Origin of the sequence: Devosia sp., assembly GCF_030689745.1 — a bacterium.
Lineage (GTDB): Bacteria > Pseudomonadota > Alphaproteobacteria > Rhizobiales > Devosiaceae > Devosia > Devosia alba.
In genome coordinates, this window is record NZ_JAUYGL010000175.1 from 1 (window position 1) to 51,890 (window position 51,890).

A 51,890-nucleotide genomic window follows, 5' to 3' on the forward strand; every position below is an offset into this window, starting at 1 on the left:
CCGTCGCGTTCCGGGCAGCGCTCGATCTGGCGCTGCATGGGGCCGATCAGCCCTGCGGCTATACCGAACCGCTGTTGCATGCCGCTCGCCGCAAGGTCAAGGCGCGCGACGCCCACTAGAGCACGTCACCGCGTCGTTGAAGCGGCGAAAACGCTCAGGCCTTCGATGGGGTGCACTGGTTGGCGGCAGGCCGCCGACCACATTTCCTCAGGATACGAAGTCGAACTTGTCAACGTCGAACAGGCCGCGATCGGTCATCTTGAGATGGGGGATAACCGGCAAGGCGAGGAACGCCACCTGCAGGAAGGGCTCAGGCAGGACGCAGTCCAGCGCCAGTGCGGCAGCGCGCAGAATGTGCAGATCATGAGAAACGGTCTCGAACGGTTCCAGGCTCATCAGCCCGGCCAGGGGTAGAGCCAGTTCGGCAGTTATCCTGCCGCCATCGGCCACTGCAAAGCCGCCGCCCAGTTCGATAAGGCGATTGACGGCGACTGCCATGTCGTCGTCATTGGCACCAACCACGGTGATGTTGTGGCTGTCATGGCCGACAGAGGAGGCGATGGCGCCGCGCTTTAGGCCGAAGCCGGTGACGAAGCTGCGGCCGATATTGCCGTTCTTGCCGTGCCGTTCAATCACCGCAAGCTTGATGACATCGGCGGTCAGATCGGGCTGCAGCCCGCGCTCGGTAGAGGCCAGGGTTGCTTCCTCGCGGAAAGTCAGGATCAGGCCGGGGCGCACGCCGATCACCGGGGTGCTGTTCTGGCCGGGGCGGGGCTCGGTGATGAAGCTGTCGGCGGTGACCGGAGTGGCCTTCATCGACGTGAGGCCGACGGGCGCGACCGGCTGGCGGGCGTCGAACAGGGCCGGGACCACCAGGCGCCCAGCGGTGATCACGTCGGAAACGCTGCAGTCTTCAAGGTTGTCGAGCAGGGCGATATCGGCGCGCCAGCCGGAGGCCAACAGGCCACGATCGGTGAGGCCGAAAATGCGGGCGGCCGAATGGCTCGCGGCGCGGTAAACGTGGTGCAACGGCCGCCCCATGGCGATAAGGCGGCGGATGGAGCTATCCAGATGTCCCTCCTCGGCAATGTCGAGCGGGTTGCGGTCATCGGTGCACAGCGCCACGAAGCTGGAGCTGTTTTCGTCGAGGATTTCGGCGAGCGCCTTGAGATCCTTGGAGACCGAGCCTTCGCGGATCAGGATGGCCATGCCCTTGGCCAGCTTTTCGCGCGCTTCGGCGGCGCTGGTGGCTTCGTGATCGGTGCGGATCGCGGCAGCGAGATAGCCATTGAGCGCCGTGCCCAGCAGCAGCGGGGCGTGGCCATCGATATGGCCGCCCTGAAACGCCACCAGCTTGGCCAGAATGCCCGGATCGGCGTTCAGTACGCCGGGAAAGTTCATCATTTCGGCCAGGCCAATGACCTTGGGATGGTTGCGGAATGGCTCGAGATCTTCGATTTCGAGCGCCGCGCCGGAGGTTTCAAAGCCGGTGGCGGGCACGCAGGACGACAGGTTGATGCGCACATCCATCACCGTCTGCTCGGCGCTGTCGAGGAAGTAGCGGATACCTTCGGCGCCCAGCACATTGGCGATTTCGTGGGGATCGCAGATTACCGTGGTGACGCCATAGGGTAACACGCAGCGGTCAAATTCCAGCGGGGTGACCAGCGAGGATTCGATGTGCAAATGGGTGTCGATGAAGCCGGGCACCGCAAAGCGGCCGGCACCGTCAATGACGGTGTTGCCCTGATAGCTGGCATGGGTACCCACGATGCGATCGGCGACAATGGCGATGTCGGTGGTGGTTACTGCACCGGTGATGACGTCGAGCATCCGTACATTTTTGATCACAGTGTCGGCGGGGACCTTGCCCTGGCCAGCCATGATCATGCGGGTGAGAGTCTGGGCAGAAGTCATCAAACATTCCTGGGTCTGGGAGGCGACGAGGGTCGACGCATCCGGGCGATAGGTCAAGCTGGTACTGGAACCGTGTGGGCCGGCGCACGTTGCAAATAAGAGTTTAACGGAGTGCAGCATGGAAACCTATGATCCCCACAAAACCGATACCGATGTGCGCCAGGCCAACCCGCGCAAAATGAACCTGCGCGTCCTGATCAGTTCACTGATCGGGATCGTTGTGCTCTTCGCTGTGATCTATCTGGTCTATGCGATGACCCAATCGGGCGCGGCTTAGCCACCATGCGGCTGTTCAGGTTGGACGGAACGGCTCTGACTTTGGTGGGCCGGCGGCGGGGCGTGAGCAGGTGGCCCGCGAGGTGGCCACTGTGTTGCGCAATACGCCGATGATCAGCCGGAAATCCTATATTGTACCCTGCCTGTTCAAACTGTTCAACGATGGCAAGCTCAAGTCGCTATGGGAGACCTCTGGCGCAAACCGGCGTGGACTACTGGCCCGCGAAAAGGCGCCTGGGGGCGGCACTGGTGGCGATCGGTTGGCCGACAGCGCGACACGATTGTCTTGGAGCAGAAGAGACTTCAGGCGCTGGTGGGTGGACGACGACCTTGTCGACGGTTGAGGGCGGCGTTTTCGGGTGCCTTGAACATTGCGGTGATCTCGTCTGCGGACACGCCGGCCGAGAACAGGAAGCCCTGCAAGGTGTTGCACCCCAACCTGCCGAGGATTGTTGCCTGTTCCTCGGTTTCGACGCCTTCGGCGGTAACCTCGAGCTCCATGGCGTGCGCCAGGGTGACGATGGCATCGGTGATTGCTACCGAGACATGCCCATCGGCCAGTTGGCTGACAAAGGAGCGGTCGATCTTGATGCGGTCAACAGGATAGCGCTTGAGGTAGCTCAGCGACGAGTATCCAGTGCCAAAGTCATCAAGGGCGATCTGAATGCCCGCGGTGCGGAAGGCCCGCAGGTTCTGCGCCGAGATGTGTTCTTCATCGAGCAGGATGGATTCGGTGATCTCAAGCTCAAGATCAACAGCCCGCATCCCCGTCTGATGAAGAATGTCAAAGACCAGATTGGCGAAACGCGGGTTGCGCAGCTGCATTGGTGAAACATTGACTGCAATTGTGCGCCCGGGAACTGTGGCGCCCAATTGACAGGCGCGGCGCAAGACGAACTCGCCCAGAACTTCGATGAGGCCGGTGCTTTCTGCGACCGAGATAAAGCGTCCGGGGGCGATCTGACCGTATTTTGGATGATGCCAGCGCACCAGAGCTTCAGCGCCAATGACCTTGCGGGATGACTGGTCGATCAGCGGTTGAAATACCACCGACAGTTGATCGTCGCGGCCGAGAGCTTCGCGCAGTTCGCCCTCGATGGTGTGCTGCAACTGCAGCAGCTCGTTCATGTGCTCCTCGTAGACCACCGCACGATTGCGCCCACCGGCCTTGGCTTCGTAGAGCGCGATATCGGCCTTGCGAAACAACTCGCTGGGCTCGGCATCGTCGCCCCGCGCCAGGACGATGCCGATGCTGGCGCCGACATGGGCCTTGGCGCGGTTTAAGAGGAACGGACGACCAATCGCCTCGATGGCGCGGGCCGAGAGCGCCAATACATCGTCAAGTTCGTCATGATTGACGGTCAGAATGGCAAATTCGTCCCCGCCCAAGCGGGCGATTATCGCATCCGCGCGAAACACGGTGCGGAGCCGGTCGCTCACCGCGCCGATCAGTTCGTCGCCAACCTGGTGGCCCAATGTGTCGTTGACCTGCTTGAAGCGATCGAGATCGAGCATGAATAGCGTCAGCTGTGTATTCCGTTTGTAGCTGTCGGCTATCGCCGCGGCCAGTTTGACGTCAAATCCCATGCGGTTGGGCAGATTCGTCAGCTTGTCGTGCATAGCTTGATGCTCGACCAGTTGATGCTCCGCTTCGAGCGCGATAGCGGTGCCGCGCAACCGCCGGAGCAACAGGAAAGCCAGAAAAGCGCCGATGGTGAATACGATGGCCAGGGCCGGCGCGGTCTGACGCAGCATCAATGTGCCTGGATGGTCACTATCCCATTCAAAAAAACCAATAAAGCGTCCAGTAGCGTTCTCAATGGGATGGGCCGCGCCGCTCGGGTCGTTGCTCTCGACCAGCGAGAAGCGGCCATTCTCGATCAGATACTCACCATTGATTTTGTCAGCGGCAGCTTCGTCGAGGAATTCCAGGGCCAGCACCACCGACTCGGCGCCCTTGAGTTGGGGCAGCGCACCAGAGTGGGTGACAATAGGCATGGCCGCAACCATGGCAGGTTGCCCCGCGATGATAGCAAGATCAGTCAAACCGACAGGCGTGGACATGCCGGGCGGCAAATGGGTCGGGGGGAATGATCGGAGTCGCCCGAGAAATGGCGCAAACACGGTCGTCAGCTCGGGGTGCTCTGCAGGCTCCAGTGAGACGCCAGCATCCATCAGGTAGATCGGCACCGCATCTTTGTCGAAAATGGCAATGCGATCAATCCGGTAGAAGTCGTACATCCAGACGCCCAGATTGTCCGCGATCCAGTCGAAATTGATTCTGAATTGGGTATTGACGACGGCGTCGTCCCAGACAGCGACGCTTTCGAGCTGTTGTAGCAGGCTTTTCTGGCGGCCATCGATGATGTGGGTGACCAAGGTGCGCTGCCGCTCTACGGCGCGCTGGTCGATATTGGTCGTGACCCAGACGATAAAAGCCAGGAATGAGGCGGCCGTAATGACCAACGCCAACACTACTGACAGTAGCATGGCGAGGGAGGACTGCCGGCGGTTGGTTTTCGGCGGCGTGTCGGGCATCAAATATCGGTAAAGGACGCTGGGGCCTCGATATTAGCGCTTCTGAGATTGCCGACTAGTTACCAGATTGAGATTTCTGGTGTTTTTGCTGGTCAGCCATTTTCCTTGAACAGGACTTCGCGATCCTGGGTGAAGTTGGCGAGCAGCGGCAGGCAGGCACCGCCAATTTCGCGCGCCCCAAAGCCAATGGTACCTTCAGCGATGGTGAACGGGGCCAGTCCTTGCAGGTCAAAGCCGAGCGTGGCTTCGCGTGTGGCCTGGACCAGGGACTGGCGTATGCCGGCCGGAAAAGCGCCATCGATCACTATCGTGCGGAAATCGATGATGGATACCGCGCTGATGGCCGCAAGAGCCAGGCTTTGGGCGGCATCGGCGATCCACTCATCAAGCAGTGGACCAATTTCACCCCAATCGCCGGGGTCGCGCCACAAGGTGCTCGGGTCCTGACCGGCAGCGGTCAGCCTGTCGGCAAGAACATAGATCGACGCACTGCGTAGTAGCTGCTGAAATCCCCCGGAAGGAGCTGGTACCGGCAGGGGGCCGATGGCGCCGCCATAGCCGGTGCGCCCGGGAAACAGATGACTATTGAGCACCACGCCACCGCCAATGAAAGAACCGAGAAAGATGTAGAGAAAGTCCTCGCCGTGCTGACCATTGCCCAGCACCAGTTCGGCGGCGCAGGCTGCCGTGCCGTCATTGTGGAAATAGACCGGCCATGGAATGATCGCTGCGATTTCGGCGCGAATATCGGCTTGTCGCCAGGCGGCAAGAACATCGGCCGGTGCGCCCAGCTGGGACTCCCAGTTCCACAGCTCGAAGGGCGAGGCGATACCGAAGCCTGCGATGCGTTGGCGCTCTGCTGGGCTCAGCCCGGCAGTCAGCTCGTCAATGCCTCGGCGGGTCAAGTCCAGCATGATCTGTGGCGTCGGATAGGGGTGAGGCTGGTGGATGCGGCCCCGCACGGTACCCGCAAAATCCATCAATACGATATCGGAACTGCGTCGGCCGATCTTGAGCCCGAGGAAGAAGGCACCGCCTGGATTGAGTGCATAGGGAACCAGAGGTTGGCCCACCTTGCCACGCAGGGGATTGAGGCGAAGCAGAATACCATCAGCTTCCAACGCGTTTACGATGGTGGAAATGGTCTGCGGTGACAGGCCAGTGCGCCGGGCAATGTCAGCCTTGGGCAGACTGCCGTGGCGGCGCACCAAAGACAGCACCAAGCGTTCATTGTAGAGGCGCACGCCAGTCTGGTTGGTGCCGCGACTGAGTTGGTCCGAGCCTGCGGCTCGCCTGCCTGAACTCACCATCGACAATGGCCTTATGTTAACATTTGCAAGTTGTTGTCCTGCGGCTTTAGGCCGGATTACCCGTCAAATTGCAATCGTTTGCTTGGGTGTGATGGAAGTCGAAGCCCCATCAAAAGGCCACGCATCCCGTACTGTCAATTAATAAATCACTTGGAATAACTTATTGACACGCCCGGTCAGTTCCACTGATATGGAGGCCGGAGAGCAGGTAGCACGGGAGCGCTGAACCAGTTCTCCTGATGGTCGACGGACGGGTGAACACCGATCGGGGCCTGCGAACATTCATTGGGAGGAGTAGATCGATGGGTAAGTTATTGAAGGTCGCGGCCGCCGGAGCCGTGATGCTGGGTCTGATGTGCGGCACTGCCGCTTATGCCCAGGAGGTGGTGGGCCTCATCACCAAGACAGAAGGCAATCCCTTCTTCGTCAAGATGCGCGAAGGCGCCCAGGCCAAGGCCGACGAACTGGGGCTGGATCTGCGCACCTTTGCCGGCAAGTTTGATGGCGATAATGACAGCCAGATCGCGGCCATCGAAAACCTCATTGCTGCTGGCGCCAAGGGTTTTGCGATTGTGCCATCGGATTCTGCGGCCATTGTGCCCACCATCCAGCAGGCCCGCGACGCCGGACTGCTGGTGATCGTGCTCGATACCCCGCTTGATCCGATCGACGCGGCGGATGTGACCTTTGCCACCGACAACCGCCAGGCCGGCCGGCTGATCGGGCAGTGGGCGGCCGGAACCTTGGGTGCGGAAGCAGCCAATGCCAAGATCGCCATGCTCGACCTGGCCGTGAACCAGCCGACTGTCGACTATTTGCGCGACCAGGGCTTCATGGAAGGGTTTGGCATCGATGTGAAGGATCCCAACCGCTATGGCGACGAGGACGATGCGCGCATTTGCGGCCATGAAGTGACAGGCGGCGCCGAGGATGGCGGCCGTACCGCTATGGAAACCCTGCTGCAGAAATGCCCGGATGTTAACGTCGTCTATACGATCAACGAGCCCGCCGCCGCCGGCGCCTATGAGGCGCTCAAGGCGATCGGCAAGGATGACGGCTCGGTGCTTATCGTCTCGGTTGATGGCGGCTGCCCCGGCGTTGCCAATATCAAGGATGGTGTCATCGGCGCCACCAGTCAGCAGTATCCTTTGCTGATGGCGTCAATGGCCATGGAGGCCATCAAGACATTCGTCGACACGGGTGAAAAGCCCGCGGTCACCGAAGGCCTCGATTTCTTCGACACCGGCGCGCAGCTTGTCACCGACGCACCGGTTGCCGGCGTCGAATCGATCGATACCACCAAGGGGGCTGAGCTCTGCTGGGGCTGAACCACGCTTGCAGATCAGTGGGCCGCCATTGGCGGCCCACCACCGATGGATATTGACCCTGGGGAGGGGTGTTGATGAGTGACGATGCAGCCGGTTCGGCGACTGCGGAACATGGCCTGACGGGCGCCGCGCAGACCGTCGCCAGTTTTGACACGGAGAGACCGGGCCTGATCCGGCGGATACAGGCCTTCCTGCACACCTACCCGACCGCGATTCCCTTTATCGTTCTGATCGTCGGGATCGCCATCTTCTCGTTTGCGGCGGGTTCCAAGTTCTTTGCCCCGTTCAACCTGTCGCTGGTCTTGCAGCAGGTCACGATTATCGGCGTACTCGGTATCGCCCAGACGCTGATTATCCTGACCGCCGGCATCGATCTGTCGGTTGGCGCCATCATGATCTTGTCCTCCATCGTGATGGGTCGACTGTCGGTCGTTGCCGGCGTCCCGGTGGAAATTGCCTTTGTCATGGGACTTGCCACCGGTGTGCTCTGTGGATTCATCAACGGGGTGCTGGTCGCGCGCATCAAGTTGCCGCCCTTCATCGTGACACTGGGCACCTGGTCGATCTACGGGTCGATGATCATCTTCATCTCCAACTCCGAGACCATCCGTAGCCAGGACATCGCCGCGATTGCCCCGATGCTGCAGTGGATGGGGGCGCGCGTGGCGCTGGGGGGAGGGGCGATCCTGACCATTGGCTCCATGGTGATGCTGCTGATTGCGGCGGGTGTCTGGTATGTGCTCAACCGCACCGCGTTTGGCCGCCATATCTACGCCACCGGAGATGACCCGGAATCGGCCCGGCTGGCTGGCATCAACACCACCTGGACGCTGATTGGCGTCTACACGTTGGCCGGGCTGATTTGCGCACTGGCCAGCTGGGTGCTGATCGGGCGCGTCGGGGCGGTGTCGCCGCTGGGCAGCCAGACCGCCAACCTGGATTCGATCACTGCCGTGGTGATCGGCGGCACGTCGCTGTTCGGTGGCCGCGGTTCGATTGTCGGCACGCTGTTGGGTGCGCTGATCGTTGGCATGTTCCGCAATGGCCTGGCTCTCTCGGGTGTCGATGTGTTGTGGCAGGAATTTGCGGTGGGGGCGCTCATCATCATTGCTGTCACCACCGATCAGTGGATCAGAAGGATCTCGGCATGAGCCTGGACCAGACAGCAGCAAGCCTGACCGCCACGCCGATCGCCGGGCCGCAGCCGATACTCAGCGCCCACAATCTGCAGAAGCGCTACGGCAAGGTGGTGGCGCTCGATCACGCCGATTTCGATCTGTACCCTGGAGAAATCCTGGCGGTGATCGGCGACAATGGTGCGGGCAAATCGACCCTGATCAAGACGCTGTGCGGTGCGGTTATCCCCGATGCCGGTACTATCAAGCTTGATGGCTCGCCCATCGCCTTCAAATCGCCGATGGAGGCGCGGCTGGCCGGCATCGAAACGGTGTACCAGAATCTGGCCCTGTCGCCGGCGCTGTCGATTGCCGACAACCTGTTTCTGGGCCGCGAAATGCGCAAAAAAGGGCCGCTAGGCGACATTTTCCGCCTGCTCGACCGCTCCGGCATGAACCGGATCGCGCGCGAGAAGCTGACCGAATTGGGGCTGATGACCATCCAGAATATCGGCCAGTCGGTGGAAACGCTGTCGGGCGGCCAGCGACAGGGCGTTGCAGTGGCGCGCGCGGCGGCGTTCGGTTCGCGCGTGGTGATCATGGATGAGCCGACGGCGGCGCTGGGCGTCAAGGAAAGTCGGCGCGTGCTGGAACTGATGCTGGACGTCAAGCGGCGTGGGCTGCCGATCGTGCTGATCAGCCACAACATGCCCCATGTGTTCGAGGTGGCCGATCGCATCCATATCCACCGGCTGGGCCGACGGATCGCGGTCATCAATCCCAAGGACCATACCATGTCCGATGCGGTGGCGATCATGACCGGCGCGATGGAGCCGCCCGCGCAAGCGGCGTCAGCTTCGTGATCTTGGACGCGGCAAAATAGCGTTTGCCGCCTTCGCCTCCCGGTCGTCCTGCGATAGGGTGCGCGGGCCACCATGCCTTGCATTGGTCGCCGCTGTCTTGTCGATGCTCCGGGAACCTGATGATGACCAAAGTCCGCGCCCTTGTCCTTGAACGCCAGCACGAACTGGCCTTGCGCGAAATCGATCTGCCGCTCGAGGTCGGGCCCGGCATGGTCAAGATCGCCATCCACACGGTGGGGGTCTGCGGCTCGGACGTGCACTACTATACCCATGGCAGGATCGGCCCGTTCGTAGTCAATGCGCCGATGGTACTGGGCCACGAGGCCGCTGGGGTGGTCAGTGAAGTTGGTGCCGGGGTGACCCATTTGCAGGTGGGCGACCGGGTCTGCATGGAGCCCGGCGTTCCCGACCCCAATTCGCGCGCCAGCCGGTTGGGCATGTATAATGTCGATCCTGCCGTGCAGTTCTGGGCGACGCCGCCGGTGCATGGCGTACTGACCGCCGAAGTGGTGCATCCGGCCAATTACACGTTCAAACTGCCCGATCATGTGAGCTTTTCCGAAGGCGCGATGGTGGAGCCGTTCGCAGTGGGCATGCAGGCGGCGGCCAAGGCGCGGATCACCCCGGGCGACACCGCGGTGGTGCTGGGCGCTGGGCCGATTGGCACCATGGTGGCGCTGGCGGCGCTGGCGGGCGGCTGCGCCCGGGTTATCGTGGCCGACCTGGCCCAGCCCAAGCTCGACATTGCCGGACAGTATCAGGGCGTCATCACCGTCAACATCCGCGACAGGGACGTTGTCGAGGCGGTCAGCGAACTCACCGAAGGCTGGGGTGCCGATGTGGTGTTCGAGTGCTCGGGCTCGCCGCACGCCTGGAAGACCATCATGGATTTGCCGCGCCCGGGTGGGGCGATCGTCGTGGTTGGCCTACCGGTTGAACCGGTAGCGGTCGATATTGCTGGTGCTTCGGTCAAGGAGTTGCGGATCGAGAACGTCTTCCGCTACGCCCATCAATATGACCGGGCCATCGCGCTGATCGGCTCGGGCAAGGTCGATCTCAAGCCGCTGATCTCGGAGACCTTTGCCTTTGAAGATGCCAAAGCGGCGTTTGATCGCGCCGTTGAGGCGCGGCCAAGCGATGTGAAGCTCCAGATCCGTGTCGCGCAGTAGCGGGCAAGCCCAAGAGAGGAAACAAGATGGACCTGAATTTGCGCGACAAGGTTGCCGTCATTACCGGTGGTACGGTGGGGATCGGGCTGGCGGTGGCGGAGGGGTTGGCCGCCGAGGGCGCCAATCTGGTGCTGGTGGGCCGCAACAAGGAGCGGAACGATGCTGCGGCGGTGCGGATCGCCGAGCGGTTCAGCATCATCGCCACGGCGATTGCCGCTGACGTCGCGACAGCCGAGGGGTGCGACGCAGTCGTCAATGGCACCAAGCAAGCCTTTGGCGGCGCCGACATCTTGATCAACAATGCAGGCACGGGCTCCAACGAGACTATCGCCGAGGCCGACGACGCCAAGTGGCAGTATTACTGGGACCTGCATGTGATGGCGGCGGTGCGGCTGGCGCGCGGGCTGGTGCCGACGATGAAGGCGCGGGGCGGTGGCGTGGTGCTGCACAATGCTTCGATCTGTGCCGTCCAGCCGCTGTGGTATGAGCCGATCTACAATACCACCAAGGCCGCCCTGATGATGTTTTCCAAGACGCTGTCAACCGAGGTGGTGGGCGACAATATCCGCGTCAACACGGTCAATCCGGGTCTGGTGCTGACGCCGGACTGGATCAAGACCGCCAAGCAGATCGCCGGAGAGGATGGCTGGCAGGCCCACCTGCAGGGCGTCGCCAATGAGGCTGGCGGCATGAAGCGGTTCGCGACGCCGCAAGAGCTGGCCAATTTCTTTGTCTTCCTGTGTTCGGACAAGGCCAGTTATTCGACCGGCTCGACCTATTTCGTCGATGGCGGCTGGCTGCAGACGGTGTGACGCAGTTTCGGCGGATGGCGCGCCGGGTTCGAAAATGGGCAAGGCCAACGGCCTTCCCTGGCCGCTGCTGCACCGGGAACGAATGATTGCTGCGCGGGTTTTGTCAGCATATTCAACAAGCTGGAAACACCACAATGGATACTGGGAACGCCTTCGGTCTGGTGGAGACCTATCTGCCGCAGCATATCATGGGCATTCGCCTGGTAATTGCCGCGGTGCTGAGCGGGCTCATTGGCTTTGAGCGCGAGTTGCACACTGCGGAGGCTGGGCTGCGCACCCATATTCTGGTGGGCGTTGCTGCGGCGCTGTTCACCATTCTGGCGTTCGAGATTTACCACACCCTGCCTGCAGGTGAGCAAAGCAGGGCTGACCCGATCCGCGCGGTCGAAGCGGTTACAGCGGGGATTGCCTTTTTGGGTGCGGGGGCAATCTTTCGCAGTGGTGCGGGTGTGCAGGGCCTGACGACCGGTGCGGGCATGTGGCTCGCGGGTGCGGTCGGTGTAGCGACCGCGCTGGGCTACTACGTTGTGGCGACGGGGGTGGCAGTGCTGGCGGTGATGGTGTTGGCCGCACTGCGCGCCATCTCGCATCAGGTGATTGGCGCCGACCGTCGCAAGGTCGGTGAGAAGGTCGAGCGAAACGAGCGGTAGCACACTTTTCAGCCTGCAATGATGCCGGTCCGCTGGGCCGTGGGGAGAGGCAGGATTGTTGATTCAGGCACCCGAGGGACAAGTGCCAAACCATCGCTGCCTCTCCCCCCGTGCGCGCGCAACGGGAGGTGTCGCGCTCGCGCTCGCCTGTACCTGACCCCCTTGGAGTAGGGCCGGCACCCCCTCTCAACCTGCGGTGTCCGCAAGGCAAGAGGGTAGGAGGTGGCCGGAGGGACGCCTGGGAATGCAGGGCGGTTCGAAAACCGACTTGCAGCGCCCCGTCCGGCCGAGGCATGCAGCCTGTGGACGCAGGAGCTACATGCCAACTGCTTCGGGGCGCTGTGTCAGCGCCCAGAGTTCAACAATGTCTGCTGCCACGCGGTGATAGGCGTCGCGTTCGGCGTGGCGGACGAAAACCGCAGCAGCTCCATTTTCGAGCAAGGCGTGGCGGCTCTGCTCCCCAAGCCGGGGCGCCAGGACCACAACAGGAACGCCGCTGGCGCGCATTAGCTGCTGGACGGCGATCAAGAATTCGAGATTGGCCCCGCTATGGGCCTTGAGATCGACAATGATCAAGCCTGGTTGTTCGGGCGAGGCCTTGCCAAGGTCAGTCTGCAAGCGGGCGCGAGCGCTGACCGCATCGCCATAGTGCTGTATACTTGACGCGCCCTGGACCAGCAGCGCCCGTGTCAGCAGGTGGGCTGAGTGCACATCATCGTCAATCAACGCCACAAATGACGTGTAATCCGCAGAGACGTTCACCGCATACCTCAAAGAGCCGCTGTTGTGGCGCGGACAAGTGAATCATTGCAGCCGGTACGTACGAATACGCACTGGCGATGATGTACCAACTGGGTGGTCAATGGTCTCAGAAGGGGCCTAGCCGACCGAGAATAATGTCGCATCAATGACGGCGACGACGGCCCTATGAGCCAATTTGCACGAGGTCGCTAGGCAAGTTCAGGTAAATCTGATGTAACTACAGCTTGCGTTTTACATGTAAAGCGCGACAGTCTGGCGAACTGGTTCGGAGGTCGGTTTGGCCGCTTCAACGCAACAGCGCGAAACTATTCTGGGCGCTCTTGAGCAGTTGCTGGCATGGCCGGAGATTGCCCGCTCGCCGCAGTTGGGTAAATTTCTCGACTACATTGTACGGCTCAAACTGGACGGGGATGAGCAGTCAATCAAGGCGTATTCCATTGCGGTAGATGTGCTGGGGCGCCCGGCTGATTTCGATCCTCAATCAGACCCGATTGTGCGCGTGCAGGCGCGGCGATTGCGTACCCTGATCGACGAGTATTATCGTGGGCCGGGCAAAGATGATTTGGTGCGGATTGCCTTGCCGGTGGGGCGCTACGTGCCGGAGTTCTGCATGGCAGAAGGGTCGGCCTATGCCGATGTGACGGCCAGCAAGGTCAACCAGATGGCAACACAGCCTGCGCCAGCGCGGGCACCGGCGACAGGCGGTGTGTATCTCTCGTGGTTTGCGCTCGCAGCAATATCGCTGGGCGCCTTGGTGATGAGCGTTGCGATCTTTGGACCGTTTCCCGGTCGGCCGGCGATCAGTACAGGCGGGTTGCAGCGTCCCAGCGTGCGGGTTGTCGAGTTCCAGAATCTTACCCGTCCGGACAGCGATGCACCCAAGGTGGCCGGCCTGGCTATCGAACTGGTGACCGATCTCGATCACTTCGAGGATATTGATGCCCGTTATGGCGGTGGCAGCGACCTGAGTATTGCGATCGCCGATGACGATGTCAGCGACTATGTTCTGACCGGTATCGTGCGCAAGGATCAGGCGCTGGTACAGTACAGCGCCATTCTCACTGACAGCGGTACCGGCACGGTCGTGTGGAACCACGCCATCGCGGTGCCTGCCGCTGCCGCGACCCAGCCCGACGTGCTCGACGAGGTGTCACGCCGCCTCAGCCTCATTCTGGGCAGTCCGCGCGGGCCATTGCATGTCGAGGCGCGCGAGTCGCTGGCGCTGGCGCCGCCAGACAATGGCGCCAGCAGCCCTTATCTCTGCCGCATGCTGTTTCATCTCTACCGGGAAACCGGCACCACGGCGGCCGCCACGCTGACCGCTGACTGCATTGCGAGCTTGCCGGAAAGCGAGCGGGCGTCGGCGGCGGGCCTGGCGATGTCGGCGAGCCTGCTGGTCGAACAAGCTATTGGCCGCTCTGAGGAGCCGATGAGCCAGGTTGAACGCTGGCGCGCGGCCGAAGCCAGCCTGGATCAGGCCATCGTCCTGTCGCCCGTCAGCGCGTTTGTCTGGGAACAATATGGGCGGTTGCGCCAGGAAATGGGGCAGTTTGACACCGCCAGGATCGGTTACGATTCGGCCGTCCAGCTCAACTCGGCCAATGCGGATGCCCTGGCCAGCTATGCGCGGCTGTTGGCCTTTGGCGGCGACACCGCTGGGGCCGAGAGCATGGCGCGCGATGCAGTTGACGGGACGCCGGACCCACCAGATTGGTATTTCGGTGTGCCGGCCATGCTCGCGCTGCGGTCAGGCGACAATGCTCAAGCCATTGAGGATGCAGAACGCTATGCGCGGGCTGACCCCGAACTGGGACCAATTCTGGCCATCCTGGCCGGGCAGCGCAGCGGGGATGGCACCGTTGTCAATCGCTACCTGCCGCAGGTGCTCGATGTCGCCAGTTTTCGCGCCCAAGGCGTGTTGCCCCGATTGCGCGAGCGCGTGCAGGACCCGGTCTTGCTCGAACAGATCCGCGGGGCGCTGGTTGCTGCCGGGGCACCGGAGCAGGCGCTCAACGCTGCCTTTTAGGGACATTGTTCGCTGACGGATCTGTGCCGCCGATCTCGCGCTAATGGGGCGATGATTGCGAGAACAGGTTGATGACCATCACCCCTGCGACAATCAGGCCCATGCCGATCAGTGCGGGCAGGTCCAGCGTCTGGCCATGCGCGAAATAGGCAATCAGCGCAATCAGGACAATGCCGCTGCCCGACCAGATGGCGTAGGCAATACCCACGGGGATGGTCTGCAGGGCCAGCGAAAAGAAGTAAAAGGTGATGGCATAGCCTATCACCACGACCAAGGTCGGTACCAATTCGGTAAAGCCGTTGGAGGCCTTCAGGAATGAGGTGGCCACCACTTCGCCAATGATGGCTATGGCCAGAAGGACGGCGCCGTTCATGTCAGCGGGGACGCAAAGAGCGCCTCGGCCAGTTCGATGAAACGCCGGCCGCGCTCCTCGAAGTTCTTGAACTGGTTGTAGGAAGGTGCGCCGGGCGACAGAATGACCGCATCGAATTGATCTCGCTTTGCATGCAGCATCTGCATGGCCGTCTCGAGATCGGGCGGGCTCAGCACCACTATGGAGGGCGCTGCATTTTGGGTCGCAGTGGCCAGACGCGTGCCTGTCACCGGCAGGCAGGCGAGGGTGGTTACCCCATAGCCAAGCAGCAGGCCTGCCAATTCGGTATAGTCCTGCTCGCGTTCGTGGCCGCCGGCGATCAGCGCCAGTCGCTGGCCGGGATAGGAAGCCAGCGCGGCCTTGGTGGCCTCGGGGGTGGTGGCGATGGAATCATCGACAAACAACGTGCCGCCAAAATTGTGCTCTTCGAGCCGGTGGGCCAGAGGCATGAACGCCGCAATGCCCTGGACAATGCCATCCAGCGTGCCGCCAGCGGCGCGGGCGATTTGCGCGGCCAGCAGTGCATTGTCGAGATTGTGGGCACCCTTGAGCCGGGAGCGGGCGACTGCGGCGGTGATCGTCGCCTGGTCATCGCTGTTGAGATCGGGCAGCAGCCGGCGCGGGTCGCGGATGGCTTTGGCGACGAGCGCGTTGCGCCTGGCAGGCGCGCCCAGCGCCACCGGAAAGCCGCCATCGCGGTCAATCAGGTGCAGCTTGTCGTGATAATAGCGTTCGACGCTGCCGTGCCAGTCGACATGCTCGGGATAGAGGTTGGTCACGGCGGCGATGTCGGGCAGGAAATTCATGTCCGCTGTCTGGTAGCTCGACAGCTCGAAGATCACCACGGCGTGGGTGTCTGCGATATCGAGCGGGGCCACCCCGACATTGCCGGCCAGACCCGCGTCAATGCCCGAGCGGGTCAGCATCAGATGGAGCAGGGTGGCAGTGGTCGATTTTCCCTTGGTACCGGTGATGGCGATCACGGTGCGGCCATCGCGAAACATATGGCCCCACAGGTTCAAATTGGAGGTGACGGCGATACCGGCATCGCGGGCGATGTCGAATACCGGCTTGTAGCGCGATACGCCGGGACTTTTGATGATATCGCCGAACCGGTGGGCGCGAATGGCGTCCTTGATGTCCTCGGGCGCCATGAAGGCGGTATCAGGGATATCGGCAGCACCGCTATCGACCGTTACAAATACCTCGAGATCGGGCTGGCTTGCCTTGAGAAAGGCGCGGGTGGAGAGTGCCTCGCGGCCGGCGCCGTAGAGCAGAATGGGTTCTTCAAACCGCATAGGCGGCTACCTTGGCGGCCAGGGCCGGGGGAATGTGATGATCGTGACTATCGGTCAGACATTCAGCCATGGCCGCTTGCAGCTTGGGTTCGCCATATTGAGCCAGCAGATCGGCCTTGATCGCGCGCACCACGGCAGCCTGGTGCCAGTCGGCATGGCGAGTCAGGGTGTAGAGGCAGGCTGCAGCTTCAAGAATTTCTCCGACACATTCCCAGGGCTTCTGGCCGGCCAGGCCTGCCAGTTCCCGAAATGAGGCTTCGTGTGCCGGATTGTCGAGCAGGTCCTTGCCGAAAATGGCGAGCAGACGTTCCTTGGGCATGAAGGGAGCAAAGATCAAAAAGACAAAATGGCATTTGGGACACTCGCCACACCACAGCGGGCCGTCATTGCCGGTCAGTCGGAAATTGCGATTGCAGCTGGAAAATACCCGGTCGAACCGGGTTTCGTGGGTGAAGAGGGACGCAATTCGCGCCTCCGAATAGGGACGCAGCAGCGAGAAGTATTTCAGCGCGCCGCCGGTTGCATCGCTCAGAATGGCGGCGATCAGCAGTTCGAAGCCCAGCGATTTGGAATATTGGTGGTTGGTCTCGCGACCGTCGAACTCGACATTGCCCTCGCTGGCCGAACGCTCATTGGAGAGCACGATCTGGTTATAGCCATAGAGGACCGCGCAGAGGGCGGCGATCATCGAGTTCATGGCAGTCGAAGGTACGTGTCCGTTGTAAAACCCGGGCTGCTGGCTCAGCCGGATCATTTCGGGGTCGAGCGTGCGGGTGGCATAAATCGGTGGCGTGCCGATGGTGGCGACCGAGGTCAGAATGGGACCCTTGGGGTTCACCGCAAAAGGGGTGAACGGAACGCCGGTATGGCTGAGCAGATCGACGCTGACCAAGGAGTCCTTGCCGCCGCCTATCGGCAGCAATGTGCGCTGGGGCAGGGTGATAGCCGGCTGGTGCTCACGGGTGTCATGGGGCGCGGTGATAGTCAGCTTGCCAAAGCGCAGCAGGTTGTTGCGGGCGTAGAACTCGCCCATCCCGTTCTCATAGACGTCGATGGCAAAGGCGCGCTCGGCCTCGTTCAATGCAATATCGGGGGCGGCGATCTCGAAGGGCGCCTTGAGCTTGAAATAGCTGACGCCCAGCACGATCGCGGTCAGATCGAGCAGCTTGCTGAAATTGGGACTGGCTGCGGCAGCTATGTCGGCGCCCTTGGGCAGATCCAGGGTCTCGACAAAGCGCAGCCCGTCCAGAGCATAGGCAAAGCGAGCCTGGCCAGTGGCTGGATCGAAATGGGGGCGCTCGATAAGAAATTGATCGGTCAAAGCGGGTTACTCGCGGTTGATCGACATATAGGTGATTTGTGCGCCTGGGGGGAGAGGGGTCGCGATGTGCCGCATGTCGGAATCGTCGCAGACCGTTCGTCGCTGTGTTGAAAGGCCTGTTTGGCCAGGAAAACCAAGGAGAGAGAAATGCGTGTGATGGTTTTAGTCAAGGCAACAGCGGACAGTGAGAAGCGTATTATGCCGTCCACAGAATTGTTTGAGGCGATGGGCCGCTACAATGCCGAGCTGGTCGATGCCGGAATCATGCTGGCGGGCGATGGGCTCAGGCCCAGCGTCGATGGCAAGCGGGTGGCCTTCAATGGTGCCAGCCGTACGGTGATTGATGGACCGTTCGCCGAAACCAAGGAATTGGTGGCCGGCTACTGGCTATGGCAGGTGCGCGACATGGATCACGCTGTCGAATGGGTGAAACGTTGTCCCAATCCGATGACCGGGCCCAGCGAAATCGAGATCCGGCCACTGTTCGAGATGGCCGATTTCGACGCCGTGAGCACGCCCGACGCCGCCGCTATCCACCAGCAGAACCGCGACAAACTCGGTGGCTAGTGAATCCGCATCTGCAGGCGCATGACAATTTCGGTGCCCAGGCGCTGGTAGCCGTATTCGCGCATGGTGCAACTCCAGCCGTCACCCTGGCGCTCGATGCGGAACAGATTGTAGCGTGCCGGGTCGTCCAGCGTGCCGCCCTGGGCAGAACTGGCGGCGGCGACGCCCACCACGGGTACTTCGCCGCCACTGCCGGGAATGGAATGGATCGAGGAGCGGTGGGTATGACCGTGCAGGATCAGTTCGGCGCCGTGCTCGGCAATGACCTGACGGAACAGCTTGTGGCCCTTGAGACCGAATGAGGGGTGCTGCAATTCGGGATTGGGTGGATGGTGAATCAGCACGGTGCGGAAATAGCCCGCCTCGCCCATCACCTTGAGTATGCGGCCGAGCCGGTGGGCCTGCGGCTCATCAAAGCGGCCAACCGCCAGAAACGGGCGCGTCGGCACAGCGCTGGAGCATGAGATGACGGCCAGTTCCCCAATACGGCGGACGAACGGGAACGCCCCATCATCGAGGGTTTCGCCCTTGAGGTATTCACCCCAGTTCTGCTGGGCTGCTTCAAGCGCGCCGGGCACATAGGCGTCGTGGTTGCCCGGGCAGACTGCAATCTTGTCGGTGGGGCCCAGAGCGTTGAGCCAGGCGCCGGCCCGCTCGATTTCGGCGGGTAGGGCCAGGTTCACCAGATCGCCGGTGACGGCGGTGAAGTCGACCTGCTGGCTCTGCAGATGGCTGATCAGGCTGGCCAGTGTCTCGCTGTTGAGCTCGTCGTGGCGGCGCAGCTTCCAGTTCAGATAGCCCGTGAGACGTTTGCCCAACAGGTCGCGCCAGCCCACTTGGGGCATCGGGGAAAGGTGGATGTCGGAGATGTGGGCAAGATTGATCATTGCTCGGGTAATGCCAGAACCGGCGCAGCAAGAAAATGCTCAATCGTCCGCAGCGTCAATTTTGTCGCGGTCAACTTCCTGCTACCCGTAGCTGCAAAGGAGTCTCGTTCATGCAGATGAATCGCTTTCAGCGGGTGCGCGCCAAGGTATTTCTGACCCTCAAGGGCATTTGGCAGCGTTTGACGGTTGGCGCCCGGGTAATGCTGGTGGACGGCGACAAGGTGCTGCTGATCCGCCACACCTATGTGCCTGGCTGGCAATTCCCCGGCGGCGGCGTCGATCCCGGCGAGACCATTGAGCTGGCAGCGCGGCGCGAGGCGCTGGAAGAAACCGGCTATCGCGTCACCGGGACGATGGAATTGTTCGGCATTTATCACAATACCAGCACCGTCACCGATCGCGATCATGTCGTGTTCTACGTGGCCAGGCAGTTTGAGCGTGACTTTGTGTTTAAACCCAATCGCGAAATTGCCGAGGCACGCTGGTTTGACCGCGCGGCGCTGCCGGAGAAAATCACCCCGGCGACGTCGCAACGGATTGACGAGTATTTTGACAGGACACCGCGCCGCGACATCTGGGGTTACTGAATCCAGATGCCCGGCAGGCTGCGGGCATCGAACTAGGACAGGAACGGCAGATCGGGCCCGATCGGAATGATCCGGGTCGGGTTGATGGTGATGTGGCTCCAGTAGTAATGCGTACGGATATGGTCGAGATCGACCGTTTCCTTGATGCCGGGCACCTCGTACAGAGCCTTGAGGTAGTGCGAGATGTTCTGGTAATCGGCGACGCGCTGTCGATTGCACTTAAAATGGCCGACATAGACCGCGTCGAAGCGCACCAGCGTGGTGAACAGGCGCCAATCGGCCTCGGTGATGGTGTCGCCCGTCAGATATGATGTCTCGCCCAGAATATTCTCGACCCAGTCGAGCGCTTCGAACAGCTTGGTGACCGCTTCGTCATAGGCGCTCTGGGTGGTGGCGAAGCCGGCCTTGTAGACTCCATTGTTGATGTCGTCATAGACGCGGGCATTGATCGGGTCGATCACGGCGCGCAACTGCTCGGGATAGTAATCATCCGTGTTGCCGGTCAGCTCGTTGAACGCCGAGTTGAACATGCGGATGATTTCCGAGCTCTCATTGGAGACGATGGTGCCGGTCTGCTTGTCCCAGAGAGCGGGAACGGTCACACGCCCGGTATAGTCAGGCACGGCCTGCGTATAGATCTGCCAGTAATTGTCCTTGCCGAACAGGTGATCGCCGGTCGACCCGCTGGCCTGGTCGAAGGTCCAGCCGGTCTCGTCGGGCATCTTGGGCGAAACAACCGAGACCGAGATCAGGTCTTCGAGGTTTTTCAGCTGGCGGAAAATCAGGGTGCGGTGGGCCCAGGGGCAGGCCAGCGATACATAGAGATGATAGCGTCCCGCTTCGGCCTTGAAGCCGCCTTCGCCGGACGGTCCGGCGCTGCCGTCGGCCGTGACCCAATTGCGGAAGCCCGCCTGGCTGCGCTCGAATTTGCCGCCGGTTTTCTTGGTGTCGTACCACTGGGTGGACCATTTGCCGTCGATCAGTTGTCCCATGGGCGAACCTTTCCGTCATGTTGCCGACGCTTTGTCCAGATGAACTTACAGGCGTCGCTTGCGTTGACTGACACATAGCGGCTGAGCGCGCCAACGATAAGACCGCATTGGCGTAACGAAGCGTTATGCATTTTGAACACAGACGCGATGCGTATCGCGGGTTTGCGAGGATTGAGCATGAGTTTTTGTTTACGTTCCGCTGCTGCGGTGCTAAGCGGAAATCTCGGCGTGGAGGCGCCCAGGATGGCGAAGGTTTTGCAGGTAATTCGACGACCCTAAGTGGTCTTTTGAAGCGGCTCTCATGGAGAGCCGGGTTTGTCCTACGCATCCCTGTCCTGGATTATTGCCATGTCCCTTGTCTCTGCCCCTCCGGCTGCGGCCGCTGCTGCCTCCCCCAATGCTGGTCGGGTTCCCACTGTGCGTCCTGCGACCCGTGCGGGTGATGATGCATTCATCGAGGAACTGCAGGCGCTAGCCTTTGGTCCGGGGCGGTTTGCCCGCACGGCGTTTCGCATTCGCGAGCGGTTTCCCATTGATATGAGCCTGAGCCTGATCGCCGAGGTCGATGGCACGCCATGTGGTTCGGTGTGGATGACACCGATCTCCATTGGCGGGATCAATGGCTATATGCTGGGGCCGTTGGCGACCCACCCCGACTTCCGCAAGCTGGGCGCCGGCAAATTGCTGGCGCGCGAAGTCGCGACCAGGGCATTGGCGCGCGGCGAGGGGAAGTTTGTCATGCTGGTGGGGGATCGGGACTATTACTGCCCACTCGGCTGGGCACCCACCACATTGGGCAATATCGAATTTCCCGGTCCGGTTGACCCAACCCGCGTGCTGCTGTTTGCCGAGGACAAGAGCCTAGCCACCACCCTGGCAGGCCCCATCGAGGCGTTTATCGAGGGTTGACCGGGGCGCAGCGTTGGTCTGGTGCCCTTCGGCGCTGGGGTCGAACGCAGTGGACCGCTTGGGGTGTGGTGCTCTAAGCTGGTGGTTCCGACGTAGTGTGTGGTGTTTGTTTGCCCCCCGACGATTCCATTCTCGAGCGCCTTGCTGCGCGTCTGCTGCGCGTACCGCCGACTCTGTCGGGGCCCGAGACGCTGACGCCCGACTGGGCACCGCCCCGGCCATTCGAACGTCCGCCAGTGCCTGCTGCCGTCTTGATCGGGCTGGTGCGACGGCCGGAGGGTTTTACCGTGCTCTATACCGAACGCTCGCCCGATCTGCGGGCGCATTCGGGGCAGGTGGCATTTCCGGGTGGCAAAGTGGATCGGCAGGATGAAGACGTGGCCGCAGCCGCCCTGCGCGAGGCCTTTGAGGAAGTGGGCATGGTGCGCAATGATGTGCAGGTAATGGGCTTCATGCCGACCTATTTCACCGGCACCAATTATCTGATTACGCCGGTTGTGGCGATCGTGGAGCCGAGCGGGCCCTTCGTACCCAATCCGGGGGAGGTGCACTCCGTGTTTGAGGTGCCCTTGCAGCGCATCATGCAGCCCGAGAGCTATGCCCAATTCCGCATGAAACAGGGCGGAAAGGAGCTGCGATCCTGGCAGATTGACCACGATGGGCACCGCATCTGGGGCATTACCGCCAATATCACACGCCAATTCCGCGATTTGGCGATGAATGAGGTTGGGGCATGAGCGTCTCCAGGCTCAAAACTGCCGAATGGCTGTTGCGGCCGGAAACCCAGACGATTTTTGCTGTGCTGGACGGCGCGCAAGGGCGAACCCGCGCCGTGGGTGGGGTCGTGCGCGACACCATTCTGAACCAGCAGCGCGTCAATCCCGATATTGATCTGGCCACCGAACTTCTGCCTGACGAGGTGATCAAGCGCGCCGCAGCGGCGGGGATCGCCTCCTATCCCACCGGGATCGAGCATGGCACGGTGACCCTCAAGCTGGGCGATACGCTGGCCGAGGTGACCACGCTGCGGCAGGACATCGAGACCAATGGCCGTCATGCGGTGGTGGCATTCGGCACCGACTGGACCAAGGATGCCAGCCGGCGCGATTTCACGCTTAATGCGCTCTATTGCGGCGCGTACGGGGCGCTGTTTGATCCGCTGGGCGGCGTCGACGATGCGCTGGCGGGGCGGGTGCGCTTTATTGGGGATGCCGGGCAACGGATCAAGGAGGACGGACTGCGGGTCTATCGCTTCTTCCGCTTCTCGGCCAGTCATGGCGGCCAGCAGTTTGATGGCGATGGGTTAGCCGCCTGCGTTGCTGCGGTCGACCAGCTTGCGCACCTGTCGCGCGAACGTGTCGGGCACGAAATTATCCGCATGCTGGATTTGCCGCAGGTTGCGTTGACACTGCTGATGATGGCCGAAGTGGGCCTGTTGCGTTTCAGCGATGAAATTGCCAGGGCGCTGGCCACCTATGAGACACTGGGCGGACGGGCGGCAACGACGCGGCTGGCCTTGCTGGCCGGTGACGATCTTGAGCAGGCCAGAGAGCGCTGGCGCCTGTCCAGTCAGACGGTGACCGCTGCCCGTGAGGTAGGCCTCGCAGCGACCCTTTTGGCGGACGATCGAGTGGGCGAGGCGGCCTATCGCCATGGCGAGATCGCGGTCGAGGGATTGGCCATGGCTGCGGCACGCGATGGCTGGGGATCGGCGCGGCTGGCCGAGGCCGCGCGGGCGCTCGCCGCAGTCGTGGTGCCGGATTTTCCAATCAGCGGGCGCGATCTGATTGGCATCGGCATGGCGCCGGGACCGGACATGGGGCATGCGCTGGCGCGGCTGGAGCGGGCCTGGATCGACAGCGGCTTTGTGCTCGACAAGGGCGCGCTATTGAAGCTGGCCCAACCCTAGAGCCGAATTGGCGCTTCGTCGGAATCGACGATCCGGGCCTTGATCCGGTCGATCATGTCGGGTCGTACTTCGGTCTCACCATGCAGGCTGCGCAGGTTTTCGACCACTTTGCGAACAAGCTCGGCTTCGCTCTCGGCCTCGGCATGCCAAGTGGCGCCGGGAATGAGCGAGGCAGCTTCAAATCGTTTCATGATGCGCTCCCGTGTTCGACTGTGTCGAAGTAACGCGCGGCAATTGCGAAGGTTCCAATCATATTGCCACTAGCAATGCGCTTTTGCTGTCACATAGCCATGATTTATATATAGGTTCAGCCGAGACGACGAGGAGAACCCGCCGGGCATGCGCGCAGGCTTGTGGAACAGAATTCGCGACAATCTGTGGCCCCGCATGGGTATGCGGCGTTACAGCCTGTATCTGCGCAAGCGGGTGATGCGACTATCGGCCAGCCCACACGCCATTGCCGCAGGGGTGGCTTCGGGCGCCGCTGTGTCAATGTTGCCGCTGATTGGCGTCCATTTTGTGCTTGGATTCGTACTGGCCTTTGCCACGCGCGGCAACATGATTGCAGCTGCCATTGGCACAGCCTGGGGCAATCCGCTGACCTTTCCGTTCTTTTTTGCGGCCTCCTACGCCGTCGGCGACTGGCTGACGGGTGGTGGGGGCGTCAATGCGTCCGAAGTGGCTGAGTTGGAAGCCACCGGCGCCCAGCTCAGCAATGGCCTGTTCTCAGGCGGACTTCACGCCATCTGGCCAACCTTCAAGACCATGTTGGTCGGCGGCCTGCCGCTGGCGGTTCTGGTGTATGGAGTATTCTACGTGGTGGTGCGGCTCGTGGTGACGCGGTTTCGCACCCTGCGGCAGGCGCGACTGGCGCGCAAGCGTGACCTCGAGAACCCGGTTCAATCGTCGACAAACTGACCGAGCGGACTGAGACCTTCCAACCAGGTGCCGCCGTTCTGGCGGATGACCTGGCGGGGCAATATGCCGGTTTCGTCTGCAAGAGCCTGGGCCAAAACCGTTGAATGGGTGACAATCCAAACCTGCGTGCGTTCAGCGGCGCGGGCAATGATGCGCGCCAGTGCGGGCAGCATATCGGGATGCAGGCTGGTCTCGGGTTCATTCAGCGCGATCAGGGGGGGCAGGCGGTAAGCCAGCAGTGCGCCCATCAGTGCAAGAAATTGCAGGGTGCCGTCGGACAATTCATTGGCGGCGAACGTCCGCTTGGACATGTCAGCAAAACGCATGGCAAAGCTGGCAAAGCGCTCGGGCATCGGCACATCCAGCTGTGCGCCCGGGAAGGCGTGGTCGATAGCCCTGTCGAGATCAACGCTGTCCTGCCGGATGTGGCGCAGTGTGGCAAAGACCGCCGCCAGATTGGCTCCATTGGTATCGAGCATGGGAGCCGTAACGGCACGGGCCGGTTGGCGCAGCGGCGATTCTGCGTCGGTGCGAAACCCGTGATAGAAGCGCCAGGCGGTAATGGCTTCACGTACCCGATCAATTTCAGGATAGCCACGCACCCCGGCAAGGGCGGTTTCGCTGGAGAGCAGGACGTCATCGGCCTGGATGCGCGCCCCTTGGTGATTGCGCACCCAGATGGCCGGCCCCTTGCGCTCCAGCAGCGCCACCGGCCGGCGTCCGGTCAGTGTCAGTGCCTCCCGCTTGACCATGGCTTCCAAGTCAAATGCGGCATCCACCTTGCTGGGGAAACCTGGCTCGATTTCATAGCTGAAGGGCGGACCGTCGCCCTCGCCATCGATCGAATCCATGCTGACGCGCAGGGTTAGCCGGGGCGGTTCATGTGTGCGGCGTTCGCCGGCCCACATGACCGAAGCCAGGCCGCCTTCGCGGGCGATTTCCTGAGCAAAGTCACCCGTTGCAGCCGCGCGCACCAGTTCGAGCGCGCGGTACAGATTAGTCTTGCCGACGCCATTGGCGCCGACCAGCACCGATAGCTGGCGCACGGGGAAACTTATGCTGCGGATCGACCGGTAATTGGCCAAGTGAACGTCGGTCAGCACCATGGCCGCACTCTCAGGGCCAGCGGACTTCGGGCGGCATCGATGACAGAATCGAATTCACGTTGCCACCGGTCTTGAGCCCGAAGGTGGTGCCGCGGTCATAGAGCAGGTTGAATTCGACATAGCGGCCGCGTCGCACCAATTGTTCGTGCCGGTCCGCCTCGGTCCAGGGCGTTTCGAAATTGCGCCGCACCAGCATGGGGTAAATCTGCGCGAACGCTTCGCCCACCGCCTGGGTGAAAGCGAAGTCAGCGTCCCAGTTGCCCGAATTGTGGTGGTCGTAGAAGATTCCGCCCGTGCCGCGTGGTTCATTGCGATGGGGCAGGAAGAAATACTCGTCGCACCAGGCCTTGTAGCGATCATAGTCAACGCCGGGTCGGTCTACGCAGGCGGCCCGCATCGCGGCGTGGAAGTCCACGGTGTCGGCATCGTCCTGGGTGCGGCGTCGGTCCAGCACCGGGGTCAGATCGGCGCCTCCGCCAAACCACTGTTTGCCTGTCACGATCATGCGCGTGTTCATGTGCACGGCTGGGACATGGGGATTGCAGGGGTGCGCGATCAGCGAAATGCCCGAGCTCCAGAACTGGGCCCCTGCTTCGGTGCCCGGCATCTGCTTGGCGAAATCCTCGGAAAATTCACCGTGCACGGTGGAGATATGCACGCCGGCCTTTTCAAAGACCCGGCCATGCAGCATGCCCATCTCCCCGCCACCGCCGGTCGGACGATCCCAGGGGGTGATCTTGAACTTGCCCGCCGGCCGTTCGGCGTGGGGGCCGGTCACGGCAGCCTCGATGGCCTCAAGCTCCGCACAAATACGGTCGCGCAGCGTGCGGAACCAGTGCTGGGCGGTGATCTTCTTGTCGTCGATATCGGGAGGGAGTGTCATGGTATCCGTGAAATGAACCGTCATTGGAGTTCTGTAAAGCCATTGGTCTGTCTTTTTGCCTCGCCCAGGACAAGCGTGGCGGCCAGCGCGACATTGATCGAGCGCAGGCCGGGCCGCATGGGAATGCGCAAGGCCAGATCGGCCGTATCTGCCACCGCGTCGGGGACGCCAGCGCTCTCGCGACCCACCATGACAATATCGGCGGGCGTGAAGCTGGCGGCATAGGCCGAATTGGCGCTCTTGGTGGTGAGCAACACCAGGCGGCGATTTTCGGTACGGCGCCACTGGTCGAAGTGACTCCAACTGGCGTGCTCGCGGACGGCGGCGTGGTCGAGATAGTCCAGGCCGGCGCGGGCCAGGGTTTTGGCAGAAAACGCAAAGCCTGTGGGGTGGATGATGTGGATGGCCGTGTCCAGGCACGCACATAGCCGGATCAGCGTGCCGGTATTGTTGGCAATATCGGGTTGATAGAGGGCAAGTTCGACCGGCATCACAATCCCCAGCAAGTGGAGTGCAGCCTAACCTGCAGAGGCGGGCTTTTGTCGGGTATAGTGTCGCAGTTGTTCGCCGTCAGGGCGCGGATCACTGGACAAGCGCTTGGGACAGTGCAAAAAGACGCCAACTGACGGGCCGCTTGAGGGTGGTTGGCTGGTGATTCCGCACATGCGTGAACTACACCACTGCTACCGGCCGCGTCTGATCTGATAGTACGGGGAACGGACCTTGGCCACGGAAGCTCAACAATCAACGACACGACGGGATTTCCTGTTCGTAGCAACTGGCGCGGTGGCAGGCGTCGGTGCGGCGGCAACTGTCTGGCCGCTGATCAATCAGATGAATCCTGATGCCTCGACCCTGGCGGTCGCCAGCATCGAGTTCAGCCTCAACGGCATCGAAGAGGGACAGTCCGTGACCATTCTGTGGCGCGGTCTGCCGGTGTTTGTGCGCAATCGCACCGCCAAGGAAATCGAAGAGGCCAAAGCGGTTGCGCTGGCCGATTTGAAAGACCCCGAGACCGATGAGCAGCGTACCAAGGAAGGCCACGAGCAGTGGCTGGTGATGATCGCCAACTGCACCCATCTGGGCTGCATTCCAACCGGTGAATCGGGCGAGTTTGATGGCTGGTTCTGCCCATGCCACGGGTCGCAGTTCGATACCGCCGGCCGTATCCGCAAGGGTCCCGCACCGACCAATCTGGTCGTTCCACCATATGAATTTATCAGCGATTCGCTGATCCAGATCGGTTAGTGGGGGCTACCGCGATGTCAGAACACTCAACTTACACTCCCGGCTCCGGCGTCGAGAAATGGCTCGATGAACGGCTGCCGATCATCCGGTTCTCCAAAGAGCACCTGATGGACTTCCCGACGCCCAAGAACCTCAATTACTGGTGGACCTTCGGGGCCATTCTGGTGATGTGCCTGGGCATCCAGATCGTTACCGGCGTGATCCTAGCGATGCACTATACGCCCAATATCGCCATGGCCTTCGACTCGGTCGAGCATATCCGCCGTGACGTCAATGGCGGCCGGATGATCCAGTCGTTCCACGCCGTGGGCGCCTCAATGTTCTTTGCGGCCGTCTATATCCACATTTTCCGTGGCATGTATTTCGGTTCCTACAAGGCACCCCGCGAGATCCTGTGGATCCTGGGCGTGCTGATTTTCGTGCTGATGATGGCAACCGCCTTCATGGGCTATGTGTTGCCCTGGGGCCAGATGTCTGGCTGGGCCGCGACCGTGATCACCAATATCTTTGCGGCTATCCCGATTATCGGTACGCCGCTGCTCGAACTGCTGCGTGGCGGGTTCTCGGTGGGCAATCCCACGCTCAACCGCTTCTTCTCGCTGCACTATCTGCTGCCGTTCGTCATCGCCGCCGTGGTGGCGCTGCATATCTGGGCGCTGCACGTGCCGGGCAACAACAACCCGACCGGTGTGGACGTCAAGGATGGCCGCGATACCTTGCCCTTCCATCCGTATTACACGATGAAGGACGCCTTCGGCATGGTGCTGTTCATGATCCCGTTTGTCTGGTTCGCCTTCTTTGCGCCAGACATTCTGGGTCACCCGGACAACTATATCGAGTTCAACAGCCAGGTGACGCCTGCCCATATCGTGCCCGAATGGTATTTCCTGCCATTCTACGCGATCCTGCGCGCCATCGACTTCAACCTGCTCTTCATCGACTCCAAACTGTTGGGCGTGATCTTCTTCGGTGGCTCTATCGTCATCCTGTTCCTGCTGCCATGGCTGGATACATCGAAGGTACGCTCGGGCAATTTCCGTCCGATGTTCAAGTGGTTCTACTGGCTCTTCGTGGTGAACTTCGTCGCGCTGACCTATCTGGGTGCGCAGCCTGCCGATGCTACCGGCGTGCTGTTCTCCAAGATCTGCACTGCTTACTATTTCATCCACTTCATCGTCATCCTGCCCGTGCTTAGCCGCATCGAGAAGCCTCGGCCCCTGCCGACCAGTATCTCGGAAAGCGTGCTGGCCAAGTCACACGCGTAAGGGAGGGGCAGGTAATATGTTCAATACCAAGACAGTTCTCGCTACATTGGCCGTACTGGCCGGACTTTCCGGCGTGTCGGCGACACAGGCGGCTGGCGAAGTCGTGCATATCGAGAAGCAGAGCTGGAGTTTTGCTGGCATCTTTGGCACCTATGACCAGAACCAGCTGCAGCGCGGCTTCCAGGTGTTCAATGAAGTATGCGCCAGTTGCCATGGCGCCCGCTTGATCGCCTTCCGCAACCTGGCTGAAGAGGGCGGTCCGTCCTTCTCTGAAGCCCAGATCAAGGCGCTGGCCGCAGAGTATGAAATCGCCGATGCGACCGCCGATGGTGGTGTGCGTCCAGGTGTAGCGGCCGACAGATGGCCGTCGCCGTTCGAAACGGAACAGGACGCCCGTGATGCCAATGGCGGCTCGCTTCCACCGGATTTCTCGGTGCTGGCCAAGGCTCGTGGCGTGCACGATGCCTTCCCATTCTGGGTCTTTAATTACTTCACCGGCTATTCCGAAGGCGGCCCGGATTATATTCACGGTCTGCTGACCAGCTATGAAGATGAGGCGCCGGAAGGTTTCGAACTGCCAGAAGGTAAGTACTACAACCATGTGTTCCCCGGCAACGCCATTGGCATGGCGCCGCCGCTGTCGGATGGCCAGATCACCTATGAGGTGGCGGAAGGCCAAACCGCCGTGCCAGAAACAGTAGACCAGTATTCTACCGACGTGGCTGCCTTCATGATGTGGATGGCCGAGCCCCATCTGTCGGGTCGCAAGCAGACTGGGTTTGTCGTGTTGCTGTTCCTGGTGGTATTCGCCGGGTTGATGTATGGCACCAAGCGCAAGATCTGGGCGGGCATCGAACACTAGTTGCCGGCCGCTCGGGGGCGAAAACGCGCCAGTCGCGCGTTTTCAGGCAACTGGGCCCGAAGAGCTCCGCTCGACGGACAATCAGATAGAGGGCCCCATTGGGGCCCTTTTTTCGTTTCTACGCATCACATCGGCAACAGGGACTTGCCATTTTCGCTCCGGGTCGCAATATGCTTGAACATGTCGGTCCGCTATCGAGGGAGCCCTGATGTCCGCTATTCGTCTTGCCGTGACCGTCGTCGGTGCTGCCGTCAGCCTGTCCCGCAATCCGGTGGTACGCGCCGGTATCCATGCGGTGACCAGCAATCCCAAGACCCGCGAGACCGCGATCAGTGTAACCCGCAAGGCCGCCTATAACGCCGGCGTTGTGGCCCGGCATCTGGTTGGCCGCCGCCTTCCCTGAACGCCCACGACCCCAGGATTTCTATGTCGCTCGATCTCAAGGCTCTGGTGCGCACAATTCCAGACTATCCCAAAAAGGGCATTCTGTTTCGGGACATCACCACGCTGATCGAGCACCCCCAGGGGTTCAAGGAGAGTGTCGAGCAGATCGCGCGTCAGTATCGGGGGCGGGGAATTACCCATGTTGCCGGCATTGAGGCCCGCGGCTTCATCTTTGGCGCCGGCGTGGCCATTGCGCTGGGTGTTGGCTTCATTCCGGTGCGCAAGAAGGGCAAGCTGCCGGGCGAGACCATCGGGCAGAACTACGCGCTGGAATATGGCGTCGATACCATCGAAATCCATGCCGACGTGCTGAACGAAAAGCATGTGGTTCTGCTGGTTGACGATCTGATCGCCACGGGCGGCACGGCCATCGCCGCTGTCGGTCTGCTGCGCCGCACTGGCGCGACGGTGAAGGGCGCGGCTTTCGTCATCGACCTGCCCGAGATTGGCGGCGCTGCCAAGCTGGCGGCGGAGGGCGTTGAAGTCAGTGCCCTGATGGCGTTTGAGGGCCACTGAGGCGCCAGTCCGCCATTTGCAGTGAGCTCCCACGGAGGCCTCGACAAAGCCTACCAGCTATTGCGCCCGTCGATCTGCTCGATATCCAGCTTTGACCAGTCCAGATCGTCGATCAGGCGGAGATTGACGGCATAGCTGCGCGTTGCCGGAATGCCAGTGGCATCGGGATTCTTGGGCGTGCCATCCATATTGTACATGGAGGCCCAATCCGGCGACTCCCCCCAGGTCTGCATCCCGCAATGGCCGCAGAAATGGTGCTGGTTGACGCCGTCGCTGGCCGAATAGGTGCGCTCGTCATCATTGGCACGGATGTCCAGTTCGTCAGAACCAAAATAACCCCACACGGCACCGGTGCGGGCGCAGTAGCTGCAATTGCATTGTTTGGCCTGGGTTGGCAGGTGCGGCAGGGCAATGGAGGTGGCGCCGCAGTGGCAGGTGGCGAACAGGGTCATGGCAGGTCTCCTTGACGGTGCCTGCACTCTGTCGGTTGTTGGTGACAGTCTCTGTCAGCAGCGGCGAACGGGCCCCCGGCGTGGGGACCCGTCCGCCGCTCAGGTCGGCGTCAGGACTGATTGGATTGGGGTGCCTCCTGCAGGGCAGGGTCAGGGTCGTTGCGGGTCTTCCAGAGCGAGTAGGCGATGCCGCCACCCAGAATGCTGATGGTCACCACCAGTGAGAGCAGGGTGTCAATCTTGATGCCTAGGGGCACCAGGAAGATCTTGATACCGACCAGAACGAGAACAATCGCCAGCGATATCTGCAGATAGCGAAAGCGGCTCATTGCTGCGGCCAGGGCAAAGTACAGCGCGCGCAGCCCCAGAATGGCAAAGATGTTGGAGGTGTAGACGATGAAGGTATCCTGCGTAACGGCAAAGACGGCCGGGACGGAGTCAACGGCAAAGACCAGATCGACGAGTTCCACCATGATCAGGGCCAATCCCAATGGCGTCAGCCACAACACCAGCTTGCCGGTCTTGGGGTGCGGCTGCCGCGCCGTGAAGTCGTGCCCATGCAGTTGTTTGGTGATGCGGAAATGCTTGGTCAAGAAGCGAAATGCCGGGTTCTCCTCGATGTGAGGCTGTTCCCCCTGGTGGCTGAACATGCGAATGCCGGTGAATATCAGAAAGGCGCCAAACAAGAACAATATCCAGCTGTACTGGTGCACCAGCGCGGCACCCAAACCGATGAGAATGGCGCGCAGCACCACAACACCGATAATCCCCCAGAACAGCACACGGTGCTGGTAGATCCGGGGAATGGACAGGAAGGTAAAGATCGACGCGATGACAAACATGTTGTCCATCGCCAGGGACTGCTCGATCACATAGGCGGTGTAGAATTCGAGCCCGGATTCAGCGCCGCGCTGCCACCACACCCAGCCGCCAAAAGCCATGGCAATGGCGACGTAAAAGCCATACAGGCTCAGGCTTTCGCGGGCGCCGATCTCATGTTCATCCCGATGCAGGACACCCAGATCGAAGGCCAGCAGGCCGATGACAATCGCGATGAACGCGACCCAGAAATAAATTGGTGTACCAAGAAATTCACCCATCAGGGCGCTAAGCAGCGTTTCCATCGCCGGACCATCTCCATGTTCGTTTGGAGTGGCTCCGACATCACGAGAACATCAAAGTTCTCGCCAGAGGGGCCCGGCGCCACCTGGGCTAAGTGTGATCTGGCGCCAGAATTTCAAGCCCCGCGCGCAAAAAAAACTTCTCAGCGCGGCGTGCACAGCATGACGATGGCTTCGGCGGTTTCGAGTTGAATGGCCGCGCCATGGTTCGGGTCGGGGATAACCCGACCGGCCGTGATGTTGCGGGCGGCCCTGAGGCCTCCGTCAACGAAGCCGACGCCGTCTTCATAGCCGGTTACGGTGCCGGTGCCTGAAGCGGCATCGCCCGGCACGGTCGAGGCAAAACCGTAGACATTGCCGTAAATGGTCAGAATGCCGGCCTTGGCGCTGGTGGCGTCGCGGCAGCCCCAATTGCCCTCAAAGCTCTGGGCGAGCGATGGGGTGGCGGACAGGACGGTGAGGGCAGCTATCAGGGCGATTCGGCGCATGCGTCCACAGTGCCGGGCCAGGGCGCGGCTTTCAAGCGCGGCGTTTGAGCAGGGGCCCCAATACAGGCAGATTGCTGAGGGCCAACATGATCTTGAGCTTGAGCGGCATCTGATAGTCGCGCAATTTCGAGAAACCGACGAGATTGGCGCGATAGACCAGGTCACCATGCTGGTTGATTGCGGTGAGCTTGTTGAACAACAGGCCCCAGCCTGGGATGGAATTGGAAGGGCGCTTGTCGGTGACCACCAGTTCGTAGCTGACCGTGTCGCCGGGCCGCACGGGTACCTTGAAATCCATGCTGTTAACGCCGGGCGAGGGACCAGAGACGCCCGGTTCCAGCCCCATGGCGCGCAAACGCTCTTCCTCGGCAAACAGGGTGTCAACCATCAGGCGATGACCGACGCTGACCGTGTGCCAGCCACTGGCCACCAGACCGCCAAAATGACTGTGCTTGGCTGCCTCGGCATCAAGGTGGAAGTACTGCGGGTCATACAGCGTGGCGAAGCGGACGATCTCGTCGGCGTCGAAGGTGTGGCTGCCCAGCACAAACACCTCATCGATGATGATATCCTCGAACCAGCGGGTCATGTGCCAGCTCCGGGAGTGCGGGTATCGACGAGATTGGCCAGGCGCATGCTCAGAACCGAAGCGCCCTTCTGGTTGCGCATGTCAAACTCCAGCGTGACAATACCCCATTGCGGGTGGCTTCCGGAGCGGCGCAGGTCGACAATGGTGACCGTGCCGCCAATGGTGTCGTTGACCATGACCGGGTTCTTCCATTTCAGATCGGAAAATCCGAGCCCGCCGGCCGAGGCGATTGTGCTGAGAAAGCTGTCGACCAGCATGCGCAGGCCGAGCCCGCCCGTCTGCCAGCCGCTGGCGGCCAGGCCGCCGAGCAGGCTTGCCTTGGCTGCGGTTTCATCGAGGTGAAATGGGAAGGGGTCAAACTCGGTGGCGAAGGTGATAATCATCGCCTTGCTCACCGTAATGTGGCCCAGATCGATCACCTCTCCAATGGCGAGATCCTCGAAATGACGGCGGTCTTTGGTGACTGGATTGGTCATTGGGCTGCCCTATACGTCAATCGACGTTCTGCCCGTTTTGGCCGTGCAAGGCAACCCGGTTGTCACGGACCGACTGGCAGCCGCAGGTGAGGTGAAGGTACAGAGGAGTTGTGGAACGCACGCCTAAAGAAGGTCGGCTGGTAGTGTTGCTGGCAAGCGGGGGCGTTCGATCGGGGGGGCGTACCGATCCCAGCCACCACTGCCGGCTCGTCGAAAAAGTTGCTCACCGCCAAGGGCGCGTTGGCAACGGTGGGTCGTGGTCGTTCAGATCTCGTGCGCGAGGTGGCCGGGGATATCGACGCCGCTTTCGGCATACTCCCGGAGCTTGTTGCGCATGGTACGGATTGAAATACCCAGAATGATGGCTGCCCGGGTCCGGTTACCTTCGGTATGTCTTAGCGTTGCCAGGATCAGGTCGCGTTCAACCTCCGCAACCTGCAAACCGACCAAGGCTTCAGCGGCTAGCGGATTAGGCGCCTGAACAGAGGTGTTGAGATTGTGCATGGTGTCACTTTCCGAGCCCCCAATGTTGCGTCCGGAACGGCATTAGAATGGCGCGGTATGGTTAATGCATCATTAACAATGTCTGGAGCGTGCATCACATCTGTGACTAATTTTCAAAATAAATATAGCGATTATAAGGGCTTGTACTAATTGACACCCTGGTTCCAGGGCGCTCTGGCGCTGGCACTATGTTCAATGCGGCGGTGTGATCGTCGCTTCTGTGCCTCGGGCAGATCCATCGGCGCCTGCTCGTGTACGCTGGGTATCATGCCTTGTGGGTACGGACATTATGGGGCTGGACTTGCGTCAGCACATAGCGGTGCGTTGCGTATTCTCTGCTGAGAGCGACGAAGCCGAGGCGTTGGTAGAAGGCAAAGGCGGCCTCGGGTGCATTGGTGTTGAGATAATCAAAATAGGTCGCGGCATTGCGCTGCATTGCACCGATCAGGAGCTGACCAATGCCGTGCCGCCGGTACTGTTCGGCGACATAGAGGTAGCGGATGCGGCCCGCTCGCGGGTGCGGATCATAGGGGTCGACATTACGACCGCAGGTTCCCACCAGCGTTTCGCCATCCCAGGCGCCGAACACGATCTCACCGTCACGATCAAAAGTGTTGGCGCCGCTGCGCCAGTTCTCGTCAAAGTACGACAACATCTGATGGCCACCGGCGCGGCTCTCGGCCAGCAATCGGTCAAAGCCAGCCGCGTCCGGGGTGACTGGCGCGAGAGTGAACACCCCTAGGTATTGAACTTGAACAGCATCACGTCGCCATCCTTGACGACATACTCCTTGCCTTCGTCGCGCGCCTTGCCCGCTTCCTTGGCGGCCACTTCGCCGCCCAGGGCCACGAAGTCATCATAGGCAATGGTCTGGGCGCGGATAAAGCCGCGCTCGAAGTCGGAATGGATTACGCCGGCTGCCGCGGGAGCCTTGTCGCCCTTGTGGATGGTCCAGGCGCGCGATTCCTTGGGGCCGACGGTGAAATAGGTCTGCAGGCCGAGCAAGTCGTAGGCTTCGCGGATCAGCCGGTTCAGACCAGCCTCGTGCAGGCCCAGCGATTCCAGAAATTCAGCGCCCTCGGCATCGGGGAGCTGAGCAAGTTGGGATTCGATCTCGGCGGAGATCACTACCACGCCGGCATCGTGGGCCTTGGCGTAATCTTCGACCAGCTTGCTCATGGCGTTGCCGGTGGCAGCCGAGCCTTCATCGACATTGCAGACATAAAGCGCGGGCTTAGAGGTCAGCAATTGCAGTTCCTGGAAGGCCTTTTCTTCCTCGGCGTCGCGCTGGACGAAGCGGGCGGACCTGCCGTCGCGCAGCAGCACGAGCGCGCGATCGATCAGCTCGAGCGTCAGCTTGGCATCCTTGTCGCCCTGTTTGGCCTTCTTCTCGACGCCGGTGCGGCGCTTTTCGAGACTTTCCAGATCGGCCAGCATCAGCTCGGTTTCGACCACTTCGGCGTCTGCCAGCGGATCGACCTTGTTGGCGACGTGGATGACGTTGCCGTCTTCAAAACAGCGCAGCACATAGGCGATGGCATCGCATTCGCGGATATTGGCGAGGAACTGGTTGCCCAGGCCTTCGCCCTGGCTGGCGCCCTTGACCAGACCGGCGATGTCGACAAAGCTCATGCGGGCGGGCTGCACATTGATCGATTTGCCGATTTCGGCAAGCTTGTCGAGCCGCGCATCGGGCACCGAGACTTCGCCCACATTGGGCTCAATGGTGCAGAACGGGAAATTGGCGGCCTGGGCGGCAGCGGTGCGGGTCAGCGCGTTGAAGAGGGTCGACTTGCCGACATTGGGCAGGCCGACGATGCCCATCTTGAAACCCATGGGGAATGCTCCGGAATTTGTTAGCCTTCACTTCGTTCGGATAGGAAGAGAAGTCAATGCGTGGCGCGGCAAAGCTGGCTTGTCGCGGCGGTCATTGCGGCCTATTAGCACTAACATACTAGTTTTTCTCATTCCCGTGTCGGAGGCGTCGCATGACCCTGTTTCTCTCTCTGGTCATCCTGGCCGTCCTGGCGGCCGCGGCCTTGTGGTGGTTCTATCGCGGCCGCCATATGGGCTCGTTCACGCCAGCTATGGGCACAAGCCCTGCCATTCCCAAGGCCAAGCCGCAGGGGGCGTTGCCGATGCTGAAAATGCCGACGGCCAGGGGCTGGGAGCCGGGCGAAAAGCCTGTTGTGGCTCCGGGCCTCAAGGTGACGCCGTTTGCGACCAATCTGAAGCATCCACGTTGGGCTTATGTGCTGCCCAATGGCGACGTGCTGGTGGCGGAGTCGTCATCGCTGCCCGGAACCGTCAAGAATGTGCGCGACTATGCGATGAACCGGGTGATGCGCCGGGCCGGCGCCACACGCCCCAGTGCCAACCAGATCACCCTGCTGCGTGATGCCGATGGCGATGGCGTGCCGGAAGTCCGCGAAGTGTTCCTCAAGGACCTCAGCCAACCCTTCGGCATGGCTCTGGTGGGTGACCAGCTCTATATCGGCAATACCGATAGCGTGGTCGCCTTCCCCTATGAAACCGGCCAGACCAGGATTACGGCGCCCGGCCGCAAGCTGATGGAAATGAAGCCCGGTGGCCACTGGACGCGCAATCTGATTGCCAGCGCCGATGGCTCCAGGCTCTATGTGGCAGTCGGCTCGGACAGCAATATCGCCGAAAATGGTCTGGAGCCCGAAGCGGGTCGCGCCTGCATTTATGAACTCGATCTGGTGACCGAAAAGCATCGTGAGTTTGCGGGTGGTCTACGCAACCCGGTTGGCATGGCCTGGGAGCCGACCAATGGCTTGCTGTGGACCGTGGTCAATGAGCGCGATGGACTGGGCGATGAAACTCCGCCCGACTATCTGACCTCGGTCAAGGATGGCGGCTTTTACGGCTGGCCGTTCAGCTATTGGGGGCAGACGGTCGATGACCGTGTGCCGCAGGACGCCGCCAAGGTCGCCAGTGCCCTGGCGCCCGACTATGCGCTGGGTGGTCATACCGCCTCGCTGGGCCTGTGCTGGCTGCCCGAGAACACGCTGCCGGGCCTGCCCTCGGGCATGGTGATCGGTCAGCATGGTTCATGGAACCGCTCCAAGCTGAGCGGCTACAAAGTCATTCTGGTACCGTTTGCCAATGGCCAGCCGCAAGGCGCGCCGGTTGATATCCTGAGCGGATTTCTTGCCGAGGACGAAAAATTCTCACGCGGCCGCCCGGTGGGTGTAGCGATGGCCAAGGACGGCGCGCTGCTGGCGGTCGATGATGTCGGCGATGCCGTGTGGCGCGTGACGGCAGCCTGATTGCTGCCAGGCTGGTTTTGATTGCGGCGCGTCGATCCAGGTCGGCGCGCCGTTTGCTTGTCAGTCGCCCTTGAACAGCCGCTTGAGCATATCGGCCATGGGCCCGCTGCTGGGCGGTGCGGCCTGCGGCTTGGCGGCCCGGGCCTGCCGGATATGGCTCTGGCCTTTGGGTGCGGCGCCCGGCTCAGCTTTGGCCTCGCGCGTGGACTTGGTGTTGGCGTCGGGATCGTCGGCTGGTTTGGTGGCGAGAGCCAGCTTGTTCATGAAGCCGCTATCGTCGCCCTTGAGCAGCAGACCGACATGCATGCCAACGGCATCGAGCAGGGGGTCTAGCCAGATCTGGTCGGCCTTGGCGAAGTCACCCAATACGTGGTGGGTGACATACTCTTTGCCCGGATGCCCGATACCGAGACGAACGCGCTTGTAGTTCGTCCCGATCTGCGGATCGATGGAGCGCAGGCCATTGTGACCGCCATTGCCGCCGCCGATCTTGACCCGCACCTTGGCTGGCGCCAGGTCCAGTTCGTCATAGAACACGATGATGTCGGCGGGCTCGATTTTGTAAAACTTGGCGACCTGCTGCACGCTGTCGCCGGAGCGGTTCATAAAGGTCTGCGGTTTGAGCAGGATCACCTTCTCGCCGCCAATCGTACCTTCCGCAAGGCTGCCCGAGTGCTTGGTACGGAATGGTGCAATGGAATGGGCGCGGGCAATGGCGTCAAGCGCCATGAAGCCGATATTGTGGCGGTTTGCCTGGTATTGGCTACCTGGATTGCCCAGGCCGACAAGCAGCTTCATCACTCACTCCAGAAACGAAAGAGGCGACCCGAAGGCCGCCTCGAACATATAGCAGAAGGCGCGCAGGTCGATTACTCGGCCTTTGGTTCGGCTGCCGGAGCAGGCGCTTCTTCTTCGGCTTCCCCGTCATCGCCAGCCGACTTGAGGGCCGACGGCGCCACGATGGTCGCGATGGTGAAATCGCGGTCGGTGATGGTTGGGGTAACGCCCTTGGGCAGGGTCACTGTCGAGATGTGGATCGAATCGCCGATATCAAAACCGGACATGTCGACGGTGATCTCTTCAGGGATCGCATTGGCTGGTGCCGACACTTCCACGGTGTGACGCACAACATTGAGCGTGCCGCCGCGCTTCAGGCCTGGGCTGGCTTCTTCATTGATGAAGTGCACATGCACCTGAACATTGAGGCGCGTGTCCTTGCCGATGCGGAGGAAATCCACATGCAGCGGAAAATCCTTGACCGCATCAAGCTGGTAATCGCGGGGGATCACGAGGTGCTTGGTGCCGTCCACATTGAGTTCGAGGATGTGGGACAGGAAGCCGCCAGCATAGATGAACTTGTAGGCATCTTTGTAAGCGAGGGAGATGGCAACAGGGGCCTTCTTGTCACCGTAGATAACAGCAGGAACGAGTCCCTGACGACGCAATTCGCGAGCGGCCCCCTTGCCAACTCCGTCACGCGCCTGTGCATTGAGCACTTTAGTTTCAGACATGGAAATATCCATTCCGGTTGGTGTATGCGTCACTACAACAGCATACGCGCCCGTCCTCCAGGGGTGACGAGCGCTTCATGGGGCGGCTATAAACCAAAGGCAGGTGACGGGCAAGCAGAATGGAAAACGCATCCCGGCGAGCGGCACGGTCGGGTGTTCAACGCGAGCAAGTCGGGCCGCCAATGAGCCTGGCCGCAGGCTTGTGGGTTGTGCGCTTCCCAAAGGGCAGGGGCGGCAGGATGCCGGTTTAGTCGAAGAGGCTGGAGACGCTCTGCTCGCTGGCGGTCCGGGCGATGGCTTCGCCAATCAGCGGGGCGATGGCGAGGCGGCGAATATTGCCGGCCAGGCGCTGGGCCTCGGTCTCCTCGATGGAATCGGTGACCACGAGTTCCTTGAGCATGGAGCCGCCAATGCGCTCGGAGGCGCCTTCGGAGAGCACGCCGTGGGTGATATAGGCAGACACTTCACTGGCGCCGGCCTTGAGCAGGGCTTCGGCAGCATTGACCAGGGTGCCGCCGCTATCGACGATATCGTCAATCAGAATGCAGGCCTGGCCACGCACATCGCCGATGATGTTCATCACTTCGGAGACGCCAGCGCGGGGGCGGCGTTTGTCGACAATGGCCAGATTGGCGCCAATGCGACCCGCGACATTGCGCGCCCGGACCACCCCGCCAACGTCTGGCGAAACGATCATGACATTCTTGACGTCGTAATGGTCCTGAATGTCGCGCACCATGACCGGTGCGGCGGTCAGATTGTCGGTGGGAATATCGAAAAAACCCTGAATCTGGCTGGCATGGAGGTCGAGCGTCAACACGCGATTGGCGCCGGCCTGGGTGATCAGATTGGACACCAGCTTGGCCGAAATGGGTGTGCGCGGGGCCGATTTGCGATCCTGGCGGGCATAGCCGAAGTAGGGGATCACTGCGGTAATACGACGGGCCGACGAGCGCCGCAGCGCATCGGTCAGGATCAGCAATTCCATCAGATTGTCATTGGCAGGAAAGCTGGTCGACTGCAGGATGAACGCGTCCTCGCCGCGCACATTTTCATGCACCTCGACGTAGACTTCCTTGTCGGCAAAACGCCTGACCGTACAGTCGGTCAAAGGGAGTTCGAGATAGCTGGCAATTGCCTGGGCAAGGGCCCGGTTCGAGTTGCCGGTCACCAGCTTCATGGGGCGCGATCCTGTCTCAACTGGCCTCCGGGAGCGAGGCCTTCCAGTTTCGCGGCAGCTTTAGCGAGTCCATCCCGGACTCGCAATGTCGCAATTAGTCTTGGGTAAAGAATTACGTCAGACCGATGACAGCGAGCTGTCGGCCGGTCCTGGTCTGCTGGTGCGTGGCATGGCGGTGCGAGAAATAGCGCGTGGGGTTGCCATAGGTGCAGCCGCCTACGCGGTCGATGCTCTGGACGCCGGCTGCAGTGAGGCGATCGGCGACGAAGCCCGGCAGGTCGAAGTGCTCGATGCCGCCTTCGGGCACGAAAATGCGGTTGTCAGCATCAGGGTGGAGCGCCAACAGATCGGCGGCAAATTGCGGACCGACCTCGTAGTTGGGCCCGGAAATAGTGGGGCCGATGGCGGCGACGATACGGTCAGTCTTCGCGCCCAGCGAGACCATGGCGGCGATAGTTGCTTCGACAATCCCCGAGGCCGCACCCTTCCAGCCAGCATGAGCCGCGCCGATAACGCCAGACTGGGCATCGGCAAAGAGAATTGGCGTGCAGTCGGCAGTCAGGATGCCGAGCAGCGGACCGGGGCGGTCGGTGACCATGGCATCGGCTTCGACCACTTCGTCGGGTGCCATGGTGCCGTGGACCACGTGGATATCGGCCGTGTGGGTCTGCCTGAGGATGACCAGGTCGGTGGGGGCGTAGCCCATGTTGGCGGCGATGCGGGCGCGGTTGGCCGTCACGGTGGCATGGTCGTCACCGGTCGTGAATGAAACATTGTTGCTGGCATAGACGCCCCTGGACGCCCCGCCCGCCCGGCCAAAAAAACCGTGGCGCAGGCCGCTCAGCGCGGCGCTGGTCTCAAAAGGTGGCGCGCCCATCATTCAAATCCGGGCGGCTGCAGACCCGGGCTGGCGGCGCAGAAGGCCTTGAACAGATTGCCCATCTTGTCTGGATCCACCAGCCGGGCTCTTGCGGTCGACAAATCTTCGGCCGAGCCGGGATTGGCGGCGATAAGGGCGCTGGTGCGTTCATTGATGCCCATGCGGGTGAGGAACTGGCCCTGGGTGGCCAAGGGCTGTACGGCCAAACCGGCCTTGGCGGCAATGGTGCCCAGCGCCTCGAAGTCGACATGGGCCGAGATGTCCACTTCGCCGGGCGCGTCGAGCACGTCGGCATATTGATGACGGCGGACGCCCTGCAGGGTCTCCCCGGTCTGGGTGCGGGCATAGCCATAGTCCATGGCGAGGATGGCGCCGCCCTGGGTGGAGATGGTGGTGGCGAGGCGGTTCATCACCTCACCGCTGGCCAGCCCCACTTCGAGCACGGCGTTCAGTTCGGCCCCTGCCAGTGTATCAGGCATGGCCGAGGCCGGGATCGGGGTGGGGTTGAGGCCAAATACCAGGCGGCCATTATTGGTGCCGACCATGCGTTCGTGCCAGCCATCCTCGGTGCGAACGAACTGGCGGATTGGCAGGGCGTCGAAGAATTCGTTGGCAATGACCAGCAATGGCCCGGGGCCGACCTTGTCAAAGCCATCGATCCACTTGGCGCCATAGACCTCAAGCCGGGCGTTCTGCTCGGCAATCAGCGCGGGGTTGGTCTCAAACAGGCGCAGGTCCAGCGCGTCGCGAAGTCCTTCGGCGCGGCAGGCAACGCGCAGGATATCGGCCATCAGCGTGCCGCGGCCGGGACCGAGTTCGAGCAGGGTGAATGCTTTTGGGCTCCCCATTTGTTGCCAGAGATTGACTACAAAGAAGCCGATCAATTCGCCGAACATCTGGCTGATTTCCGGTGCGGTGACAAAGTCGCCGGCGCTGCCGAGCGGGTCGGCGGTCTTGTAATAGCCCTTGGTCGGGTGGGTTAGACACAGGCCCATATAGGTGGCCACCGACATCGGACCGGTGGTGCGGATTTGCATGTCGATGAGTTCGGGCAGGGTGGGAGGCGTTTGCTCAGTCATGTTAAGCTCGCAATGCGCTTTGGCTGCGCGTCGCCGCATAGATCACAAGGCCAATGCCAGCGAGCACCAGCGGCAGGCTGAGCAGCATGCCCATGGTCAGCCAGCCGCCAAACAGGTAGCCGATATGGGCATCAGGCAAGCGGACAAATTCGACGGCGATACGCGACAGGCCATAGCCGATGCCGAACACGCCAGCGACCATGCCGGGGCGGCGCAGGCTATAGAACACATGGGTGAAGACGCGGATGATCAGAAATAGCAGCAGGCCTTCGAGAACAGCTTCATAGAGCTGGCTGGGGTGGCGCGGCAATTGTTCGGGGTCGGTGGGAAAGATCACGCCCCAGGGCAGGGTTGTGGGGGCGCCGTAGAGCTCGGCATTGATGAAATTGGCGATGCGGACCAGGAAGATGCCGATAGTGCTGACCGAGGCAATCAGATCCAGCGCGCTCAGCCAATTGCCCTGTTTGGAGCGGGTGAAGACGATGGCCGCCAGCATCAGCCCCAGCATGCCGCCGTGATAAGACATGCCACCATCAAGCGTGTTGAGGATCTGGGTCGGGTTCTCCAGATAGAATGGCAGATTGTAGAACAGCACATAGCCCAGCCGGCCGCCGAGCACGATGGACAGCATGGTCCAGAAAGCAAAGTCCCAGATATCGGCAGCTTTGAAAGGCGGTTGCCCCTTGTGCCACAGGCGTGAATTGGCCAGCAGCAAATAGCCATAGCCGGCGCCCAGGCCGACGCCGAACAGATAGCCCAGCGCATACCAGCGAATGGCGATGGGACCAATGGCGAGGGCGACAGGATCGATATTGGGAAATGGCACGCGCGGGCTCCTGCGGCAATCGGCGGGACCATTGCCGCTTCGCTCTCTCTGGTCAAGTGAGCATCCATCACCTAAATATCAACGCAACAGGTCAACCAAAAGAGTGTGCAATGAACCAGAGCAACAAGATTTTTGATGGCCTCGGGCGGGTGATGAACGAAGCCGCGGGTGTCGCGGATGGGGTGCGCCGGGAAGTTGAAACCGCCGTCAAGTCGCAGGTTCAGCGTCTGGTGGCCGATATGGATCTGGTCAAGCGCGAGGATTTCGACGCGCTGCGCGAACTGGTGCAGGTGCAGGGCGAAGAGATCGACACGCTGCGCAAGGACCTGGCAGCGCTCAAGGGCGGTTCGGGCAAAGCCAAATAGGCATGCGCCTCGCGGTCCTTTCGGATGTGCATGGGTCGCCCGATGCGCGCTATGCCGTGATCGAACGGCGTGGCGGCAGGTGGTTCACCACGCTGCGCGTGGTTGAGTATGATCATGAAGCGGCCGCCGCGCAGGTTGTCGCCAATGGGTTTGCGGCCTGGGCGGAGGTTGTGAACTCGGGCTGGGCCCAATCCGCCCCGTTTTGAGGCAAAAGCAGTAGTTGATACGGGCTCGCTGTTAATAGCCTGTTAACCCTAAGCCCCCGATCATCATCCACAAGAGATTGTCGTCCGGCAAACGGCTCCCGTGCCCTGAATCAGTTGGCACGTGTAGGTTGTTTTCATCAGGACGATTCGTAAGCCGTTGTGCCTGCAAACAGTTCCCTGAGTACCCCAGAATTGCCGGCCCATCGGGCAGCATGAATTCATACTCCGCGTTGCCAGGACGGAAGACGTCAATGTCACTCATCCAAGTCGAGCTCGATCGCAATGTTCACCCCGTGGACATCATTGAGCATATCGCCTCGATCAATGACTGGACTTTCGAGCGACAGGACGCCGACGAAATTTCCATTTCGGTGCGCGGTGGCTGGTGCGACTACCATGTCTCATTCAACTGGATGGAAGATCTGGAGAGCCTGCATATTGCCAGCGCTTTCGATCTGAAAGTCCCTGAAGGCCGGCGCGCCGAGATCAAACAGCTGATTTCGCTGGTCAATGAACAATTGTGGATTGGTCATTTCGATATCTGGAACAAGGAAGGCGTGGTGCTGTTCCGCAACTCGCACCTGCTGACGGGTGGCGCCGAGGTGTCGCCGCAGCAGTGCGAAGCATTGCTGCGCTCGGCCACCGATAGCTGCGATCTGTATTATCAGGCCTTCCAGTTTGTGGTCTGGGCCGGCAAGTCGGCCGCCGAGGCGCTGAGCCATGTGATGTTTGAAACGGTTGGCGAGGCATGAACACGGCCCTCAACAGTATTGGTCCGATCATGCTGGTGGGGGCCGGCAAGATGGGCGTGGCGCTGGCGCGAGGCTGGCTAGACGCGGGCCTGGCCGCAAGCCAGCTGGTTATCGTGCACCCGCGGCCCGGTGAAGACCTGCTGGAACTGGCGCGCGACCATGGTCTGGCGTTGAGTACCGAAGCCAGCGGATTATCGCCCAATGTGCTGGTGGTCGGGGTCAAGCCGCAGGTCATGGATGAGGTGCTGGAATCGCTGGCGCCCGTCATCGCGCCGCATACGCTGGTGGTGTCGATTGCGGCGGGCATTGATCTGGCGCGGCTGGCCAGCAAGGCCGGGACGCAGCGGGTGATGCGCACCATGCCCAATACGCCGGTGCAGGTACGCAAGGGCATGATCGGGGTGGTTTCCGGCCCCGATGTGACGGCGGAAGATAAGGTAGCGATGGACACCTTGCTATCGGCTTCCGGACAGGTGGTCTGGCTCGACGACGAGGCGCAGCTGGATGCGCTGACCGCCGTGTCGGGTTCGGGCCCGGCCTATGTCTTCCACATGGTTGAAGCACTGGCCGCCGCTGGCAAACGGCAGGGCCTGCCTGACGATATTGCCGAGCAATTGGCGCGGGGCACCGTGATCGGCGCAGCCGCCCTGATGGATGCGGGGACCGTCTCGGCGACGGTGTTGCGCGAGAATGTGACGTCGCCCAAGGGCGCAACGGCTGCGGGTCTGGCGGTGCTGATGGGCAGCCATGGTCTGACTGAACTGATGGATCGCACAGTCAGTGAGACCCGCAAGCGGACGGAAGAACTGGGTCGGATATAGCTGGCATCGACATGACCAGAAAAAAGGAGCGCGTCACCTCCAAGTAAACGCGCCCCTCCCGATAGCTGGCTGTCTGATGCTCAGGCGCCGGTCAGTTCGTCGGCAGCGGCCTTGCCCGTGCGCTTGTCCTTGACGATCTCGTAATTGACCTTCTGGCCCTCATCCAGGCCGTTCAGACCAGAGCGCTGAACAGCTGAGATGTGAACAAATACGTCAGCCCCGCCTTCGTCCGGCTGAATGAAGCCATAGCCTTTTTGGCCGTTGAACCACTTTACAGTGCCAGTTGCCATGATGCGCGTTCCCTCGTGCAGTCTGCTGGTAGCTGGCCGCAGCCACTATTGACTCCGGCCATCGGTGATATCGAGTAACGGAAATTGACGTCAGCAGAAGCGAAGGAAAGTTCGCGTAATCAGATCAGTCGGCCGCAATATTCGATCCAGTCAGCTTAGCGCCAAACATAGGGCTGTTCAATATCTGTATAGACATACCGAAAAACCCGGCGGAACACTGTTCTCGTCAGGGCAAAACAAAGCGTCGTCAAGTATTTGCACCAGACTTCGAGAATCTGGAGCAGACGCGCGCTGGACTGGCTGGCCATGCCAGGCCTTGCCCAATCCAATGGCGTCGCGTGCCCATCCAGCCTCGTGGGGCCGAACCGAGCAATGCCAGCATAGCGCAATACTGCCCCACGAAAACCTGTCATCGGGCAGGGCTTGATAATCGGGGCGATCGACAGGCTTGCATTCGCGGCAAAATTGGCGCAAATCACCGCGCGCCGGGCCATTGGGGTCGGTAAACCATCAGAGATCACATCGTCTTGACCAAGGCGTCCTACTCTTCCGGCGATGTCATCGCGGACCGTCGTGCGGGCTATGCCAGGCTGCTCGCCGCAGATGGTGAGCTGCTTGCCGCCGCTGACCTGATGCAGCAGGCGCTTGAGCTGGTGCCCAACTGGGCCGCCGGTTGGGATTTGCTGGGTGATTACCATGACAAATCGGGCGACGTTGCCGGGGCTATAGCGGCCTGGCGTCATCTGGAAGCGCTTGATGATGCAGGCGTCTTTGGTGCGCGGCTGAAACTGGCGCTGCACGGCGCCAGTCCAGCGGGGGAGGGCACGGCGGTCAGCTATGTCGAAGCGCTGTTTGATCAATATGCGCCCAAGTTCGAGAACTCGCTGGTTGGCAAGCTCGGCTATCGCGTCCCCGAGATGCTTGATGATCTGGTGGCCGAAGAAATGGGCCGGTTGGGCATTGCGCAGTTCGAGCGTGGCCTCGATCTGGGCTGCGGCACCGGCCTGATGGGGCAAAGATTGCGTGGCAAGGTCGCCTACCTCGAAGGCATCGATATCTCTGCCGCCATGATTGCCGAAACCGCCCGCAAGGGCATTTACGATCGTCTGGACAAGGCCGAACTGGTGGCCGCGCTGAATGGGCGACGAGCCGATGCCGATCTGGTGACTGCTGCCGATGTGTTCATCTACTGCGGCGCGCTGCAACCGGTGCTGGCCGCGCTGGTGCCGGCCCTGCGGCCAGGCGGAGTGGTGGCATTTTCGCTGGAAGCCCATGATGGGGAGGAGGCGGTGTTCCTGCGACCGTCCCTGCGCTACGCCCATGGCCCCAGCGCGACGCGCGATGCGGTGGTCGTGGCCGGGCTTGAACTCCTGCGTTTTGAAGCCGTGGTGTTGCGGTTTGATCGCGGTGCGCCGATCAATGGCCTGCTGGTGGTGGCGCGCAAGCCGCCTGTCGATGTCCATGCTGCCAATGATGGTGCGGGTGCGGGCGGTGATGTCGCGGCATAGACAGTATGCAGGAGCAGGACGAAGCAGCTAGGCTGGTCTGATCTCAACTGGAAACTGCCATGAACGCGATCCGCTTTGACTTTCGATCCGACACCGTCACCCGGCCATCGGCCGACATGCGGCAGGCCATGGCAGCTGCCGAGGTCGGCGACGACGTGTTTGGCGACGACCCCAGCGTCAATCGGCTCGAGCAGCGCATGGCGGCGATGCTGGGCAAGGATGCGGCGCTCTTTGTTCCCTCTGGGACGCAATCCAATTTGTTGGCGCTGATGAGCCATTGCGGGCGCGGCGACGAGTATATCGCCGGGCAGAATGCCCATCTTTACAGCCATGAGGCAGGTGGCGCCGCGGTGCTGGGATCGATCCAGCCGCAGCCCATTGCGCATCAGGCTGATGGCACAATGGCGCTCGACGATATCGAAGCGGCGATCAAGCCGGATGACAACCACTATGCCCGCACCACGGTAATCGCCCTGGAGAACACGTTTGGCGGCAAGGTCCTGCCGGTCCAGTACATGCAGAGCGTTGCGGCCATCGCGCAGCGCCATGGGCTGGGCCTGCACCTCGATGGTGCCCGGGCTTTCAATGCCTGCGTGGCGCTGGGGATGGACATCGCCGTGTTTACGGCGCCCTTCGACAGCGTCTCGATCTGCCTGTCCAAAGGGCTCGGCGCCCCGGTCGGCTCAGTGCTAGTCGGGCGGCGGGACCTGATCGACAAGGCGCGCCGCCATCGCAAGATGCTGGGCGGCGGCATGCGCCAGTCCGGCATTCTGGCGGCTGCCGGGCTCCATGCGCTTGATCACCATATCGAGCGGCTGGCCGAGGATCATCGCCGTGCCCGGAAGCTGGCTGAAGGGCTGGCAGCATTTGCCGCGCTGACAGTCACCGTGCCCGATACCAACATCATTTTTGTGGATATGGAACGCCAACTTGGCGCCCGCTTCACTGACTTTCTTGCCAGTCGCGGCGTTGGTGTCACCGGGCGCTATGGGCAGCAGCGCTGGGTTACCCATCTTGATGTCGACGATGCAGCGGTAGAGGGCGCGCGGATGGTGGTAGCAGAATTCTTTGCCGTTGAGGCCCAATAGAGATCTGAGGGCTCAGCCGGCAATTGGGGCGTCGCACAGCATGCGCGACGCCCCATATTCGTGGCTAGAGCGCGAAGTAGCTCTGCAATGGGCGCACGGTCAGATTGCCCTTCTGCAAAGCGACGATGCCTTCCACGGCGGCGAGGGCGCCGTCGATGGTGGTGTAGTAGGGGATCTTGGCGAACAGCGCGGTGCGTCGAATATCACGGCTGTCGCTGATGGACTTCATGCCGTCGGTGGTGTTGATCACCAACTGCACGCCGCCATTCTTCATCGAATCCACGATATGCGGCCTGCCTTCGAGCACCTTGTTGATCTTGGTGGCGGCAATGCCGTTCTCGACCAGTTATTTCTGCGTGCCGCCGGTGGCGATGATGGTGAAACCGCCCTCGACGAGATGGCATGCCATATCTACGATGTACTGCTTGTCGGCATCGCGCACCGAGATGAACACGGCGCCGCTGGTGGGCACCTTGGAGCCGGCACCGATCTGGGACTTGGCGAAGGCCATGGCGAAATCGGTGTCGAGGCCGATGACCTCGCCAGTCGACTTCATTTCCGGGCCGAGCACGGTGTCGACACCGGGGAAGCGGTTGAAGGGGAAGACGGCTTCCTTGACGGCAACGTGCTTGAAGGTCCTCTCCACCAAACCGAAGCTGGCCAGGCTTTCGCCGGCCATGATGCGGCTGGCGATCTTGGCGATGGGCTGGCCGATCACCTTGGCGACGAAGGGCACGGTGCGGCTGGCGCGCGGATTGACTTCGAGCAGGTAGATGACGCCGTCCTTGAGCGCATATTGCACGTTCATCAGGCCGCCAACCTTGAGGGCAAAGGCGAGTTCGGCGGTCTGGCGCTTGAGTTCGGCCATGACTTCGGGGCTCAGATTCTGCGGCGGCAGCGAGCAGGCACTGTCGCCGGAGTGAATGCCGGCCTCTTCGATATGCTCCATGATGCCGGCGACAAAGACGTCCTTGCCGTCACAGAGGGCGTCAACGTCGATTTCGGTGGCGCCCGACAGATAGGCATCAAACAGCAACGGGTTGTCGGACAGCACTGAGTTGATCTGGCCGGTCTTGTCATTGGGATAGCGCAGCATGATGTGCGGCGGCACCAGCCCGGTCAGCGTGTCCTGCACATAGCGCTCGAACTCGCCTGATGAGTGGACAATGGCCATGGCGCGGCCACCCAGCACATAGGAGGGCCGGATGACCAGCGGATAGCCCAGCCGTTCGGCGACGATGCGGGCCTGTTCCAGCGAATAGGCGATGCCGTTCTTGGGCTGGGTCAGTTCCAGCCGGTTGAGCAGTTTGGAGAACTGGTCGCGGTCTTCGGCCAGATCGATGGCGTCGGGCTGGGTGCCCAGGATCGGCACGCCGGCTTTCTGCACGGCTTCAGCCAGGTTGAGCGGGGTCTGGCCGCCGAACTGGACGATGACGCCGTGCAAGGTGCCGTTCTGCTTCTCGCGCTCAAGGATTTCGATGACGTCTTCTTCGGTCAGCGGCTCGAAATACAGGCGATCGGAGGTGTCATAGTCGGTCGAAACCGTCTCGGGGTTGCAGTTGATCATGATCGTTTCGTAGCCGGCGTCGGCCAGCGCGAAGGCCGCATGGCAGCAGCAATAGTCGAACTCGATGCCCTGGCCGATGCGGTTGGGTCCGCCGCCGAGAATGACTACCTTCTTGCGATCGGTTGGCCGGGATTCGTCGGCCACAGCGCCAGCGAAGGGTACTTCATAGGTTGAGTACATATAGGCCGTCGGCGAGGCGAATTCGGCCGCCGAGGTGTCGATGCGCTTGAAGGCCGGCCGGACGTCGAGCGTGTGGCGCAGCTTGCGCACGTCGGATGCCTTGAGATTGGCCAGTTGAGCCAGGCGCGGATCGGAAAAGCCCATGGCTTTGAGGGCGCGCAGATTGACCGCATCCTGCGGCAGACCGAATTCGCGCACCTTAGCTTCCATGTCGATGATGCCCTGCATCTGCTCGAGGAACCAGGGATCGATCTTGCAGGCTTCGTGGATGTCTTCGAGTGACATGCCCAGGCGCATGGCCTCGGCCACGTGCAACAGACGGTCGGGTGTGGGGGTGCCAAGGGCAGCCTTAATGGCGTTCTTGTCTTCGCCTTCGCCGAGGCCAGGAATGCCGATCTCGTTGAGACCCGTCAGGCCGGTTTCAAGCGAACGGAGCGCTTTTTGCAGGCTTTCCTGGAAGGTGCGGCCGATGGCCATGGCTTCGCCAACCGACTTCATCGAGGTGGTCAGGCGATTGTCGGCACCGGGGAATTTTTCAAAGGCAAAGCGTGGGATCTTGACCACGACATAGTCGATGGAGGGCTCGAAGCTGGCCGGGGTCATGCCGCCGGTAATGTCGTTGTCCAACTCGTCGAGCGTATAGCCAACCGCCAGCCGCGCCGCGACCTTGGCGATGGGGAAGCCGGTAGCCTTGGAAGCGAGCGCCGACGAGCGTGACACGCGCGGGTTCATTTCGATCACCACCATGCGGCCATCGGCCGGATTGATGCCGAACTGCACGTTGGAGCCGCCGGTTTCCACGCCGATCTCGCGCAGCACCGCAATGGATGCGTCGCGCATGATCTGGTATTCCTTGTCGGTCAGCGTCAGTGCCGGCGCGACAGTGATGGAGTCGCCGGTATGGACGCCCATCGGGTCGATGTTCTCGATCGAGCAGATGATGATGCAGTTGTCGTTCTTGTCGCGGACAACCTCCATCTCATACTCTTTCCAGCCGAGTACGCTTTCTTCCACCAGCACTTCATTGGTGGGAGAGGCATCGACGCCGCTCTCGACAATGGCCAGATACTCTTCGCGGTTATAGGCGATGCCACCACCGGTGCCGCCCAGGGTAAAGCTGGGGCGGATGATGCAGGGCAGGCCGATCACTTCGAGCGCCTGCAGCGCCTCGATGGTGTTGTGCGCCAGCATGGAACGCGGGGTTTCCAGGCCGATCTTCTTCATGGCGTCGCGGAACAGTTCGCGATCTTCGGCCTTGTCGATGGCCTCGGCATCGGCGCCGATCATTTCGACATTGAATTTCTCCAGAATGCCCATCTTGCGCAGCGACAGCGCGCAGTTCAGCGCGGTCTGGCCGCCCATGGTGGGCAGCAGCGCATCGGGGCGCTCCTTCTCGATAATCTTGGCGACCACTTCGGGGGTGATGGGCTCCATATAGGTGGCGTCGGCCAGGTCCGGATCGGTCATGATCGTGGCCGGATTGGAGTTCACCAGAATGATGCGGTAGCCCTCTTCCTTGAGCGCCTTGCACGCCTGGGTGCCGGAATAGTCGAATTCGCAGGCCTGTCCGATAATGATCGGACCCGCACCGATGATGAGGATCGATTTGATGTCGGTACGTTTTGGCATGGTTCTCGCTCGGCTCTAGGACGCGGGGGCCGGGCGGGAAGAATCACCCGGCGCTCAGGCCACCCGCACCACTCGCGCACGACAACTGGGCGTTGCGGCGCATGGGGAAGGTTTGGACGGGGTGGTTAAGTGGGCTGTCTAATGGAGAAGAGCACGAAAGGGAAGGGGGCGTGGATTGATCTTGATTGCTCCATCCAAGGGAAACCATGATGATTTTTGGCTCTGTCCTCACGC

General features: G+C 61.4%; 54 protein-coding genes and 2 pseudogenes. 26 read left to right on the top strand and 30 right to left on the bottom strand.

The window, feature by feature from the left end; all coding sequences use genetic code 11:
• Positions 1–207 precede the first annotated feature (207 nt).
• Positions 208–1,917 carry an adenine deaminase gene (gene ade, locus Q8O80_RS15030; protein ID WP_305580660.1) on the bottom strand — a complete coding sequence of 570 codons (1,710 nt, stop codon included), beginning with the start codon at positions 1,915–1,917 and terminating at the stop codon, positions 208–210.
• A gap of 118 nt (positions 1,918–2,035) precedes the next feature.
• On the opposite strand from ade, the gene Q8O80_RS15035 reads away from it, so the two are divergent.
• Positions 2,036–2,194: a hypothetical protein gene (locus tag Q8O80_RS15035; RefSeq protein WP_305580662.1), complete on the top strand. Its 159-nt coding sequence runs from the start codon at positions 2,036–2,038 to the stop codon at positions 2,192–2,194.
• Between the two features lie 302 nt (positions 2,195–2,496).
• Here the strand turns inward: Q8O80_RS15035 and Q8O80_RS15040 are convergent, their stop codons facing one another.
• Entirely contained in the window at positions 2,497–4,731 is a 2,235-nt protein-coding gene (locus Q8O80_RS15040) for a bifunctional diguanylate cyclase/phosphodiesterase (protein WP_305580664.1), read from the bottom strand.
• 92 nt (positions 4,732–4,823) lie between these two features.
• Entirely contained in the window at positions 4,824–6,041 is a 1,218-nt protein-coding gene (locus tag Q8O80_RS15045; protein WP_305580666.1) for an ROK family transcriptional regulator, read from the bottom strand.
• Between the two features lie 302 nt (positions 6,042–6,343).
• Here Q8O80_RS15045 and Q8O80_RS15050 point away from each other — a divergent pair, with 302 nt between their 5' ends.
• The 6 genes from Q8O80_RS15050 to Q8O80_RS15075 all read left to right on the top strand — a co-directional run bounded on the left by Q8O80_RS15050 (position 6,344) and on the right by Q8O80_RS15075 (position 11,978).
• Positions 6,344–7,369 (top strand): sugar ABC transporter substrate-binding protein, encoded by a 1,026-nt coding sequence (locus Q8O80_RS15050; protein WP_305580668.1) that lies wholly within the window; start codon positions 6,344–6,346, stop codon positions 7,367–7,369.
• Positions 7,370–7,443: 74 nt separating this feature from the next.
• Complete coding sequence (locus Q8O80_RS15055) at positions 7,444–8,520, top strand: ABC transporter permease (RefSeq protein WP_305580670.1); 1,077 nt, start codon at positions 7,444–7,446, stop codon at positions 8,518–8,520.
• Positions 8,517–9,347: an ATP-binding cassette domain-containing protein gene (locus tag Q8O80_RS15060; RefSeq protein WP_305580672.1), complete on the top strand. Its 831-nt coding sequence runs from the start codon at positions 8,517–8,519 to the stop codon at positions 9,345–9,347. Before Q8O80_RS15055 ends, Q8O80_RS15060 begins: the two co-directional genes overlap by 4 nt.
• Before the next feature lie 122 nt (positions 9,348–9,469).
• Positions 9,470–10,516 (top strand): NAD(P)-dependent alcohol dehydrogenase, encoded by a 1,047-nt coding sequence (locus tag Q8O80_RS15065; RefSeq protein WP_305580674.1) that lies wholly within the window; start codon positions 9,470–9,472, stop codon positions 10,514–10,516.
• A 26-nt stretch (positions 10,517–10,542) separates the two neighbouring features.
• Positions 10,543–11,328, top strand: a complete 786-nt coding sequence (locus tag Q8O80_RS15070) for an SDR family NAD(P)-dependent oxidoreductase (RefSeq protein ID WP_305580676.1) — start codon at positions 10,543–10,545, stop codon at positions 11,326–11,328.
• A 134-nt stretch (positions 11,329–11,462) separates the two neighbouring features.
• Positions 11,463–11,978 (top strand): MgtC/SapB family protein, encoded by a 516-nt coding sequence (locus tag Q8O80_RS15075; RefSeq protein ID WP_305580678.1) that lies wholly within the window; start codon positions 11,463–11,465, stop codon positions 11,976–11,978.
• Positions 11,979–12,293: 315 nt separating this feature from the next.
• On the opposite strand, the gene Q8O80_RS15080 is transcribed toward Q8O80_RS15075, so the two are convergent.
• Positions 12,294–12,740, bottom strand: a complete 447-nt coding sequence (locus Q8O80_RS15080; protein WP_305580680.1) for a hypothetical protein — start codon at positions 12,738–12,740, stop codon at positions 12,294–12,296.
• A gap of 277 nt (positions 12,741–13,017) precedes the next feature.
• On the opposite strand from Q8O80_RS15080, the gene Q8O80_RS15085 reads away from it, so the two are divergent.
• A complete protein-coding gene (locus tag Q8O80_RS15085) occupies positions 13,018–14,766 on the top strand; it encodes a hypothetical protein (protein WP_305580682.1) in 1,749 nt (582 codons plus the stop codon).
• 40 nt (positions 14,767–14,806) lie between these two features.
• Here Q8O80_RS15085 and Q8O80_RS15090 read toward each other — a convergent pair whose 3' ends face one another.
• From Q8O80_RS15090 to Q8O80_RS15100, 3 genes are read right to left on the bottom strand one after another with little or no spacing between them, the layout of a single operon-like run.
• Positions 14,807–15,139, bottom strand: coding sequence for an SMR family transporter (locus Q8O80_RS15090; RefSeq protein ID WP_305580684.1), 333 nt, complete (start codon positions 15,137–15,139; stop codon positions 14,807–14,809).
• Positions 15,136–16,437 carry a UDP-N-acetylmuramoyl-L-alanine--D-glutamate ligase gene (murD, locus tag Q8O80_RS15095; RefSeq protein WP_305580686.1) on the bottom strand — a complete coding sequence of 434 codons (1,302 nt, stop codon included), beginning with the start codon at positions 16,435–16,437 and terminating at the stop codon, positions 15,136–15,138. The genes Q8O80_RS15090 and murD overlap by 4 nt, the downstream gene beginning before the upstream one ends.
• Complete coding sequence (locus tag Q8O80_RS15100; protein WP_305580688.1) at positions 16,427–17,758, bottom strand: hypothetical protein; 1,332 nt, start codon at positions 17,756–17,758, stop codon at positions 16,427–16,429. Before Q8O80_RS15100 ends, murD begins: the two co-directional genes overlap by 11 nt.
• A gap of 147 nt (positions 17,759–17,905) precedes the next feature.
• Here Q8O80_RS15100 and Q8O80_RS15105 point away from each other — a divergent pair, with 147 nt between their 5' ends.
• Complete coding sequence (locus tag Q8O80_RS15105; protein WP_305580767.1) at positions 17,906–18,325, top strand: YciI family protein; 420 nt, start codon at positions 17,906–17,908, stop codon at positions 18,323–18,325.
• Here Q8O80_RS15105 and Q8O80_RS15110 read toward each other — a convergent pair.
• A complete protein-coding gene (locus Q8O80_RS15110; protein WP_305580691.1) occupies positions 18,322–19,212 on the bottom strand; it encodes a metallophosphoesterase in 891 nt (296 codons plus the stop codon). The genes Q8O80_RS15105 and Q8O80_RS15110 overlap by 4 nt on opposite strands.
• Positions 19,213–19,322: 110 nt before the next feature.
• On the opposite strand from Q8O80_RS15110, the gene Q8O80_RS15115 reads away from it, so the two are divergent.
• Complete coding sequence (locus Q8O80_RS15115; RefSeq protein ID WP_305580693.1) at positions 19,323–19,799, top strand: NUDIX domain-containing protein; 477 nt, start codon at positions 19,323–19,325, stop codon at positions 19,797–19,799.
• A 32-nt stretch (positions 19,800–19,831) separates the two neighbouring features.
• On the opposite strand, the gene Q8O80_RS15120 is transcribed toward Q8O80_RS15115, so the two are convergent.
• Entirely contained in the window at positions 19,832–20,791 is a 960-nt protein-coding gene (locus Q8O80_RS15120; RefSeq protein ID WP_305580695.1) for a glutathione S-transferase family protein, read from the bottom strand.
• Between the two features lie 348 nt (positions 20,792–21,139).
• Here Q8O80_RS15120 and Q8O80_RS15125 point away from each other — a divergent pair, with 348 nt between their 5' ends.
• The 3 genes from Q8O80_RS15125 to Q8O80_RS15135 all read left to right on the top strand — a co-directional run bounded on the left by Q8O80_RS15125 (position 21,140) and on the right by Q8O80_RS15135 (position 23,609).
• Complete coding sequence (locus Q8O80_RS15125) at positions 21,140–21,700, top strand: GNAT family N-acetyltransferase (protein WP_305580697.1); 561 nt, start codon at positions 21,140–21,142, stop codon at positions 21,698–21,700.
• 110 nt (positions 21,701–21,810) lie between these two features.
• Positions 21,811–22,437 (top strand): CoA pyrophosphatase, encoded by a 627-nt coding sequence (locus Q8O80_RS15130; protein ID WP_305580699.1) that lies wholly within the window; start codon positions 21,811–21,813, stop codon positions 22,435–22,437.
• On the top strand, positions 22,434–23,609 hold the full coding sequence (locus Q8O80_RS15135) for a CCA tRNA nucleotidyltransferase (protein WP_305580701.1): 1,176 nt from the start codon (positions 22,434–22,436) through the stop codon (positions 23,607–23,609). The genes Q8O80_RS15130 and Q8O80_RS15135 overlap by 4 nt, the downstream gene beginning before the upstream one ends.
• On the opposite strand, the gene Q8O80_RS15140 is transcribed toward Q8O80_RS15135, so the two are convergent.
• Positions 23,606–23,800 (bottom strand): DUF1059 domain-containing protein, encoded by a 195-nt coding sequence (locus Q8O80_RS15140; protein WP_305580703.1) that lies wholly within the window; start codon positions 23,798–23,800, stop codon positions 23,606–23,608. The two genes, Q8O80_RS15135 and Q8O80_RS15140, sit on opposite strands and share 4 nt — an antisense overlap.
• Before the next feature lie 148 nt (positions 23,801–23,948).
• Here Q8O80_RS15140 and Q8O80_RS15145 point away from each other — a divergent pair, with 148 nt between their 5' ends.
• The gene (locus tag Q8O80_RS15145; RefSeq protein ID WP_305580705.1) at positions 23,949–24,527 is read left to right on the top strand and encodes a DUF2062 domain-containing protein; all 579 of its coding nucleotides are present in this window, start codon (positions 23,949–23,951) and stop codon (positions 24,525–24,527) included.
• Here the strand turns inward: Q8O80_RS15145 and Q8O80_RS15150 are convergent.
• The 3 genes from Q8O80_RS15150 to Q8O80_RS15160 are packed head-to-tail and all read right to left on the bottom strand — an operon-like array spanning position 24,509 to position 27,007.
• Positions 24,509–25,633 carry an AAA family ATPase gene (locus tag Q8O80_RS15150; RefSeq protein WP_305580707.1) on the bottom strand — a complete coding sequence of 375 codons (1,125 nt, stop codon included), beginning with the start codon at positions 25,631–25,633 and terminating at the stop codon, positions 24,509–24,511. The two genes, Q8O80_RS15145 and Q8O80_RS15150, sit on opposite strands and share 19 nt — an antisense overlap.
• Positions 25,634–25,643: 10 nt before the next feature.
• The gene (hemF, locus tag Q8O80_RS15155) at positions 25,644–26,540 is read right to left on the bottom strand and encodes an oxygen-dependent coproporphyrinogen oxidase (RefSeq protein WP_305580708.1); all 897 of its coding nucleotides are present in this window, start codon (positions 26,538–26,540) and stop codon (positions 25,644–25,646) included.
• On the bottom strand, positions 26,537–27,007 hold the full coding sequence (locus Q8O80_RS15160) for a tRNA (cytidine(34)-2'-O)-methyltransferase (protein ID WP_305580710.1): 471 nt from the start codon (positions 27,005–27,007) through the stop codon (positions 26,537–26,539). Before Q8O80_RS15160 ends, hemF begins: the two co-directional genes overlap by 4 nt.
• Positions 27,008–27,239: 232 nt before the next feature.
• On the opposite strand from Q8O80_RS15160, the gene petA reads away from it, so the two are divergent.
• From petA to Q8O80_RS15185, 5 genes are all read left to right on the top strand, one after another.
• Positions 27,240–27,764, top strand: coding sequence for a ubiquinol-cytochrome c reductase iron-sulfur subunit (petA, locus tag Q8O80_RS15165; RefSeq protein WP_305580712.1), 525 nt, complete (start codon positions 27,240–27,242; stop codon positions 27,762–27,764).
• 14 nt (positions 27,765–27,778) lie between these two features.
• Positions 27,779–29,029 (top strand): cytochrome b N-terminal domain-containing protein, encoded by a 1,251-nt coding sequence (locus Q8O80_RS15170; protein WP_305580714.1) that lies wholly within the window; start codon positions 27,779–27,781, stop codon positions 29,027–29,029.
• A gap of 16 nt (positions 29,030–29,045) precedes the next feature.
• Entirely contained in the window at positions 29,046–29,891 is an 846-nt protein-coding gene (locus tag Q8O80_RS15175) for a cytochrome c1 (protein ID WP_305580716.1), read from the top strand.
• 208 nt (positions 29,892–30,099) lie between these two features.
• On the top strand, positions 30,100–30,294 hold the full coding sequence (locus Q8O80_RS15180; RefSeq protein ID WP_305580718.1) for a hypothetical protein: 195 nt from the start codon (positions 30,100–30,102) through the stop codon (positions 30,292–30,294).
• A 23-nt stretch (positions 30,295–30,317) separates the two neighbouring features.
• Complete coding sequence (locus tag Q8O80_RS15185; protein ID WP_305580720.1) at positions 30,318–30,851, top strand: adenine phosphoribosyltransferase; 534 nt, start codon at positions 30,318–30,320, stop codon at positions 30,849–30,851.
• Positions 30,852–30,901: 50 nt separating this feature from the next.
• On the opposite strand, the gene Q8O80_RS15190 is transcribed toward Q8O80_RS15185, so the two are convergent.
• The 8 genes and pseudogenes from Q8O80_RS15190 to ychF form a co-directional block, all read right to left on the bottom strand.
• Entirely contained in the window at positions 30,902–31,303 is a 402-nt protein-coding gene (locus Q8O80_RS15190) for a GFA family protein (protein WP_305580722.1), read from the bottom strand.
• A 110-nt stretch (positions 31,304–31,413) separates the two neighbouring features.
• Positions 31,414–32,427: a TerC family protein gene (locus Q8O80_RS15195; protein ID WP_305580724.1), complete on the bottom strand. Its 1,014-nt coding sequence runs from the start codon at positions 32,425–32,427 to the stop codon at positions 31,414–31,416.
• 140 nt (positions 32,428–32,567) lie between these two features.
• Positions 32,568–32,912: a hypothetical protein gene (locus Q8O80_RS15200; protein WP_305580726.1), complete on the bottom strand. Its 345-nt coding sequence runs from the start codon at positions 32,910–32,912 to the stop codon at positions 32,568–32,570.
• Between the two features lie 31 nt (positions 32,913–32,943).
• Positions 32,944–33,501 carry a MaoC family dehydratase gene (locus tag Q8O80_RS15205; protein WP_305580728.1) on the bottom strand — a complete coding sequence of 186 codons (558 nt, stop codon included), beginning with the start codon at positions 33,499–33,501 and terminating at the stop codon, positions 32,944–32,946.
• Complete coding sequence (locus Q8O80_RS15210; RefSeq protein WP_305580730.1) at positions 33,498–33,977, bottom strand: MaoC family dehydratase; 480 nt, start codon at positions 33,975–33,977, stop codon at positions 33,498–33,500. The genes Q8O80_RS15205 and Q8O80_RS15210 overlap by 4 nt, the downstream gene beginning before the upstream one ends.
• A gap of 264 nt (positions 33,978–34,241) precedes the next feature.
• A pseudogene (locus Q8O80_RS15215) lies at positions 34,242–34,430 on the bottom strand (helix-turn-helix domain-containing protein); the annotation flags it as partial.
• Positions 34,431–34,746: 316 nt separating this feature from the next.
• Positions 34,747–35,217: a GNAT family N-acetyltransferase gene (locus Q8O80_RS15220; protein WP_305580732.1), complete on the bottom strand. Its 471-nt coding sequence runs from the start codon at positions 35,215–35,217 to the stop codon at positions 34,747–34,749.
• 2 nt (positions 35,218–35,219) lie between these two features.
• The gene (ychF, locus tag Q8O80_RS15225; RefSeq protein WP_305580734.1) at positions 35,220–36,317 is read right to left on the bottom strand and encodes a redox-regulated ATPase YchF; all 1,098 of its coding nucleotides are present in this window, start codon (positions 36,315–36,317) and stop codon (positions 35,220–35,222) included.
• Positions 36,318–36,469: 152 nt separating this feature from the next.
• Here ychF and Q8O80_RS15230 point away from each other — a divergent pair, with 152 nt between their 5' ends.
• On the top strand, positions 36,470–37,774 hold the full coding sequence (locus Q8O80_RS15230) for a sorbosone dehydrogenase family protein (protein WP_305580736.1): 1,305 nt from the start codon (positions 36,470–36,472) through the stop codon (positions 37,772–37,774).
• Between the two features lie 60 nt (positions 37,775–37,834).
• Here the strand turns inward: Q8O80_RS15230 and pth are convergent, their stop codons facing one another.
• From pth to lgt, 6 genes are all read right to left on the bottom strand, one after another.
• Positions 37,835–38,572 carry an aminoacyl-tRNA hydrolase gene (gene pth, locus Q8O80_RS15235; RefSeq protein ID WP_305580738.1) on the bottom strand — a complete coding sequence of 246 codons (738 nt, stop codon included), beginning with the start codon at positions 38,570–38,572 and terminating at the stop codon, positions 37,835–37,837.
• Positions 38,573–38,643: 71 nt separating this feature from the next.
• A complete protein-coding gene (locus Q8O80_RS15240) occupies positions 38,644–39,285 on the bottom strand; it encodes a 50S ribosomal protein L25/general stress protein Ctc (RefSeq protein ID WP_305580740.1) in 642 nt (213 codons plus the stop codon).
• 247 nt (positions 39,286–39,532) lie between these two features.
• Positions 39,533–40,465 (bottom strand): ribose-phosphate pyrophosphokinase, encoded by a 933-nt coding sequence (locus Q8O80_RS15245; RefSeq protein ID WP_305580742.1) that lies wholly within the window; start codon positions 40,463–40,465, stop codon positions 39,533–39,535.
• 112 nt (positions 40,466–40,577) lie between these two features.
• Positions 40,578–41,342: a peptidoglycan editing factor PgeF gene (gene pgeF / locus Q8O80_RS15250; RefSeq protein WP_305580744.1), complete on the bottom strand. Its 765-nt coding sequence runs from the start codon at positions 41,340–41,342 to the stop codon at positions 40,578–40,580.
• Positions 41,342–42,424: a class I SAM-dependent methyltransferase gene (locus Q8O80_RS15255; protein ID WP_305580746.1), complete on the bottom strand. Its 1,083-nt coding sequence runs from the start codon at positions 42,422–42,424 to the stop codon at positions 41,342–41,344. Before Q8O80_RS15255 ends, pgeF begins: the two co-directional genes overlap by 1 nt.
• Position 42,425: 1 nt before the next feature.
• Positions 42,426–43,250, bottom strand: a complete 825-nt coding sequence (gene lgt, locus Q8O80_RS15260; RefSeq protein ID WP_305580748.1) for a prolipoprotein diacylglyceryl transferase — start codon at positions 43,248–43,250, stop codon at positions 42,426–42,428.
• A 110-nt stretch (positions 43,251–43,360) separates the two neighbouring features.
• Between lgt and Q8O80_RS15265 the strand changes: the two genes are divergently transcribed.
• From Q8O80_RS15265 to proC, 4 genes are all read left to right on the top strand, one after another.
• Entirely contained in the window at positions 43,361–43,615 is a 255-nt protein-coding gene (locus Q8O80_RS15265; protein ID WP_305580750.1) for an accessory factor UbiK family protein, read from the top strand.
• Positions 43,616–43,617: 2 nt separating this feature from the next.
• A complete protein-coding gene (locus Q8O80_RS15270; protein WP_305580752.1) occupies positions 43,618–43,821 on the top strand; it encodes a hypothetical protein in 204 nt (67 codons plus the stop codon).
• Positions 43,822–44,072: 251 nt separating this feature from the next.
• Positions 44,073–44,573 (top strand): YbjN domain-containing protein, encoded by a 501-nt coding sequence (locus tag Q8O80_RS15275; protein WP_305580754.1) that lies wholly within the window; start codon positions 44,073–44,075, stop codon positions 44,571–44,573.
• Positions 44,570–45,394: a pyrroline-5-carboxylate reductase gene (gene proC, locus Q8O80_RS15280; RefSeq protein WP_305580757.1), complete on the top strand. Its 825-nt coding sequence runs from the start codon at positions 44,570–44,572 to the stop codon at positions 45,392–45,394. The genes Q8O80_RS15275 and proC overlap by 4 nt, the downstream gene beginning before the upstream one ends.
• Positions 45,395–45,474: 80 nt before the next feature.
• Here proC and Q8O80_RS15285 read toward each other — a convergent pair whose 3' ends face one another.
• Positions 45,475–45,684: a cold-shock protein gene (locus Q8O80_RS15285; RefSeq protein ID WP_305580759.1), complete on the bottom strand. Its 210-nt coding sequence runs from the start codon at positions 45,682–45,684 to the stop codon at positions 45,475–45,477.
• A gap of 155 nt (positions 45,685–45,839) precedes the next feature.
• Positions 45,840–46,178 carry a hypothetical protein gene (locus tag Q8O80_RS15290; protein ID WP_305580761.1) on the bottom strand — a complete coding sequence of 113 codons (339 nt, stop codon included), beginning with the start codon at positions 46,176–46,178 and terminating at the stop codon, positions 45,840–45,842.
• A 33-nt stretch (positions 46,179–46,211) separates the two neighbouring features.
• Here Q8O80_RS15290 and Q8O80_RS15295 point away from each other — a divergent pair, with 33 nt between their 5' ends.
• Complete coding sequence (locus Q8O80_RS15295) at positions 46,212–47,192, top strand: methyltransferase (protein ID WP_305580763.1); 981 nt, start codon at positions 46,212–46,214, stop codon at positions 47,190–47,192.
• Positions 47,193–47,251: 59 nt separating this feature from the next.
• Positions 47,252–48,280 carry a low-specificity L-threonine aldolase gene (gene ltaE, locus Q8O80_RS15300; RefSeq protein ID WP_305580765.1) on the top strand — a complete coding sequence of 343 codons (1,029 nt, stop codon included), beginning with the start codon at positions 47,252–47,254 and terminating at the stop codon, positions 48,278–48,280.
• Between the two features lie 64 nt (positions 48,281–48,344).
• On the opposite strand, the pseudogene carB reads toward ltaE, so the two are convergent.
• Positions 48,345–51,656: pseudogene (gene carB, locus Q8O80_RS15305) on the bottom strand (carbamoyl-phosphate synthase large subunit).
• Positions 51,657–51,890 lie beyond the last annotated feature (234 nt).

Coding starts and splice junctions, on each gene's coding strand:
- ade (WP_305580660.1), bottom strand. CDS start 1,917: ATGACTTCTGCCCAGACTCTCACCCGCATGATCATGGCTGGCCAGGGC.
- Q8O80_RS15035 (WP_305580662.1), top strand. CDS start 2,036: ATGGAAACCTATGATCCCCACAAAACCGATACCGATGTGCGCCAGGCC.
- Q8O80_RS15040 (WP_305580664.1), bottom strand. CDS start 4,731: ATGCCCGACACGCCGCCGAAAACCAACCGCCGGCAGTCCTCCCTCGCC.
- Q8O80_RS15045 (WP_305580666.1), bottom strand. CDS start 6,041: ATGGTGAGTTCAGGCAGGCGAGCCGCAGGCTCGGACCAACTCAGTCGC.
- Q8O80_RS15050 (WP_305580668.1), top strand. CDS start 6,344: ATGGGTAAGTTATTGAAGGTCGCGGCCGCCGGAGCCGTGATGCTGGGT.
- Q8O80_RS15055 (WP_305580670.1), top strand. CDS start 7,444: ATGAGTGACGATGCAGCCGGTTCGGCGACTGCGGAACATGGCCTGACG.
- Q8O80_RS15060 (WP_305580672.1), top strand. CDS start 8,517: ATGAGCCTGGACCAGACAGCAGCAAGCCTGACCGCCACGCCGATCGCC.
- Q8O80_RS15065 (WP_305580674.1), top strand. CDS start 9,470: ATGACCAAAGTCCGCGCCCTTGTCCTTGAACGCCAGCACGAACTGGCC.
- Q8O80_RS15070 (WP_305580676.1), top strand. CDS start 10,543: ATGGACCTGAATTTGCGCGACAAGGTTGCCGTCATTACCGGTGGTACG.
- Q8O80_RS15075 (WP_305580678.1), top strand. CDS start 11,463: ATGGATACTGGGAACGCCTTCGGTCTGGTGGAGACCTATCTGCCGCAG.
- Q8O80_RS15090 (WP_305580684.1), bottom strand. CDS start 15,139: ATGAACGGCGCCGTCCTTCTGGCCATAGCCATCATTGGCGAAGTGGTG.
- murD (WP_305580686.1), bottom strand. CDS start 16,437: ATGCGGTTTGAAGAACCCATTCTGCTCTACGGCGCCGGCCGCGAGGCA.
- Q8O80_RS15105 (WP_305580767.1), top strand. CDS start 17,906: ATGCGTGTGATGGTTTTAGTCAAGGCAACAGCGGACAGTGAGAAGCGT.
- Q8O80_RS15110 (WP_305580691.1), bottom strand. CDS start 19,212: ATGATCAATCTTGCCCACATCTCCGACATCCACCTTTCCCCGATGCCC.
- Q8O80_RS15115 (WP_305580693.1), top strand. CDS start 19,323: ATGCAGATGAATCGCTTTCAGCGGGTGCGCGCCAAGGTATTTCTGACC.
- Q8O80_RS15120 (WP_305580695.1), bottom strand. CDS start 20,791: ATGGGACAACTGATCGACGGCAAATGGTCCACCCAGTGGTACGACACC.
- Q8O80_RS15125 (WP_305580697.1), top strand. CDS start 21,140: ATGTCCCTTGTCTCTGCCCCTCCGGCTGCGGCCGCTGCTGCCTCCCCC.
- Q8O80_RS15135 (WP_305580701.1), top strand. CDS start 22,434: ATGAGCGTCTCCAGGCTCAAAACTGCCGAATGGCTGTTGCGGCCGGAA.
- Q8O80_RS15140 (WP_305580703.1), bottom strand. CDS start 23,800: ATGAAACGATTTGAAGCTGCCTCGCTCATTCCCGGCGCCACTTGGCAT.
- Q8O80_RS15145 (WP_305580705.1), top strand. CDS start 23,949: ATGCGCGCAGGCTTGTGGAACAGAATTCGCGACAATCTGTGGCCCCGC.
- Q8O80_RS15150 (WP_305580707.1), bottom strand. CDS start 25,633: ATGGTGCTGACCGACGTTCACTTGGCCAATTACCGGTCGATCCGCAGC.
- hemF (WP_305580708.1), bottom strand. CDS start 26,540: ATGACGGTTCATTTCACGGATACCATGACACTCCCTCCCGATATCGAC.
- Q8O80_RS15160 (WP_305580710.1), bottom strand. CDS start 27,007: ATGCCGGTCGAACTTGCCCTCTATCAACCCGATATTGCCAACAATACC.
- Q8O80_RS15170 (WP_305580714.1), top strand. CDS start 27,779: ATGTCAGAACACTCAACTTACACTCCCGGCTCCGGCGTCGAGAAATGG.
- Q8O80_RS15175 (WP_305580716.1), top strand. CDS start 29,046: ATGTTCAATACCAAGACAGTTCTCGCTACATTGGCCGTACTGGCCGGA.
- Q8O80_RS15180 (WP_305580718.1), top strand. CDS start 30,100: ATGTCCGCTATTCGTCTTGCCGTGACCGTCGTCGGTGCTGCCGTCAGC.
- Q8O80_RS15185 (WP_305580720.1), top strand. CDS start 30,318: ATGTCGCTCGATCTCAAGGCTCTGGTGCGCACAATTCCAGACTATCCC.
- Q8O80_RS15190 (WP_305580722.1), bottom strand. CDS start 31,303: ATGACCCTGTTCGCCACCTGCCACTGCGGCGCCACCTCCATTGCCCTG.
- Q8O80_RS15195 (WP_305580724.1), bottom strand. CDS start 32,427: ATGGAAACGCTGCTTAGCGCCCTGATGGGTGAATTTCTTGGTACACCA.
- Q8O80_RS15200 (WP_305580726.1), bottom strand. CDS start 32,912: ATGCGCCGAATCGCCCTGATAGCTGCCCTCACCGTCCTGTCCGCCACC.
- Q8O80_RS15205 (WP_305580728.1), bottom strand. CDS start 33,501: ATGACCCGCTGGTTCGAGGATATCATCATCGATGAGGTGTTTGTGCTG.
- Q8O80_RS15210 (WP_305580730.1), bottom strand. CDS start 33,977: ATGACCAATCCAGTCACCAAAGACCGCCGTCATTTCGAGGATCTCGCC.
- ychF (WP_305580734.1), bottom strand. CDS start 36,317: ATGGGTTTCAAGATGGGCATCGTCGGCCTGCCCAATGTCGGCAAGTCG.
- Q8O80_RS15230 (WP_305580736.1), top strand. CDS start 36,470: ATGACCCTGTTTCTCTCTCTGGTCATCCTGGCCGTCCTGGCGGCCGCG.
- pth (WP_305580738.1), bottom strand. CDS start 38,572: ATGAAGCTGCTTGTCGGCCTGGGCAATCCAGGTAGCCAATACCAGGCA.
- Q8O80_RS15240 (WP_305580740.1), bottom strand. CDS start 39,285: ATGTCTGAAACTAAAGTGCTCAATGCACAGGCGCGTGACGGAGTTGGC.
- Q8O80_RS15245 (WP_305580742.1), bottom strand. CDS start 40,465: ATGAAGCTGGTGACCGGCAACTCGAACCGGGCCCTTGCCCAGGCAATT.
- pgeF (WP_305580744.1), bottom strand. CDS start 41,342: ATGGGCGCGCCACCTTTTGAGACCAGCGCCGCGCTGAGCGGCCTGCGC.
- Q8O80_RS15255 (WP_305580746.1), bottom strand. CDS start 42,424: ATGACTGAGCAAACGCCTCCCACCCTGCCCGAACTCATCGACATGCAA.
- Q8O80_RS15265 (WP_305580750.1), top strand. CDS start 43,361: ATGAACCAGAGCAACAAGATTTTTGATGGCCTCGGGCGGGTGATGAAC.
- Q8O80_RS15270 (WP_305580752.1), top strand. CDS start 43,618: ATGCGCCTCGCGGTCCTTTCGGATGTGCATGGGTCGCCCGATGCGCGC.
- Q8O80_RS15275 (WP_305580754.1), top strand. CDS start 44,073: ATGTCACTCATCCAAGTCGAGCTCGATCGCAATGTTCACCCCGTGGAC.
- proC (WP_305580757.1), top strand. CDS start 44,570: ATGAACACGGCCCTCAACAGTATTGGTCCGATCATGCTGGTGGGGGCC.
- Q8O80_RS15285 (WP_305580759.1), bottom strand. CDS start 45,684: ATGGCAACTGGCACTGTAAAGTGGTTCAACGGCCAAAAAGGCTATGGC.
- Q8O80_RS15290 (WP_305580761.1), bottom strand. CDS start 46,178: ATGGCCCGGCGCGCGGTGATTTGCGCCAATTTTGCCGCGAATGCAAGC.
- ltaE (WP_305580765.1), top strand. CDS start 47,252: ATGAACGCGATCCGCTTTGACTTTCGATCCGACACCGTCACCCGGCCA.